74 protein-coding genes and 1 tRNA gene (1 of these 75 only partly in view) are annotated in these 55,809 nt (G+C 37.0%); 20 read left to right on the forward strand and 55 right to left on the reverse strand.

All coding sequences use genetic code 11. From position 1 onward, the window contains the following. The 24 genes from EO125_RS00005 to terL form a co-directional block, all read right to left on the reverse strand. Positions 1-2,811, reverse strand: a 2,811-nt coding sequence (locus EO125_RS00005; protein ID WP_164726392.1) for a hypothetical protein, incomplete at its 3' end; no start/stop codon positions are given. 12 nt (positions 2,812-2,823) lie between these two features. Further along, on the reverse strand, positions 2,824-4,131 hold the full coding sequence (locus EO125_RS00010) for a phage tail tip lysozyme (protein WP_127147069.1): 1,308 nt from the start codon (positions 4,129-4,131) through the stop codon (positions 2,824-2,826). A 2-nt stretch (positions 4,132-4,133) separates the two neighbouring features. After that, positions 4,134-4,568 carry a hypothetical protein gene (locus EO125_RS00015; RefSeq protein WP_127147070.1) on the reverse strand — a complete coding sequence of 145 codons (435 nt, stop codon included), beginning with the start codon at positions 4,566-4,568 and terminating at the stop codon, positions 4,134-4,136. Next, positions 4,549-5,640, reverse strand: a complete 1,092-nt coding sequence (locus tag EO125_RS00020) for a Hint domain-containing protein (protein ID WP_127147071.1) — start codon at positions 5,638-5,640, stop codon at positions 4,549-4,551. The genes EO125_RS00015 and EO125_RS00020 overlap by 20 nt, the downstream gene beginning before the upstream one ends. Beyond that, positions 5,633-5,995 (reverse strand): hypothetical protein, encoded by a 363-nt coding sequence (locus EO125_RS00025; protein ID WP_127147072.1) that lies wholly within the window; start codon positions 5,993-5,995, stop codon positions 5,633-5,635. The genes EO125_RS00020 and EO125_RS00025 overlap by 8 nt, the downstream gene beginning before the upstream one ends. A gap of 41 nt (positions 5,996-6,036) precedes the next feature. Next, positions 6,037-7,542: a hypothetical protein gene (locus tag EO125_RS00030; RefSeq protein WP_127147073.1), complete on the reverse strand. Its 1,506-nt coding sequence runs from the start codon at positions 7,540-7,542 to the stop codon at positions 6,037-6,039. Further along, the gene (locus EO125_RS00035; protein WP_127147074.1) at positions 7,535-9,175 is read right to left on the reverse strand and encodes a collagen-like protein; all 1,641 of its coding nucleotides are present in this window, start codon (positions 9,173-9,175) and stop codon (positions 7,535-7,537) included. Before EO125_RS00035 ends, EO125_RS00030 begins: the two co-directional genes overlap by 8 nt. A gap of 7 nt (positions 9,176-9,182) precedes the next feature. Then, the gene (locus EO125_RS00040; protein WP_164726393.1) at positions 9,183-9,659 is read right to left on the reverse strand and encodes a phage holin family protein; all 477 of its coding nucleotides are present in this window, start codon (positions 9,657-9,659) and stop codon (positions 9,183-9,185) included. 155 nt (positions 9,660-9,814) lie between these two features. Then, the gene (locus tag EO125_RS00045; RefSeq protein WP_127147076.1) at positions 9,815-10,195 is read right to left on the reverse strand and encodes a hypothetical protein; all 381 of its coding nucleotides are present in this window, start codon (positions 10,193-10,195) and stop codon (positions 9,815-9,817) included. Positions 10,196-10,215: 20 nt separating this feature from the next. Next, complete coding sequence (locus tag EO125_RS00050; protein WP_127147077.1) at positions 10,216-10,467, reverse strand: hypothetical protein; 252 nt, start codon at positions 10,465-10,467, stop codon at positions 10,216-10,218. Between the two features lie 70 nt (positions 10,468-10,537). Continuing rightward, positions 10,538-10,714: a CD1375 family protein gene (locus EO125_RS00055; RefSeq protein WP_127147078.1), complete on the reverse strand. Its 177-nt coding sequence runs from the start codon at positions 10,712-10,714 to the stop codon at positions 10,538-10,540. Positions 10,715-10,766: 52 nt separating this feature from the next. Beyond that, positions 10,767-11,084: a hypothetical protein gene (locus EO125_RS00060; protein ID WP_127147079.1), complete on the reverse strand. Its 318-nt coding sequence runs from the start codon at positions 11,082-11,084 to the stop codon at positions 10,767-10,769. A gap of 10 nt (positions 11,085-11,094) precedes the next feature. Next, positions 11,095-14,349: a hypothetical protein gene (locus EO125_RS00065; RefSeq protein ID WP_127147080.1), complete on the reverse strand. Its 3,255-nt coding sequence runs from the start codon at positions 14,347-14,349 to the stop codon at positions 11,095-11,097. A 10-nt stretch (positions 14,350-14,359) separates the two neighbouring features. Continuing rightward, positions 14,360-14,818: a hypothetical protein gene (locus EO125_RS00070; RefSeq protein WP_127147081.1), complete on the reverse strand. Its 459-nt coding sequence runs from the start codon at positions 14,816-14,818 to the stop codon at positions 14,360-14,362. After that, entirely contained in the window at positions 14,781-15,254 is a 474-nt protein-coding gene (locus EO125_RS00075; RefSeq protein ID WP_127147082.1) for a hypothetical protein, read from the reverse strand. The genes EO125_RS00070 and EO125_RS00075 overlap by 38 nt, the downstream gene beginning before the upstream one ends. An 8-nt stretch (positions 15,255-15,262) precedes the next feature. Further along, on the reverse strand, positions 15,263-15,772 hold the full coding sequence (locus EO125_RS00080) for a hypothetical protein (RefSeq protein WP_127147083.1): 510 nt from the start codon (positions 15,770-15,772) through the stop codon (positions 15,263-15,265). Then, a complete protein-coding gene (locus EO125_RS00085; protein ID WP_127147084.1) occupies positions 15,769-16,077 on the reverse strand; it encodes a hypothetical protein in 309 nt (102 codons plus the stop codon). The genes EO125_RS00080 and EO125_RS00085 overlap by 4 nt, the downstream gene beginning before the upstream one ends. Before the next feature lie 53 nt (positions 16,078-16,130). Next, complete coding sequence (locus tag EO125_RS00090; RefSeq protein ID WP_127147085.1) at positions 16,131-17,291, reverse strand: DUF5309 family protein; 1,161 nt, start codon at positions 17,289-17,291, stop codon at positions 16,131-16,133. An 11-nt stretch (positions 17,292-17,302) separates the two neighbouring features. Beyond that, the gene (locus EO125_RS00095; protein WP_127147086.1) at positions 17,303-18,325 is read right to left on the reverse strand and encodes a hypothetical protein; all 1,023 of its coding nucleotides are present in this window, start codon (positions 18,323-18,325) and stop codon (positions 17,303-17,305) included. Between the two features lie 47 nt (positions 18,326-18,372). Next, positions 18,373-19,305 (reverse strand): hypothetical protein, encoded by a 933-nt coding sequence (locus tag EO125_RS00100; protein ID WP_127147087.1) that lies wholly within the window; start codon positions 19,303-19,305, stop codon positions 18,373-18,375. 118 nt (positions 19,306-19,423) lie between these two features. After that, positions 19,424-21,559 (reverse strand): poly(3-hydroxybutyrate) depolymerase, encoded by a 2,136-nt coding sequence (locus tag EO125_RS00105; RefSeq protein ID WP_127147088.1) that lies wholly within the window; start codon positions 21,557-21,559, stop codon positions 19,424-19,426. 10 nt (positions 21,560-21,569) lie between these two features. After that, positions 21,570-21,842, reverse strand: coding sequence for a co-chaperone GroES family protein (locus tag EO125_RS00110; protein ID WP_127147089.1), 273 nt, complete (start codon positions 21,840-21,842; stop codon positions 21,570-21,572). A gap of 215 nt (positions 21,843-22,057) precedes the next feature. Then, positions 22,058-22,765, reverse strand: coding sequence for an IS630 transposase-related protein (locus EO125_RS00115; protein ID WP_127147090.1), 708 nt, complete (start codon positions 22,763-22,765; stop codon positions 22,058-22,060). Positions 22,766-22,892: 127 nt separating this feature from the next. After that, positions 22,893-24,254, reverse strand: a complete 1,362-nt coding sequence (gene terL / locus EO125_RS00120; RefSeq protein ID WP_127147091.1) for a phage terminase large subunit — start codon at positions 24,252-24,254, stop codon at positions 22,893-22,895. Between the two features lie 716 nt (positions 24,255-24,970). Between terL and EO125_RS00125 the strand changes: the two genes are divergently transcribed. The 18 genes from EO125_RS00125 (at position 24,971) to EO125_RS00205 (ending at position 34,759) form a co-directional block, all read left to right on the forward strand. Beyond that, a complete protein-coding gene (locus tag EO125_RS00125; protein ID WP_127147092.1) occupies positions 24,971-25,348 on the forward strand; it encodes a hypothetical protein in 378 nt (125 codons plus the stop codon). A gap of 93 nt (positions 25,349-25,441) precedes the next feature. Next, the gene (locus EO125_RS09770) at positions 25,442-25,603 is read left to right on the forward strand and encodes a hypothetical protein (protein WP_164726395.1); all 162 of its coding nucleotides are present in this window, start codon (positions 25,442-25,444) and stop codon (positions 25,601-25,603) included. A 1,164-nt stretch (positions 25,604-26,767) separates the two neighbouring features. Next, positions 26,768-26,995: a hypothetical protein gene (locus EO125_RS00130; protein ID WP_127147093.1), complete on the forward strand. Its 228-nt coding sequence runs from the start codon at positions 26,768-26,770 to the stop codon at positions 26,993-26,995. A gap of 15 nt (positions 26,996-27,010) precedes the next feature. Beyond that, complete coding sequence (locus EO125_RS00135) at positions 27,011-28,735, forward strand: amidoligase family protein (RefSeq protein WP_127147094.1); 1,725 nt, start codon at positions 27,011-27,013, stop codon at positions 28,733-28,735. Between the two features lie 79 nt (positions 28,736-28,814). After that, the gene (locus EO125_RS00140) at positions 28,815-29,783 is read left to right on the forward strand and encodes a hypothetical protein (protein WP_164726396.1); all 969 of its coding nucleotides are present in this window, start codon (positions 28,815-28,817) and stop codon (positions 29,781-29,783) included. 63 nt (positions 29,784-29,846) lie between these two features. Continuing rightward, positions 29,847-30,293: a hypothetical protein gene (locus EO125_RS00145; RefSeq protein ID WP_127147096.1), complete on the forward strand. Its 447-nt coding sequence runs from the start codon at positions 29,847-29,849 to the stop codon at positions 30,291-30,293. Positions 30,294-30,307: 14 nt separating this feature from the next. After that, on the forward strand, positions 30,308-30,742 hold the full coding sequence (locus tag EO125_RS00150; protein ID WP_127147097.1) for a hypothetical protein: 435 nt from the start codon (positions 30,308-30,310) through the stop codon (positions 30,740-30,742). Position 30,743: 1 nt separating this feature from the next. Then, positions 30,744-30,953, forward strand: a complete 210-nt coding sequence (locus EO125_RS00155) for a hypothetical protein (protein ID WP_127147098.1) — start codon at positions 30,744-30,746, stop codon at positions 30,951-30,953. Next, the gene (locus EO125_RS00160) at positions 30,950-32,125 is read left to right on the forward strand and encodes a DEAD/DEAH box helicase (RefSeq protein WP_127147099.1); all 1,176 of its coding nucleotides are present in this window, start codon (positions 30,950-30,952) and stop codon (positions 32,123-32,125) included. Before EO125_RS00155 ends, EO125_RS00160 begins: the two co-directional genes overlap by 4 nt. A gap of 1 nt (position 32,126) precedes the next feature. Beyond that, positions 32,127-32,363, forward strand: coding sequence for a hypothetical protein (locus tag EO125_RS00165; protein ID WP_127147100.1), 237 nt, complete (start codon positions 32,127-32,129; stop codon positions 32,361-32,363). After that, entirely contained in the window at positions 32,363-32,620 is a 258-nt protein-coding gene (locus tag EO125_RS00170) for a hypothetical protein (RefSeq protein ID WP_127147101.1), read from the forward strand. The genes EO125_RS00165 and EO125_RS00170 overlap by 1 nt, the downstream gene beginning before the upstream one ends. After that, complete coding sequence (locus tag EO125_RS00175) at positions 32,613-32,852, forward strand: hypothetical protein (protein WP_127147102.1); 240 nt, start codon at positions 32,613-32,615, stop codon at positions 32,850-32,852. The genes EO125_RS00170 and EO125_RS00175 overlap by 8 nt, the downstream gene beginning before the upstream one ends. A gap of 1 nt (position 32,853) precedes the next feature. Further along, positions 32,854-33,093 (forward strand): hypothetical protein, encoded by a 240-nt coding sequence (locus EO125_RS00180; RefSeq protein WP_127147103.1) that lies wholly within the window; start codon positions 32,854-32,856, stop codon positions 33,091-33,093. Beyond that, entirely contained in the window at positions 33,093-33,341 is a 249-nt protein-coding gene (locus tag EO125_RS00185; RefSeq protein ID WP_127147104.1) for a hypothetical protein, read from the forward strand. The genes EO125_RS00180 and EO125_RS00185 overlap by 1 nt, the downstream gene beginning before the upstream one ends. Then, positions 33,341-33,592, forward strand: a complete 252-nt coding sequence (locus EO125_RS00190; protein WP_127147105.1) for a hypothetical protein — start codon at positions 33,341-33,343, stop codon at positions 33,590-33,592. Before EO125_RS00185 ends, EO125_RS00190 begins: the two co-directional genes overlap by 1 nt. Beyond that, on the forward strand, positions 33,592-33,825 hold the full coding sequence (locus tag EO125_RS00195; RefSeq protein WP_127147106.1) for a hypothetical protein: 234 nt from the start codon (positions 33,592-33,594) through the stop codon (positions 33,823-33,825). Before EO125_RS00190 ends, EO125_RS00195 begins: the two co-directional genes overlap by 1 nt. A 2-nt stretch (positions 33,826-33,827) precedes the next feature. Further along, the gene (locus EO125_RS00200; RefSeq protein ID WP_127147107.1) at positions 33,828-34,085 is read left to right on the forward strand and encodes a hypothetical protein; all 258 of its coding nucleotides are present in this window, start codon (positions 33,828-33,830) and stop codon (positions 34,083-34,085) included. 278 nt (positions 34,086-34,363) lie between these two features. Next, positions 34,364-34,759, forward strand: coding sequence for a hypothetical protein (locus EO125_RS00205; protein ID WP_127147108.1), 396 nt, complete (start codon positions 34,364-34,366; stop codon positions 34,757-34,759). A 15-nt stretch (positions 34,760-34,774) separates the two neighbouring features. Here EO125_RS00205 and EO125_RS00210 read toward each other — a convergent pair whose 3' ends face one another. The 31 genes from EO125_RS00210 to EO125_RS10140 all read right to left on the reverse strand — a co-directional run bounded on the left by EO125_RS00210 (position 34,775) and on the right by EO125_RS10140 (position 53,130). After that, on the reverse strand, positions 34,775-35,203 hold the full coding sequence (locus EO125_RS00210) for a hypothetical protein (protein WP_127147109.1): 429 nt from the start codon (positions 35,201-35,203) through the stop codon (positions 34,775-34,777). Continuing rightward, positions 35,196-35,495, reverse strand: a complete 300-nt coding sequence (locus tag EO125_RS00215) for a DUF370 domain-containing protein (protein WP_127147110.1) — start codon at positions 35,493-35,495, stop codon at positions 35,196-35,198. The genes EO125_RS00210 and EO125_RS00215 overlap by 8 nt, the downstream gene beginning before the upstream one ends. A gap of 2 nt (positions 35,496-35,497) precedes the next feature. Further along, on the reverse strand, positions 35,498-35,953 hold the full coding sequence (locus EO125_RS00220; protein ID WP_127147111.1) for a hypothetical protein: 456 nt from the start codon (positions 35,951-35,953) through the stop codon (positions 35,498-35,500). Beyond that, entirely contained in the window at positions 35,950-36,201 is a 252-nt protein-coding gene (locus EO125_RS00225) for a hypothetical protein (RefSeq protein WP_127147112.1), read from the reverse strand. The genes EO125_RS00220 and EO125_RS00225 overlap by 4 nt, the downstream gene beginning before the upstream one ends. Positions 36,202-36,209: 8 nt before the next feature. Further along, positions 36,210-36,668 (reverse strand): hypothetical protein, encoded by a 459-nt coding sequence (locus tag EO125_RS00230; RefSeq protein ID WP_127147113.1) that lies wholly within the window; start codon positions 36,666-36,668, stop codon positions 36,210-36,212. Between the two features lie 2 nt (positions 36,669-36,670). After that, positions 36,671-37,114: a dUTP diphosphatase gene (gene dut / locus EO125_RS00235; protein ID WP_127147114.1), complete on the reverse strand. Its 444-nt coding sequence runs from the start codon at positions 37,112-37,114 to the stop codon at positions 36,671-36,673. Between the two features lie 66 nt (positions 37,115-37,180). Continuing rightward, a complete protein-coding gene (gene thyX, locus EO125_RS00240) occupies positions 37,181-37,840 on the reverse strand; it encodes an FAD-dependent thymidylate synthase (RefSeq protein ID WP_127147115.1) in 660 nt (219 codons plus the stop codon). A 46-nt stretch (positions 37,841-37,886) separates the two neighbouring features. Then, positions 37,887-38,231: a hypothetical protein gene (locus EO125_RS00245; RefSeq protein ID WP_127147116.1), complete on the reverse strand. Its 345-nt coding sequence runs from the start codon at positions 38,229-38,231 to the stop codon at positions 37,887-37,889. Between the two features lie 204 nt (positions 38,232-38,435). After that, positions 38,436-38,753 carry a 3D domain-containing protein gene (locus EO125_RS00250; RefSeq protein ID WP_127147117.1) on the reverse strand — a complete coding sequence of 106 codons (318 nt, stop codon included), beginning with the start codon at positions 38,751-38,753 and terminating at the stop codon, positions 38,436-38,438. An 8-nt stretch (positions 38,754-38,761) separates the two neighbouring features. Next, positions 38,762-39,304: a hypothetical protein gene (locus EO125_RS00255; RefSeq protein ID WP_127147118.1), complete on the reverse strand. Its 543-nt coding sequence runs from the start codon at positions 39,302-39,304 to the stop codon at positions 38,762-38,764. 12 nt (positions 39,305-39,316) lie between these two features. Next, entirely contained in the window at positions 39,317-39,736 is a 420-nt protein-coding gene (locus tag EO125_RS00260; protein WP_127147119.1) for a hypothetical protein, read from the reverse strand. Positions 39,737-39,753: 17 nt separating this feature from the next. Then, a tRNA-Arg gene (locus tag EO125_RS00265) sits at positions 39,754-39,829 on the reverse strand. Between the two features lie 408 nt (positions 39,830-40,237). After that, on the reverse strand, positions 40,238-40,906 hold the full coding sequence (locus EO125_RS00270) for a hypothetical protein (protein ID WP_127147120.1): 669 nt from the start codon (positions 40,904-40,906) through the stop codon (positions 40,238-40,240). Positions 40,907-41,046: 140 nt separating this feature from the next. Next, positions 41,047-44,466 carry an LAGLIDADG family homing endonuclease gene (locus EO125_RS00275; RefSeq protein WP_127147121.1) on the reverse strand — a complete coding sequence of 1,140 codons (3,420 nt, stop codon included), beginning with the start codon at positions 44,464-44,466 and terminating at the stop codon, positions 41,047-41,049. A gap of 315 nt (positions 44,467-44,781) precedes the next feature. Then, on the reverse strand, positions 44,782-45,453 hold the full coding sequence (locus EO125_RS00280; protein ID WP_127147122.1) for a hypothetical protein: 672 nt from the start codon (positions 45,451-45,453) through the stop codon (positions 44,782-44,784). After that, complete coding sequence (locus tag EO125_RS00285) at positions 45,450-45,641, reverse strand: hypothetical protein (protein ID WP_127147123.1); 192 nt, start codon at positions 45,639-45,641, stop codon at positions 45,450-45,452. The genes EO125_RS00280 and EO125_RS00285 overlap by 4 nt, the downstream gene beginning before the upstream one ends. Beyond that, positions 45,634-45,885, reverse strand: coding sequence for a hypothetical protein (locus tag EO125_RS00290; protein WP_127147124.1), 252 nt, complete (start codon positions 45,883-45,885; stop codon positions 45,634-45,636). The genes EO125_RS00285 and EO125_RS00290 overlap by 8 nt, the downstream gene beginning before the upstream one ends. A 156-nt stretch (positions 45,886-46,041) precedes the next feature. Then, on the reverse strand, positions 46,042-46,485 hold the full coding sequence (locus tag EO125_RS00295) for a hypothetical protein (RefSeq protein ID WP_127147125.1): 444 nt from the start codon (positions 46,483-46,485) through the stop codon (positions 46,042-46,044). Further along, positions 46,486-46,722: a hypothetical protein gene (locus EO125_RS00300; protein ID WP_127147126.1), complete on the reverse strand. Its 237-nt coding sequence runs from the start codon at positions 46,720-46,722 to the stop codon at positions 46,486-46,488. After that, positions 46,706-47,023, reverse strand: coding sequence for a hypothetical protein (locus tag EO125_RS00305; protein WP_127147127.1), 318 nt, complete (start codon positions 47,021-47,023; stop codon positions 46,706-46,708). The genes EO125_RS00300 and EO125_RS00305 overlap by 17 nt, the downstream gene beginning before the upstream one ends. Further along, entirely contained in the window at positions 47,016-47,261 is a 246-nt protein-coding gene (locus EO125_RS00310) for a hypothetical protein (protein ID WP_127147128.1), read from the reverse strand. Before EO125_RS00310 ends, EO125_RS00305 begins: the two co-directional genes overlap by 8 nt. Beyond that, a complete protein-coding gene (locus tag EO125_RS00315) occupies positions 47,233-47,679 on the reverse strand; it encodes a hypothetical protein (RefSeq protein WP_164726397.1) in 447 nt (148 codons plus the stop codon). Before EO125_RS00315 ends, EO125_RS00310 begins: the two co-directional genes overlap by 29 nt. 205 nt (positions 47,680-47,884) lie before the next feature. Further along, positions 47,885-48,208, reverse strand: a complete 324-nt coding sequence (locus EO125_RS00320; protein ID WP_127147130.1) for a hypothetical protein — start codon at positions 48,206-48,208, stop codon at positions 47,885-47,887. 16 nt (positions 48,209-48,224) lie between these two features. Beyond that, positions 48,225-48,863: a hypothetical protein gene (locus EO125_RS00325; protein ID WP_240630400.1), complete on the reverse strand. Its 639-nt coding sequence runs from the start codon at positions 48,861-48,863 to the stop codon at positions 48,225-48,227. Between the two features lie 373 nt (positions 48,864-49,236). Further along, positions 49,237-51,204 carry a DnaB-like helicase C-terminal domain-containing protein gene (locus tag EO125_RS00330; RefSeq protein ID WP_127147132.1) on the reverse strand — a complete coding sequence of 656 codons (1,968 nt, stop codon included), beginning with the start codon at positions 51,202-51,204 and terminating at the stop codon, positions 49,237-49,239. A gap of 11 nt (positions 51,205-51,215) precedes the next feature. Then, the gene (locus EO125_RS09775; protein WP_164726398.1) at positions 51,216-51,371 is read right to left on the reverse strand and encodes a hypothetical protein; all 156 of its coding nucleotides are present in this window, start codon (positions 51,369-51,371) and stop codon (positions 51,216-51,218) included. Between the two features lie 11 nt (positions 51,372-51,382). After that, positions 51,383-51,706 carry a hypothetical protein gene (locus EO125_RS00335; protein WP_127147133.1) on the reverse strand — a complete coding sequence of 108 codons (324 nt, stop codon included), beginning with the start codon at positions 51,704-51,706 and terminating at the stop codon, positions 51,383-51,385. Continuing rightward, positions 51,707-51,880, reverse strand: a complete 174-nt coding sequence (locus EO125_RS09780; RefSeq protein WP_164726399.1) for a hypothetical protein — start codon at positions 51,878-51,880, stop codon at positions 51,707-51,709. 89 nt (positions 51,881-51,969) lie between these two features. Then, positions 51,970-52,749: a Rad52/Rad22 family DNA repair protein gene (locus EO125_RS00340; protein ID WP_127147134.1), complete on the reverse strand. Its 780-nt coding sequence runs from the start codon at positions 52,747-52,749 to the stop codon at positions 51,970-51,972. A 55-nt stretch (positions 52,750-52,804) separates the two neighbouring features. Next, positions 52,805-52,987, reverse strand: a complete 183-nt coding sequence (locus EO125_RS09785; protein WP_164726400.1) for a hypothetical protein — start codon at positions 52,985-52,987, stop codon at positions 52,805-52,807. After that, positions 52,957-53,130: a helix-turn-helix domain-containing protein gene (locus EO125_RS10140; RefSeq protein ID WP_127147135.1), complete on the reverse strand. Its 174-nt coding sequence runs from the start codon at positions 53,128-53,130 to the stop codon at positions 52,957-52,959. Before EO125_RS10140 ends, EO125_RS09785 begins: the two co-directional genes overlap by 31 nt. A 160-nt stretch (positions 53,131-53,290) precedes the next feature. Here EO125_RS10140 and EO125_RS00350 point away from each other — a divergent pair, with 160 nt between their 5' ends. Then, positions 53,291-54,358 (forward strand): site-specific integrase, encoded by a 1,068-nt coding sequence (locus EO125_RS00350; RefSeq protein WP_127147136.1) that lies wholly within the window; start codon positions 53,291-53,293, stop codon positions 54,356-54,358. Between the two features lie 438 nt (positions 54,359-54,796). Beyond that, positions 54,797-55,809 carry the 5' portion of a sodium/glutamate symporter gene (locus EO125_RS00355; protein ID WP_127147137.1) on the forward strand. Its footprint extends 232 nt past the window's final position, so only the first 1,013 of its 1,245 coding nucleotides appear in the window; its start codon is at positions 54,797-54,799; the stop codon falls past the right edge of the window.

Consider the following 55,809-nt stretch of genomic DNA (forward strand, 5'->3'; position numbering starts at 1 on the left):
AATTTCACCACTTAAATATCTGTCTACAACTGAATGAGAATCTTCTTTACTCCAAGATTTCTTAGTATTTGCTTTTGGCTTTTCTTTTGTTTCTTTATTGTCTGTTTGCTTTTCTGCTTCTGGAGAAATATGTTCTCCATTATTTTCCTTGCCCTCGAATACAGCTCTAGCTTTCTCTTCCTCTTCTTCGTCCTCTTTTGCTTTCCTTACTAATTCGTCATTATCGTCTTCTTTATTATTTTCTTTTTCTTCAAATGCGGCTCTAGTCTCTTCTTCCTCTTTTTCTGCTCTTTCTGCTTGGTCTGCTAATTCACCATTTTCAATTACTGTATCATTAACTTTTTCTTCTGCAAGTTTAGCTTGTGCTTCTTGTAATTTTCTTTCATTTTCTGCTTGTTTTAATTGTTTCTTTTGTTTATTTGTAAGTTTTCCTACATTTTCATTGCCTTTAGTAGGAGCCAATGGCTGTTCTTGTGTTACATTTTTTTGCTTAGCATTCCCTTTTTTAGGAGCCTTTACTTTCGGGAATAAAGCGTCTTGGATATTTTTAAACCCTTGAGCACTTTTTTCTCGAATAGCTTTATATGTTTTGCTTCTTTCAACAGGCAATCCTGTTGTTTTAGCTGTGTTAATTAATTTATTTGCTTCGTCTAGGTAAAAGTTTTCAAACCTTTTATCATTTTTCTCAGCATGAACATCTACCTTATCTTTTGCTCTTCTATTATTAAATGCATTATCTATTTTCCCAAGACTAGCATTTTCAAAGCCTCTTTTTCTTAATTCTTCCTTGGTAGCAGCTGGATTATCTTTTCTTGTTTTTTGTATATCTTCTACATGACCCACAATATTATCAACTTGTTCTCTTGTATACGTATTGCCAGGTTTAATCCCTTTTTCACCCAGTTTCCTTTGTAATCCAACAGGTTTATTCTTTCTTTTTCCATTTTTATGTTCTGCTTGTTCTTTATTGTGTTCAGAGGTCGCTTCTCTAATCGCATACCCTGTATCTCTAATTAATTGGTCTTTATTTGGTCCGTCTGGAACTGCTCTGAACGTTTCTTCTAAAAAGCCTTTGTTTACAGAATCTTTGTAGTGATTATTATATTCTTCTCTCTTTTGGTTTTCCCCTTGTATTTTTCTTTCTTGCTCTTTAGTTTCTGTTACTTCTTTTTCTTTAGCAGCTACATTCTTTTCTATGGAACCCATAATTACTTTAGGCATAGTTCCATTATTAATAGACTCTTTATCGTTATCTGATAAGTTATAGCCAACACTTTCCGCTCTTTCAACTAGGGTAGGTTCATTGCTAGGTTCTTTTGGTTGTTTCTTCTCGTGCATTTCAACTACAGCACGGGAAAGTCTTTTGGCGTCTTTATCCGAATAACCTTGTTGTTTAAAGTCGTCTTTAAACGCATGTGGGTGATATTTAACTTCTGGAGAATGTTCTTCCCACTGTCTATCAATTTCTTCAGCTGTTGCCCTAGCATTATTGTTCATTTCTAGGATTTCATCATCAGATTTTCCTTGTTTTTTGTAGTGGGCGTGATTCAAGCTATCAAATGCATCATCAAGCTCATCCCTAGGTCTTTCAACCATGTGCTCTGGAGTTTCCTCTGACAAATCAAGAGAAACATTTTCTCCATCGGTAGATGGTGCCTCTGGCATTACTGTCGGAGTAGTTTCTCCTAAATCAACATCTCCACCCTCTTTGTTAGGTGTTGTAACAGTATTTTCTCTCAAAGTAGGAGTTGCATTCATTGCTTGTTCTGCTTGTTCTAAAGCTAATTGGTTTTTCTTTTCTCTTTCTTTTTGAGATAAGGTTTTACCAGAGCTGAATGTACCAGAAATTAAACCTAATGGAATAGAACCAATACCCGCATCAAATGCTTGGTCTTTCATATCTTGAGTCCAAGAAGTTGGGTCATAAATATTTACATTTTTATATTCTGGTGTACCAAGTGCTTGCTCTTGAATTTGTTGTTGCCATGCTTCGGTAACAGCCTCACCTACCGCACCAACACCAGCATTAACAGCTGTTGCAACGGCACCTTTAGCTAAAACCTTACCTCCACCAGTAGCAAACGCACTAGTAATGCCAGAACCTAAGCTACCTTGCATGGAAATTTTATCGAAGGCATAGTTAGCCATGGCAGGTGCCCAACCTTCATTGAAACTTGTTTTCATAGCATCGTAGGATTGGCTATGGTCCATACCTCTTTGCAGACCAGTCATATAGGTATCACCAGCATTGGTTGCATTTTCAATAAGACCACCAGCTACTACGCCAGTTGCAAATTTACCAGCTTTAGCACCGTACTGCACTAATTTACTACCTTCGTACAGTCTGTTAGCCCATTTACCTACACCAGCTACTGCACCGAGTGCTGTACCTACAGGACCACCAGCCACACTACCAATAGCAGCTGTAGTCGCAATATCACCAATTAAAGAAGGCACAGACGAACCTAATGCCTGTGCCGATTGATTTAATGCATAGTTTAAGTAGTTGCCTTCTTCCCATTTACCAGTATAGGCGTTAGCTTGTGCTCTATTACCAGCATATTGAGCTTCGTTGCTAGTCCAGTTAGCTAATCCGTCCCAGCCCTGTTCTTTTGCAAGGGCAGATGCACCGCCCAAGAGACCGCCAAGTCCTCCCCAAAGACCAGATTGTAAGCTGTCAAGTAAGCCTTCATTTTCGTTCGGGATATACCCAGATGCTTGTAACTGCTTGGCGTATTCTGCGATATTTTTCTTGGAACTATATAAATAATCATCAAAATTATCGCCAATCCTATCTCTAATTAGAGCCATATATCCTCCCTATTAATCGTATTTTAAATTATGTCCACTTTGTGACTCTGCCATGTGTTTTAATTGTTCTGATTGCCACCTTTTAATATCATTAACTGTTTGAACGGCGTATGGGTCATCCTCTGCTACAGCAAGTTTTTGGAGTGATAACATCGCCTGTTCGTTTAAATTATCGACATCATGTTGAGAGAAGCTACCTAAGTTAGCATTATTCTCCAAAACCTCTCTAAAACCATTTCTAATATCATCTACATATTTTGTATTTTGTGCTGGGCTCATTGTTCGTTTAGCACCACTAGAGCTACGACCACTACCAGAAGAACCACTTCCACCGCCTCCTCCATGAGGGCGAGTAGCCGCAGACAACAACATCATTTCTTTTTGTCTTTGCATTTGTTCTTCTTGTTGTTTTCTTTGTAACTGGACTTGTAGCCCCATTTGTGCTAATTGATTATGACTCATTAATTGTGTTTGCATTGGATTTACATTCATTCCAACCATAGCACCAAGAGATGCATAAGCCTGTCTATTAGAATTGTTTTGACTATTAGCAATCATTTGAGCTAATTTACCAGCACCAGTTAATTGTGCGTTAGCATTTTGCAATTTAGCTTCTTCTTGTGCTTTAGCTACAGCGGCGTTCATCATAGCTTTGTCACTATCTTCATAGAACCTAGATGCAAATACTCCTCTTGCTCTATGATGAGCTTGTCGAACCAATTGCTCTCGAAGAGCTTCTTCTCCAGCAGCTGCTACATTACGCTTAGGCTGTTGGATAATAGACATAACACCTTCCATATCCAATTTTTCATTAGGATTTTCAGTAACCATATTGGTTTTAATCCCGTCAATATTATCAACAATGGTTTTACCACCATCTTGTCCAATGGTATTGGAAATGGTAGTTGCCATATTCTTCCTTGCCAGCCTATTTTCTGGATTATAAGCTGGTCTTTCATAATAGTCGTTAAAGTATAAGGCTGCATCTTCTGGTGTCATGGCATTAATTTTATTGAACCCTTCTTGTCCTAATTCTTTTTTCATGTAAGAAAGTTGTGTCAACAAGTCAGAAGACGATGTCCCTGCTTGCTTTGCGTAGTCAGCTAAGCCCTGTTGTCTATCTGATGAAGTCCATTGAAATAATCCGTATCCAGTTTCTCCGTCTACGTTCACCTCTCCTGCCTCTCCACCACCTTGCAACCGTGTTGGAGAATAATCTGCTCCCGATTCGTGATACGCATTAGCCATAATGCCAGAGGTAGCACCTGGGGAAAACCCCAGGTTTAAAAGCCCCTGTTGTACAAGTGCTCTATTATCCATTACTACCTCCCTAAATTTAAGAACCCATTAATATCTGGCATCCCAGCTACTGCTTGATTGTAGTTCTGGTAATCTCCACCATGTAGATATTTGCCTTTATTACGTTCCTCAAAACCTCTCATATAATTGGATTGTTCTAGAAATCCTTTGCTTAAATCTGATGCATTCTTTTCTGTGACCATGGGACCTTGATAGCCATTAGCATATAATTGAGAAACTCCATTTCGGAAGTCTTCTCCTGTAAGCTGGGATAGTCCTCCTAATTTATTACTAAACCCACTTAACTGATTGGCTTTATCTGTAGCCATTTCGTTATCTAAGTTTTTTGCTTCACCTCTACCAACATAGTTTTGGTAAAGTAATCCCCCGACATTAGCCAACGCTCTACCAGCAATATAGCCTAAATCAGCTTCTGGGTTATAGGGAATATAGTTCATTTAGTTCCTCCTCGCTAAAACCTTCTACACAAACACCATTCGCATAGAACATACCAGAACCAGATACAACAAGTTCGTACACAGGTATATCTGATTCTTTAAACTCTATATTGACAAGTTTCTCAAATCCATTATCAGTTAGAATCTCATCTTTATCTTCTAAGTCTTTAACTTCCACTGAACCACGTCTCGTCCAGACTGTTTGCGTAGATGTGCAATCTACTTCGTGCGTTTCTGTGGTAACTGTATGAATGTCTTTTTCCCCACATTCGATAACATCTAATACAATCTCAATACCATCTTTAGATACCAAGACATCATTTTTTTCTACTTCTGTAATAGGAATGTAGCCATAATCAGTTTCCACTGTTACATATTCTGGGAAGCACATAATTGCAGCACTAGCAATATTGCTAACACCACTCATTAATCCTCCAAGGAAACCAGGTCCTTTTTGAGTTACGGTAGTTCTTCCGTTATTTAAAGACCCTTGCGTTTGGAGAGCATCATTTGTTGATTTACTTTGTCCTTGTGCTAACGCTAGATGTTGTTCTGGATTAGCAAAAGAATATTGATTTGCCTTGTGAGCTACTTCCAATGGACTTAATGCAAATTTGTATTTTTGGTCTAGCAAGTCTTTAGCCATACCAAGGTCTTGTGTATAGTCTTTTGACATTTGTGCCATCATATTGCTCTGCATATCATTTACTGTTGAGTTGTATCTAGAACTGTCTACTACGCCATTACGAGCCATCTTAGCTAGCCCTTGTCCCATAGTATTCTCATAAATACGATTGAAGTAGTTCATCTTAGCATCGCTGTATACTTTTGGTAATTGTCCCGTAGCTAATAAAGACTGTTCTTTGCGGAGTCCGTCAATATCGTGAACCGTTTGTCCATATATTCCTTTCCAGTCTGGATTTACCACATCATCTAACATTGCTGTTCCCCTATTCACCAGTTTGTCAATACTAGGTTGAATAGAAGACAAATATCTTTGTTGTTGAGCTATTAACGCCCTTTCTTCTGGGGTTAGTTGTCGTTCGTGATAACTTGCTCCACCTTTACCCATTATCTATCTCCTTTATAAAATAATAATATGTTGTACCATCAATACATTTAAAATCTATGCACGTGGATTTTGTAAGTCTTTCATATGCCCTAGGGTTAAAAGGACTTATTGTAGAAATTAAAGAAACCCCCGCTTGTCTTGCTAGGTGCTCTATAATTGGATATAGTACCTGTAAAGACCCACTAAAAACACCAATTTCCAGCCTATCTGCTAATAAAGTATATGCAAATAAAGAACCATCGTCATGTACGTATAAAAGCGGATAAAAGTCTCTTTCCCAATCTTCAAAAAAGTCTTTCCCTACTTTCTTTTTATATTTGTCTATCCATTTTATAATGTCCTCTGTGTTAGGCATATGTCCTCCTACAAGAAAAAGGCACTCCGAAGAGTGCCCTATTATCCGTATGGGTTCTTTCCTCCCCCATGTAAATTCTTTAAGAAATCATCATGTTTTGCAGATTTCTTTTTAGCTCCGAAACCAGAGCCACGTTTTCCTCCTGCTTTAGCAGAACTTTCGTTTACGAATGCTTCTTTTTCCATTACTATGTCAAAGGAAACAAATTTAAAAATAATAGGACTTGTAGTATCAAACATAAACTGTAAGATAGGAGCCCTAATCTGACTTTTAAATTCTTTTTGTTGTTCTTTACTTATCCAACTATGGTTTATCACTTCTTTGTTGATATGGATTCGACCAGAGCCAGGCACCTTTGCCTCTATGTCAATGTATGTTCTATACACGTTCATTTCATGAGTATCTCTAAGTTGTCCTGTAATAATTTCTTGGTAGATTGGTTCTCCATTGTCTGTAGTGTTTTTCCACTTTAGTTCGTAGATGCCACCAGATTCTGTTCCTGTATTCATAGCCACCAATACATGGTATCTATTTTCACATACAGAAGTGACGTCACCAGGGAATGTCCACATGGAAAACGCCTTTAAGCCATAGTGATATACGAATAAAGTATTTCCACTATTTCCGCTGACTATAAGCTGTTTTGTTCTCCGTAGGTCGGATACAAAAGGATTATCAACTTGTTTTTTTAGTAGTGGATTGCATTTATCCCCGATGTCTTTTGGTTCAAAGTTCGCATACGACATAGATGTTGAATAAGATTTTAACCCAGTGGTCGACATAAAAACAACATCCTTACTTAGATTCGTAAGTGCATGTCTTGAAATAAAGTCACTCTTTTCGCCTAATGGAGTGATATTCCAATCACTTGGTTCGTTTTGAACGTTATAAATAACGCCATTTGACTTAAACACCAGTAAGTCTGTAGCAAGTCTAGCTACTCCTAATATGTCTCCGCCGTCTTTATACCCAACGTTTACATCTTTTCTCGCAGAGTCATCATTAGAGTTTTCATGCCAGTCTTCTTCGTTCCCGATAGCAGAATAGATTAACAAGTCCTGACCTGTTTTAGTAACCACTACTCGACCAAATCGCTCGAATACTATGTCGGCATTAGGTGAAGTAGAAATTTCTGTCAGTTCTTGGTAGTTATATTTTTGGAGCTTGCTCCCGCTTGCGATAAGTAGATTTCCACCAAACTTACAGCAAGTAGGTCTTTCAGAATCTCCATTAAGAGTTCCAATTAGCTGTGGTGTTTTGCCAAATTCATAACGATATACTTTTCTGTTCTTTAGAAATATAAAGAAATCATTCATTTCGTAATCGTTATATACGTGAGTAACTTGTGAGTCAAACAAGTGGAGGGGGGCACCTAGCCCCCTTCTTGTCCGTAGTTTATCCCCTTCAATGTCAAACTCGAAATTTTCTAATTTAACACATTCGTTTTCTGGAAGAAATTCTGGAGAGCGTGCCACGTTCATTCCACCTGTTAAGTCTACTAAAGTTACCGTTTTAATTCGTTGGGATTTTCCTACTTTTTTAGCCAACTTCTTCTATTTTTTCTAAAATTGTTTCTAATGGTTTTATATAATTCTCGATAATAAGAAGGAAGGATTCTCTAGTCCTAGCGTCCGAAGAGTATAATAAACTTGAGTTATTAATCATATCAAACCAGTTTGCATTTGAAAGAAGGTTGAAGAAGTCTTTATCACTATCTGTTCCTTCTTTACACTCTTTGGTAAAGACATACTCACCAATAAACCAAATCGCTTCATCAATGCTTTTTATTAATTCTATTCTCCCAAATATTCCCATGGTTCTGGAAACAGTCAAAAATGATAGTCGGATTTTTTGTAGCATCTTCATCCATTCTACAAGCAAATCGAAATCCACTCCATTCCGCAGTCCGTGCATAACAATTTTATGAAGGCAATTAACAACTTTTCTTGTATTACCTGTAATGCCATTAGCCCCTGGAAGATTGTCTATATCTGGAAAATGAACTCTAAATATTGAGTCATTATCTTGATTTTCGTCTAGGTCTATCCCTATGGCTCTAATATAATTTTGAAGAAAACGAAAGCCTTTTAAGGCTTCCCCCTCTGGTCCTTTCGGTCCAGCAGGACCTACGTCACCTTGCTCTCCTTTGGGTCCTTTTAAAGAGAGGAAGAAATCTTCTATAGAGCCTTCGTGACCCTCTTGTTTCCAAAGTTCGTAAGCACTGAGACCATTATTTCCTGCTTCTCCAGTCGGACCAGCTACACCTTGAATACCTTGTTCTCCTTGAACGCCTTGGATGCCTTGCGGACCCCTTTCTCCAGTCTCCCCCTTAGGACCTCTTGGTCCTTCTGGTCCTTGGATACCAGGAACACCCTGTGGTCCAACCTCTCCTTTGTCACCTTTAGGACCTGTTTCTCCACGCTCTCCTGTCTCTCCTTTTTGTCCTTTTAAGGAATTTAGGAAGTCATCCATTGAACCTGTGTTACCCCATTTTCGCCAAAGTTCGTAAGCACTAAATCCAGGATTCCCATCACGACCTTTTTCCCCTCTTATTTCTCTCAAAAATTCTTCGACAGGGTAATTGTCTGGATATTTATATGTCTTTTTCCACAATTCAAAAGCACTTAGTCCTTGTTCTCCTTTTGGACCTTGAGGACCTATAGGTCCAATTTCTCCAGTGTCACCTTTTTCTCCTTTTGGACCTTTAAGGCTTTCAACTTGTTCGCTTGTCAAGGATTCAAAGGTTACAACTCCATCGGCTCCTTTAGGACCTACTGGACCTTGTATACCTTGTTCCCCACGTGGTCCCTGTGGTCCCACTTCTCCACGAATACCTTGTGGACCTTGCTCTCCTGTTAAGCCTCTTTCTCCTTGAGGACCAGTCAATCCACGCTCCCCAGTATCGCCCTTAGGTCCTTTTAACCCTTCTAGCTGGCTTTCTGTAAAATCTGCATAAGTAAATGGGTCACCTTTAGGTCCTTGGGGCCCGACTGGTCCTGTTAAACCTTGTTCTCCTTTAGGACCTCGAAGAGATTCTAGTTGTTCTGTAGTGAAGTCTTCATATCGGAATGGGTCTCCCTTTTCTCCTACTTCACCTTGCATCCCCTTATCTCCTTTGAGCCCAAATTTAACTTCAATCTTGATTGGGTCTGGGAGTTTTACTTCTAACTTATTGTCCATATGCCTCCTACTTTCGTAACCGTCCAAGTACGTTAGTACTCATTAAATCCATTAATTTATCCATATGAGGAACACCGCTATCTCTCATGTTCTCAATAATAGAAAGTGATTCACTATAGCACACATAGCCTATAGTAAATGTAATAGCCCTAATACCTAGTTCAATATGGCTGTTAGCCAAAGCAGAATCTATCATATCGCCAGCTACTAATAACAGTGCAATTTGAACCACCTTGCTAACAAAGCCAAACCCTAGGTGAGTGCTATTAATCTTTCCAGCTTTAAACGCTGGAATCCACCCAAAGAAAGTACTTACCACGGTAATTCTTTCTTTTGGAATCCCCTCTTCTTGAAGATATTCATAGCTAATAGCAAACCATTTTGTAATAATGTCTAATACTATAAGCCAGAAAATAGCTTGTGCAATATAGGCTACATCCGAATTATGTATAGTCATAATCAGAGATAGAAAACTACCAGCCATTACCTTTATCTCCCAATAGTCTAATAATTTTGACAAATGCATAACGAATCTTTCGTAAACGTCTAGTACGTCTGCCAAAACTATAAAACCTAAAACAGATAAAAATCTATATGGAGGGGGAAAATGTTCTTTTAGCCATTTAACCATAAAACCTCTTAGTGATAAGAAATACCAGGACTTACAATGAATCTACCTTGTAAAATCCTGGTCTTTTTACCTTCTTTATTTGTTTGTAAAATATCATACCAATATTCACTAACTTCTTCGTAATTGAGACCTTCTGTATCAATCTGAGAGGTTAGTTCGCTAGAGAAATAAAATTCTACCAAGCCATCGGAGGCATCTACAACAGTAGATACCGCCTCAATTAATACTTGGTCATTTTCTGCATCTTCTCTAACTTTTAATGTAAATTGGTAATCCGTAATATCTACTGGGGTATCGTGACTATCTTTAATCCATAATTGGAAAGAGAAGTCATCCCCTTGATTCACCACTAACTCTTGCGTTGGTGGCATTAGTTTTCGTTTAGCCAATTTACCTCCTTGTTAGCTACTCACATTTTGTACCTTTCTCGGTACTTTTTGATGAAACTTTTTCTATTTCTGTTTGGTAGACTTCGGAGAATAAACTCTTCTTCTGCTCCCCAAGAACCAAGACCATTTTTTCTTAACTCTGACGTTGTGATAAAAATGTCTTGATGACTATTTCTTTGTAGGTAATCAGAAGCAATCTTTGAATCTCCTAATGTTACCCCTAAATGGTCTTGCTCTAATATTTCTTCTAGCGTCTTTTTAGATTGAAACATTGTTATTCACCTATACAGAAAAAGTATTGAAATATAGTTTTAGTATATCTAAAGTTTCACAAAATATCAATTACTCAGTAGCTTCGGAACGTTTAGACTCTTGTTCAGCAAGCCATTCAGATACCAATTCTACATAACGTTTCGGAATAGCCTTTTTACCTTCTACAGCTTCCTCTTTTGTTAATACCCAGCTACCGTTAAGAATCAAGTAACCGTAAATTGGAACCATTGTTTTGAAAACGTACATATTGCATTTCTCCTTTACATAACATAAAACGGCATACACATCCGTAAAAAAACTAATCATCTTTATCTCCTATTAATTGTGCCATTGTTTCGCTTAATTCAGAAAGAGCCGACATAATTTGGTCATTAGAAACCGCTGGAGCAACTTCCTCTACTACTCCACTACCAACTAAGTTTTCAGTTGAATAACTTTCTACTGGAATACTGAGAGCAGTTTGCTCTAACAATTTAGGTCTCCCGTCACTTCCCTTGACGTATTTCCCAGAATTATACAGTTCAAATTCTTCTGGTGTAACAGAATATTGTGTTTCTTCTTCTGACGTAAACAGCCTATATGGCTTTTCAAAGAAAAACTCTACATTATAATACATATTTCTCTCCTTATGACCTTTGTACAGTAGGCTCTTCTTCTACAATAAACACGCCACCTTCAAATATTTTTGTATCCACCACCTCAATAGAAGTTCTCCCGCCAAGTGTTCCTGTTAATGGGATTTTTTGTCCGACCTGTACATCTGGACATTCCCCAATAGTAATTGTAAACTCTGGAATCTCTTGGTCTTCTGGGATTTCAATTTCATATGTTTCTGGCATAGACATCCCCATTTTAAAATAGGTGTTTCCATGCATTTCTCTATGATAACCGCCTCGTGCTCCGTGATGAGAATCACTATGAATCTTGTATGGGACAGGAGCCCCAACAATTTCAACCGCAGGACCGAAGTATCCATCGTTCCACTTGTTCATTCGTGTTCCTTGAGACCACAACATCCTAAATGTAGGAGATAGGTTGCTTTTAGCTAAGGTCTCTTTATCTGTGGAGTGTGGTTCAGCAAAAAAAGCATTAGGGGTACTTGTTAAATAACCTGGTACCTTAAATGGAGTTGAGGTTACCCCCCACCCCCAAGGAAGACCTAATCCAAAATCAGCAGCAAAAAATGTTTCTTCTGGTTGTTCGTTTCCCTTCCATGAGCCATGGTAGTCGTCAAATTTATACTTATATTCTTCTTGGTTATTTATCCCGTTTACAAAAATAGAAGACTTTGATGTACTGTAGGAAATATCCCCTCCAACAATTTTTGTTTCCGATGTCTCTGGTCTTGGTTTGCCTATGGCAGAACTTGCTCCAATTAAAGTAACTTTAAACCTTCTTCCTTTTGGTTTATATGTATGAGTTCCTTTCCCCGAAAAATGAAGTGTATTAAATCCATTTCTTGTAATGGAATAATAGTTTTCAATTGGAAAGTCCATTGCTAGAAACTGCACACTCTCATCAAAAGGACGATAGAATTTTAAAATTTCTGGAGGAGAAACCAATTTAGCAATTACATTATTCCAGTTAGTCCCATATACAGCCCCACTGTAATATATTGCTTGAATTTTATTCATTCCTTTCTTCAAATCTAAGGATGCTTCTCTAAATTCAACCTCCTCCATATTAAAGAAAAAATCATATATATTCGTTGGGGTGTAATAAGTATAGCTGCCACTGCGTTCACTATACCCATCCTCCTTCATTTCACCTCTTACTTCGCTTTTTATTCTGTACTGAGCTAGATATTCCTCTAACGGATTTGTTCTTTTTATAGGTTCTGCTAATTTGTATTTTTTTGTGACTTTACTGTTTCTGGATAAAATAAAATTTGTTCTTGCATCGTCTCTGCTTCCTCCAAATGTGTGCCTCCTAGGCGGTACTAGATTCCAAACTCCATCAGGGAAATACTCTTTATACGTATCTACCGCTAGGACATCTCCTACATATATATCTATGCCTGGCTTAAACTCGCATTTTACCTTTATGTCATATGGAGACCATACCCACATTACAGTAGTTTGTCCTATACCATTAAGAGACTTCGAGTTAGGAGTTAGCCTCAAGGCATTTGGAACTGTCAGCTCTGTGAATGCTTCTATTTCAAATCCGTTTGGAGATACATTTACAGCTCTACAGACCACATTTTGGTTTTGTGGATTAGGGGAGTTATCCCCTAATATAGGTATAACTGGAGGAACCACCATAACATAAGGGGTTGTATCCCAAGAAAGATTTATTTTATCGCCATTTTTTGCATAGCCTTTAACCATCCTTCTAACCGACCCAAATGGAGTTCCCTTTGAGTCGTACCAAACTAATCCTGTTGAATCAAATTTAGTATAAGACCCATTTCGTTGTCCAACTGACATTCCAGTTCCATCAATCCGAACTGAACCACCTTGAATAGCGGACCCTAACTCTTTAAGGTCGATAACTCCTGCTCCTAATTTGTCAACAGTAACGCTACCAGCTTTAATCTTATCACCTGTAATAGAATCAACTACTAGCTTATCGCCCGTAATAGAATTGGCTTTTAGTTTATCAGCGTCAATAGAACTAGCTTTAATTCTATTCCCCTCAATGCTATTAATTTCCATGTGTTCTGAGACAATAGCCTTAGATGCAATCTTATCAGTAGTAATTGCGTTAGTTGCTATCTTTCCAGCCGTAATGGCATTAGCAGAAATCTTATCTGTAGTAATTGCTCCTTCAGCAATTTTTGTTCCTACAATAGCATTATTACCAATATGTTTGGCAACAATCACTCCGTCATCAAATACCGTCTTATTAGTAATATGGACAGCCTCTGGAGGGATTTCTTCATTAGTTCCTTTTTCGATAGGAGTAGAACTTTCCCCTTCCCCGAATACATCGAGATATGCTACACGGATAGTGTATTTCCCCATAGCACATACAAAGTTATATGTATTGTCTTCTACATAAAACTTTTCTTCATTTATGTACACGTTAGCTCCATAGCAATCTTCTGGAATTTTATCAAAATGGATTCTCATCCCTTCTAATGTTGGGGTAACTGTAACATTTTCTGGAGCATGAGGAACTGCTTTAGCATAAGGTAACTTTAAAGGAGAGGAATAGCTATTTCCCACCCCCTTGTTATATAAGTATGCCGTACCAGACCTTGCATAGGGTTTTTCTGTGGACATTAAATCGGTTGTAACTTCTAATCTGTTATGCAGTTCACCTGGGTGTTCATCTAGCCTTAGCTCTGTCCACATATATTCGTTTTGGTCATACTGTTTCCAAGACCAGTAGACTCCTTTTTTGTTGAAAACTACCGTTGCCTCATAAGGTGGTCTAGGAACATGCTTGTTGGGCTCTACATAATAAGTAATCGCTGGAGCTTTAGCCTCTATAGACTTAGCATTATAAACGTCTTTTCCTCGAACTCTAATTAAATAGTTCTGACCAGGTTCGATATTGTCAATCAAATACTGGTTAGTCTTGGTTGTTTCATAGTGCTTAACCCATTGTTGGTCGGAAAACCCAGCTAAAGTAGTGTGAAAGTCACCAATTTTAATATCAATTACCGCACCAGCATACTTCTTAATATTGTCAGAGTTCCATTTAACTAACAAAGAAATATTACCATTTACAGCTTTTTCCTCTACGGTAATCGAATGAACTTGCTCATCAATAGTCTCTGGAGTATCTGCTACCGTATTATAAATCTTAGTAACTTCTCCTAGTTTTTCAGCAATATCATCTTGCAAACCTTTAAGGTAGTTTTTAAGTAAGGAGACAAACTTTCGTCCATCTCCTAGTATAGAAGAAGGCAAATTATTAGCACCGTTATCCATAACACATCTCCTATAATAAACCTACGATAGCTTCTACCATGTCTTGTTCTACATCCATGTTAAAGCCGTGGTTAGACATTGCTAAAACTACAACTAATTGTGCAACGATATTGCCAAAGGCTTCGTTATCGAACGGAACTTGGTCTGTAACCTCAGTTACAAATTTAGGTCTTTTGTAATACCGAATCTTCATTGGTAATTTCCCATATACTGTCGCTGTTCTCTCTCTAACTATAACGGGAGCTTGGTTAGTTACCTTATACCAATCTTCTGGAACCTGCTCCGTTTCTTGTGTAAATGTATGGTCGCCCACAACTTCATAGTAGCCATGGTCAATTAATACATGCCAAATAAAGTTAATGGCATCATTAATATAGGCAATCAGCTCTTTGTCTTCGTATCCACTTTGCAAACTATCGCTCAGTCTATCTCTAAGTGCCGCTTTGTCCATTAGCTCTCGAACCGTCATCAGCTTTCACCTCTCCTGTTAAAGATTTCACATCATATACTGTATATGTAACTAATTGTCTTTGCTGTAGTACTTTGTCAAACGGAATTGTATCTGACAAAGAGGTAACATGTGGTCGATTAGCGAAATATCTAACCTCTAATACCCCTTCATAATTGGGGTTCATATGTGATACCTTAATTCCGTCTGGGTCTTGATGAAATACAACAGGAAACTGTCCACAAAGACCAATAAAATCTTGCGGTCTTTCCACTTTGTTTGTATTTTCAATTGTAAAAGATTTTGTGAGCTCTGGATTTGCAGCTTCAGAAAGTTCTTGACTCAATCTATCAATAGCTACATTTAAACTCATTAATAATTCTTCGTCGGACAAGGATAATTTTTGCATATCTCCTAGTCTTTGACGAACAAGGATAAGTAAATCGTTCGCAGTCATTGTCCCTCCTAAACAAAAAATTGTACTGGTCTATCTATAGGTCCATCAGATTCAGCTTCTACTAGTTTCATAACTTCTGACGTGATTAATCCAGCAATCGTATCTGCTCCAAAAGTTCCATTCAATAGTCCAGCTGTATACCTAACAAACATATCGTATAAGAGATATGGTAAATCTATCTCATCTTCAATAGATTCGATAGGGTCAAGCACATACAAGTACAACATATTAACTGGAGAGTCAACTTTCACAGAGCCTCTGATAAATTTATACCCTCCATCATAGTCTTCAAAAGACTTAAAGCCTCCAAAGTCCTCTGGTAGCTTAGCCATTCCCTTTACTGGTACTAACTTTTTCTCTTTTGTAATCCAGTAAGACTTAGCATTGATTAATGACATGTTGACATACCTTAAAACTAAGTTCATGGCATCTATGATTTCTGGGTCACTATGCTTTCTAGTGGCATTCTCCCCCAATACGTAAAGAATTGAGGTAACTACATCACGAACAATAATCATAAGTACACCTTCGTTTTCCCAGTAGTTGTTCTAAATTCGGGGTTTCTCATTAGCCATAACCGAATCCATTTCTCGTATTCTGCTTTATCCTTGCCTTGGCAAGATAATGCCATCTGCAATTCAATATCACTATCAAATCTATGTCTAGGGATACGAGCAATACACTTGGCTTTGCCTCCGTCTATACGACCTTCTTCCCCACTATTTCTATCTTCTCTAGCTTGTTTAAGGATTTCTGTTTCATCATAGGCATGGCTAATCGTCCAGGTATCCTTTTCTACTTCTACTGTTGTACTAATTCTCAAGGTCATACCCCCTTATAATAAAAAAAGGGGGTGGATATACCACCCCCATAGGATTATTTTGTAATGCCGTATAAACGAGCATTTGCAATTGGAGCAGTACACTCTAGTGTAGCTGTACCGGTGATAATGGATTCTTGGTAAGTACCACGTCGTTCCAAGTCCTCTTTATGGAATGGAATTAAGTAGCCAAGTTTCCAGTATTGTAAGTCAAGTAAATCGACTACATCATCAGTATACATACGATGAGCAATCAACTGAACAACGCCGAAATCAGTTTCTAAGACGTCTACTACTTGAGTAAGTTTCTTAGCTTCCATCGCAACGTTACGTTGAGAGTTAGCAGTAAATGTAGATGCTTTACGTTTGTTTTTACCAGACATAACAGCAATATCTACGTCTCCACCACGACCCCATACAGCCTGCATTGCATCATTCAATGCATCCATACTAAATTCGCCAGGGGAATCCAGTTTACCAGCGTCAATGGAGTTGCAATACGTCAATTCCATTTTACCAGCAGTTACATTTGCTGTTGGCTTAATAGGCGTAGAAGTTGCAGAAGTAGTTTCTGTCGCTGTTAAGTGTACATAGAATGTATTGGCATCAATAACTCTAACAAAGTATTGTGTGTTAGGCTTAATATTGGCATCCAATGCATTTGTACCTTTACCACGGAATGTTACTTTGTCACCATTAATAAAACGATGAGTATTTAAAGTAACAATACCAGTAGTTGCCATAGTTACATCTTTGTAGTCGTCTAAGAAATATGGAAGACCGCCAAAACGACCAGCAGTTGCATCGTCAAATGGAACTTTCGTTTTGTTAGTAACGATAGCGTATTCCAAGTCACGAGCAATCTCTTTAGACGCTTTTAACATTTGGTAGCCTTTTTCATCACGTACACCATACTTTTTGATAGCTTGAGTGATGTCGGACACGTTGTAACCGTGTTCAAATTGTTGAGTATAGTTGGATTCACGTCTACGAGGTGTAGCTTGGCGAGTGGAGAAGTCATGAACCTCTAGTGTCGCATTGTCCATCGCAGGTCGTAAAGAATCACATAACCAGTTATGTTCTGTAGAATGTACAGAAAGTTTTCCAAATCGGGAAGTCAATAAAGTTTGGTCTGGGTCGATGTTCGTAATGAAATCATTCATATCCTCGACCTTGCCCACTACTTTATAAGACTTTACAGCAGTTTCTTGTGCCAAAGTTAAATCTCCTATTTTTCAAAATAATTCATCTGGGCTAATAGCTTAGCCTGTTCATCAATATTTAAGTTTCGTAATTTAGAGTAGTCAATCTCTCTTGTAGGGTTACCTGGTTGGGTAGTAGCCGCACCAGCTGGTTCTACATAAGGTGGTTTTGGACCACGTTGTTGAGTGACTATATTTTTTTTAGCGATTGTTGGTACGTTACGAACCCCATAGAACTCGTTTCTCACAGCTGTCATGTATTGGTCTACAACATTTGCATCGTAATTGTCTAATGCCTGTTTAATTTGAATTGCCTGTGCATAAGGGAGTTCATTTAGTTTTTGTAATGCGTACGCATCAATCTCTCGGTAGTTAGGGTCTTGTGTGTACTTGTACATCGTTTTATTGAAGTTGTCTACGACCGATTGTCGTTGAGCCTCTTCTTGTTGTTGTTGCCACACTTGAGCCTTAACTGTTGCAATAGAATCAGCAAAAGCCGCTTGGTGCATGGTGTTATATTCATCGAATTCTTCTCCGAATGTGCTTTCAACTTCTGCTTTAGCGTATTCTGCTAACTTTTCATAGTAAGTTTTTTGTGTGAACTGAGGTTCACTTGGAGCTGGTTCTTGAGGTTGTTGAGGCTGTGCTTGTGGTTGTACTTGAGGTTGCGGAGTATACATTTGCATTTGTCTACGCTCATCAGCAAGCTGTTGCGTTTTGCGTGTATAGTCCTGATTTCTCATGTATCCGTGGAGCAACTCATCTAAACTAACTTCTTGTTCCTCTCCGTTGACTTTTACGACGTATGTCTCAGGTTCTGTTGGAGCTGATTGTACATTAGGAGAGTCGTCACCCTCTGGTGTATTCGGTTCCGCTTGATTCTGGTCATCGTCCATAGAGCCACCATTAAAAAAGACTGGATTCCCATCTTGGTCAATTCCAAAATCGGGAATATCGTCTGGTTGGGAGTCCATAGTAGGTTGCTCCCCTGTATTTACACCTTCGCCATCAGCGAAAAGTTGTAAGTTAATTTTAAATTCTTCTTTCATGTTTCCTCCTTCACTCCCCATGGGGGTTGGTGAAATTATCATTTTTCTTAGTATGGGCTGTATAATTGAGCTTTTCTCATATAATCATCTGAAATTCCCCTAGCCGAAGGAGAATTATTTCCATCCCAATTGTTTTCTGGTTGAGCAGGTGCACTATATCCTCCTCCAGAGTTCAGTTCTTTTAATAAATTAGCCTTAAACTCCTCTGGGTTGTAAAATGAAGGAGTTTCATAGTAACCAGCACCGCCATAACTTGGTTCGTTATAACTGTTCTGAGCAGCTCTAGCAACTGACTCAGCTTCGGCTTGTTTACGCATCTCTTCTTGCTGAGCAAGGTATTCGGCGTAAGGTGCTCTTAAAGCACCAATAGAACGTAAGTGTTCAATCTCTTGTGGGTGGAATTCATGACTTGCTTTAAGGTGATTAATATAATCATCATCCCATCCAAACGATTTTAGTTTTTCGTTATCCGCCCACTCATATCCCATGCCTTGAGCCATAGGGTCTTGCTTAGCCCAATCTGGAGCATCTTTCATACGAGCCTCTCTCATAGCTAACAAGTCTGGACCATGGTCTTTATACCAAGAACCGTCTGCTCTAGCGGCAGATTCGTCTGCCATCCGTTTAGTTTGATTAAGAATATCAGAAATGTTTCTAGCAAAATCTCTGCTTAAACCTGGGTGAGAATCAGCATATGCGTTTCTTTCAGCCTCTTCTGCCTCTACCTTTTTCTTAATTCCGTCAACCAATGCATTAGAACGGTCTGGTACTGGTGCTTGATAACTAGGTCCTTTAGCACCCATCATTTCTGGAGTAATACGCCCTGCATATTCGGAATTTGTACCAGAATTTTGGCTTTGGTAGGATGGATTCTCCATACCATAATTAAACTGATGAGGTTTATTTAAAACCCCATCAGCTCCACCTTCCCACGGCTTGTCATTCGTAGGTCTTTTATATTGTTCAAAATTAACTTGCAATAATTTCTCCTATTCTGGATAGTAACCACGACGTGTTTCGTAAGCTATTTGGTCTTGTAGCTCTTGGAAATCTGCCTTAGCTATATCTCCGTTATTAATCACTTTAGTTAAATAGCCCTCAAAAGCCTCCGATACCAGAAGGAGGTTCCTGTACTGGACCATTTCCTCCACGGGGCACGATTTGAGGCGACTGATTGTCCACTCTTGATACTCCTCCAGCCAGTCCTTGAGAAAGGTTAGTGCCTCCGAAGCCCCCGCCCCCAATTCCATCTGCTGAATTAGCTCCTTGCTGTTGTTGTGTTGGGTCATCTCCCGCTCCTTTAAATAATAACTGTAATTCTGGTGGTAATTGTAATAACACTTCTGGTGGTAAAATACCAAACTGAGCATAATACTGTAACGCTTGAGGAGGTAATTGGGATAAAACTTGTTGTTTTAACTGCATTTCCATCATCATGCGTTGTTGCGTTACCGCTGGGTCTGTAATGTAATCACCATAGTTTTTAAAGCCAATACTTTCAATCCATTTTTTAAATAAATTGTAGATATTTTCTGGTGTAGAAACCATATACCCACCAGCATTAGCTTGCATTAAAGCCGTAAGTAGTGTTTGTGTTGCCATAATCGTAGATTCTTTAGTGGCAATACTAATACCAGCATTAACAACTAAATCAAAATTACCGTTTAAATCTTCTGGATTAATCTTCAAAGACTTATTTGTTAAGCGAATTACTGTATTTTGGTCAATAAATTTTTGGTTTAAAGAAACCATAAAGCGGAATAACTCGTAAATACCAGTCTCTGCAAACATACGAGCAATTAACTCCAATCGTTGGGAGCTCTGCCCTAAAATTGCCGAAATCCCCGTGGCAGTTTTGTTTAAGCTGTTAGCATCTAAGCCTTGATTGTATCGAGTGATACCAGTTCTGTTCTCTTTTTGTCCTTCGATATACTCTAAAAACTGGAATGTTTGAGGGGATAGAGGGTGAACTGGCATTGGCATAGCCACTTCATTAAGGCTATGTCCAGATTTCATGCGAATTACCTTACGACCTTGGATATAATCGTCAATATTGATAGCATCTTCCGCTAATAGCATTTTAGGGTCGTTATTTAGGGCAACATTGTGCATGATTTGACGTGTTAACGCCACTTTTAAGTCTTGTAATTCCCCAATAAGCTCTGCATAAGAGCGTTTCACCCAGATACGATGAGGGTCTTTTGTCGGAGAAATCGTGAAAAATGGGTGTCTACCCATGTAGTTTTGCTCAATACGAATGATGGTATCTCCACAAATGGTGATAATCATATCTTCTAGGATACCATCCCCATTAATGTCCATCTTGGTATAACATTCGTAAATCACAACCTCTAATCTAGCTTTATCTTCTTCATTAAAGGTTAAATCGTTATATTTGTCTCCAATTACCTGTTCAATCGGGCTTTCAATTTTACTTTGTCTAAAGTCTTCTGTCTTAATTTCGTCAATATTTGCATATACACCCTGTGCTTCCCTCTCTCTTAAATAGGACATCGTTACCTTTCTTTTTTGGGCAACGAAGTTAGCCTCTTCGAGGGACTTCGCATCAGAGGAATAAATGAAATCGCTCACTAAAATATTCTCAATTTTAGGAGCGTTTTTCACATAATAAGGGGATTGATAGGTAACAACAAAGTCACCATAAATATCTGGACCCTCAATAGAAACAATAGGCACCCCTGTTTGTTGGAGTGCCTGTAGTGCCTCATTATTTAGAGTAGTTTGTTCAGTAGTATACCCCTCTGTCCTTTCCCAATAACATTTGATGATACCCATGCCTGTAATCAAGGCATCCTTCATCCAGTTATATAAGATAGGAAAGAATTTGTTTTGACGTTGTAACTGATACACCAAAAGTTCTTGCATTGTCTCTGCTTTTGTATCATCTTCTTCTGTTACTCCAGCGATGGTAATAACTTCATCACTACCTGTGAACACCTTCATTAGAGAGGGCAATGCCCACTCAATGGTGTCAGCTACGTCTGTAGAAACTAAGTCGGAAGTTTTAGATAAAATTGGAAAACGATTTCTATAGTAATCTTTGTCAGCGTAATAAATTTCATAACGCTGTTTTACCGTTGGTTCAACAACGGAAGCCTGATAGGCTTCTGCACTAGCAATGTCTGCTTGAATCCGTCTAACTATTGTCTTATCAAAGTCATTCAGAATCGCTTCTTCATCACTTGTACTACCTAACTGTAAAATATCGTCCAATTATACTCTCCTAGAAAATACAAACTACGTTGGTTTGTTTCATTAAATAATATTTAGAGCCATCAATCTTAACCTCTTGGTAATCGTGCCCAAACTGGATTTTGTCATTTTCTTTGACTTCGTTATGGACCCATTTACCATGGTTAAAAGTTCCTTCTCCTGCTTTGTAAACAGTTCCAGTTAATACTGGCTCATTTCGTGTACCAAGGTACAGACCGCTTTCGCTAATCTTTTCTTTTTCTTCGTCTGGAATGACTAGTACGTTATCAAATAATACTTTCATTACATCGCTCCTCCGTATGGTATGTCTTCTGTATGGACGGTATTAAATCCGCCTGCTGGTGGGATAGCAATCTGATTATGATAAGAGAGTGCATCAATTAGGTCCAAATATGTTTACAGGTAGTCGCTACTTACCTGCCTTATGGCTTATGCTTTCACATAAGTTCAGACTATATCTTCGTATTTAATACGGGTGTTGTTTCGAGTCGCTTGACCCTACGCTATAGTAGCTAGTCGTTGAACACCAACTCTTTTGTATAATTCGTCAAGGCAAATTAGACTATTAGACCCTTTCTCTAAGTTTTCTTTTTCTGAGATAATTCTTAGGTTTTCTTTGTGAGAAATAACATCAACAGGAACATTGTTTTTATATCCGTCTTGTAGGGAATATATATGGTCGATATTCATCCCCTTTGGAGTTTTTAATCCACATTCTTTGTACGCTAAATACCTAGCGAACTTAGCATACTCTTTAAAGTTCTTTGGATTGAATGTTCTAATCTTGTTTTGTAAAGATTTTTCTTTAGACTCAACCAATTTTTCAACTAGTTTTTCATCTCTTGAACACCCTTTTGGAACAGGGTTGTTTTCTTTCATAAATTCTGATTGTCTTTCTCTTTGATTTTTGTGGTTTTTAAGATTTAAACCAACTTCCTTTAGTCTTTTGCCTATTGTAGCTCTTGAAACACCAAAGTATTTTGCAACTTCAGTTACGAGCATCTTTTCTACATTTATTAAATAGAGGATGGATTCTATACTTATATCTATTTTTCTTTGTTGGTTTACTTCTTTTTTCGCTCTAATAGGAACTCCATGCTTTTTTAGGTGGTATCTGATAGTATTTCTATCCACCTTAAACATATCTCCTAATTCGCTTAAAGTCTTGCCTTCTCTGTATAATTTTTTAATTTTTTCTATATCCATTTCCTATCCTTTCAGAGTTAATGCTGCTGATTGCCCAATCCAACAAATTTTCAAACCATCAAGTCTATTGTCTCCAATTCCTTTGTGGTTTTGTTGGCTCTAAGGGGTTTCCAGCAATTAAACACCTTTATCCACGACAAATTCTATCGTGCAACCCTCTTGGGAAGCTCCCCAACTCACTCTCTAATTCAGTTAAGAATTTAGCCCCCATAGGGAACCAAATAGTACCAGCCTTGAATCGTGGTTGCAATGTTGCAATCCTAAGTTCTTTACGGCTAGACGCCTCTAAGTCTTTCACTGTAAACCAGATGTTCCGTTTTGGCATTTCTTTTTCCAAGTAATGTTTTACAGAAGCCTGGTAAGCTACTTTCTCTACGCCTACGTAGAGTGGCTTGTACTTCTGATACGCTCGGAAAATAGCATCAATGGTTTGTGATGGGTCATACCTATCATAATCAATATCCAATATAAACCAGTGGTTATCTTTATTGACTGCAATCGTACAGATTACCGTGTAGTCGGCACTCTCTTTTTGTGAGATAGCAAGGTCAACCGTCGTATAAATAGAACACCCCTCCAGCTTCAATTCTGTCGGTGCGTAATACTTATAATATTCTTTCTTGAACATTTGCCGTTCTGGGGAAATAGCAATACACATTTTCTCCCGTTCCCAAATATCCAGTTTACCCAATGCTCTCCAATTCTCTTTCTCTTGGAGAATCTGCTCCGCAGACCACCTTTCTTCCCAATTCGATTTTCCCTCACCATTCATTACTGGTATTCGTAAGGCATCAAAATTAAGAAGGTCTTTGTTTGTGATAACCTGTTCTATCAAACATTTTTCACCAAGGTTATTACCAATCATAAAGATTCGTGTGTTCTTACCTAAGAACAACACGTCCGATAGGAACCAATCATAGTCATTTGTCTGAATAGTATCAGACAAAGAATCAGTTACGTCCTGAGGGTCATCTATGATAACGATAGACGGACGTCTATCATTCCATAACAAACCACGTATAGAAGAACCTTTGCCGTAGGCTTCGATTCTTACGTTTACGTGCCCCCCTCCCCCATCTTTAACGATTACCTCAAAAGCTTTCTCTGACTGTTCCTTCACCTTCACTAAGTTCAGGGTGAACAACTCGTCCGTAACGTACTTCGTTGCGATTTCTTTTAACTGTTTACTAGCCTTCGTCTGGTTAGCCATAACGATTACGATGTAATTGTTCTTCTTATCTGGATAAACCAACCGATACAGTGGAAATGCATTCAATACAAAGGTACTCTTTGCTGACTCTCGGAACCCCTCGATAGCATAGTGTTTCTTTCCGTGTAATAGGATGTCACTCCAGGAATAATGAAACCAAGCATACGGGACTTCTTCGTCCTCTCCCACAGGGAGAAATAGCCTTTTAAATGAAACTAAATTTTCTTTTCCTTTTCTAAAAGCCTCAGCTATCTGTTCTACTTCTACAGAATGATTCATAATTTCACTCCTCTCGAAATTCTACTATTTCAGACAAAATTTCGATTTTGTAGAACTCTTAGGTAGGAATCAACCTACCAAAAGAAGGAAAAATTATTTAATTTCTGTACCCTTTATCTCCTATGTATAGATAACAGTATGTAGAAGCCCCACCCTAGTATGTACCAGTATCTGATTTTATTTTTATTAAAAGATACCTACGTTCGTATTAGTACCCCTTAAAAAGAAAGCCCTACCCTACCTACCAAAAGGTTTTCAAATAAGTTGATTTGCCTACAAAAAATGATTTTAAGTCATCTTATTTGTTTACCAAAAGGGTTTTATGGGACATTATTTGCCTACTAAAAGGGTCTCTATACGGGGCGGGGCGGACCTGGTACCTTGCTTTGCGAAGCCCCACCTAGCCACCTACTATGATAAAAAAGCCACTTTATTCAAATATAAGCCTAAAAGTAATAAAAAGTATACCTTAGATTATCCAAACAGCCTACAAACCGCATAACTAAGCCATTCTTTAGACTTTAAAAAGGTGTGCTATAGTGTAACCATCGAAAGCAACCGAACAACCTACTACGGTAGGCGGTACACTCGATAGTGTTCTTTGATAACTACATATAGAAAAAGGTCGCTTGTTTTATACAAGGGTACTTGAAAGTCATAACAATCTTTTTTGACTAATAAAAAAATCCTACTCACGTAGGTAGAAAAGGTAAATCATGACTATTAAACGTACTACTAATAAAACAACTCGTAAAAACTTGACTTCTAACCAATTCAAATTTGACGAAGAAAAGGGCTTGTTAACATTGGCAATCAAATGCCAATTGTCCGACGACGGTAAAAAGTTAATGTTTTCTGATGTAGCTACTAAAAAAGCCGTATCTACAAAAACGGGGAAAGAATATACTTTGACTGAGTTCGTAGATGATTTAGGGAACACAATTACATTGTACAAAGCTAGTTTAGACTATGCACCAAAGGTAAACAGCGTAAAAGCCAATAACGAAGAACTTATTCAAGAAAATAAGGCTTTAAAAGATAGCCTTGCGACTGTTCTCAATATCTTGAAAGAGAATGGTATCGAATTGAAATAACCTAATTTTTTAAACAAGGCTTTCAAGTACTCTTATATAAAGCAAGTGACCAATACCAAACCGATTCCATATATTAAACGAAAGAGGTAAAACATGGGAAAAACAAAAACAGTAGAATTAATAAAAGTAGAAAAGGAATTTAAACACGTAATGAGTATGTTTGTTAGGTGCAATACAACATACTCGCCTACCGCTGTTGCTATGGTGGTAAACGGCTTATGGTCTGATATTATCGGACCTATCAAAAACAAATAAAAATAAAATGGGGGGCTTTATGCCCTCCTTTTTTTTATATCCATTTATCGAATATATATTCATTATTGATAATCAATGATAACCATATTTATATATAGTTATCGTTATCGTGTACTATTTGATACTTGTCTTTTTCTAACATCCTATATACATCGTTTAAATTTTTACGGCTTTTTATTCTATTTTATAGTACATCTATATCATATTTGCTATATGCCTTTACCTTAGACGGGTAAAGGCTTTTTTTATGCCTATTTTAATCTAATAGGCTGTATCGTGGTACATCTTAATTCTATATATTCAATTTAAGCTACTTTATAGGCTGTATAAGGTGCTTTATATCATTTATAGGTGTAATACCGTTAGGATAATAAATAAGAGGGCTTATAAACGATTTTAAAGCATTTTATAAGATAGTACAAATATTCTTTTATATTCTCTATTACTGATACGGTATAGGCTTTTATATATTGTCTATTGCTCTATATATGTTATTAGTGTATAGGGTAGTAGAATTTTATAGATTCCCCCGTTTTTGCCTTGTGGATATTATTTTATATGCTAGGCTAGTACATTGCTTTATATTCCGTTTTTTATGCTTGTATTAGCTTATATAGGATTGCCTATATATTACCTTGTATTCGTTCTATTCCCTATCTTTATATAAGGCGGTAGGCGTTCGCCTACATGATACATAGTATCATGATTTTTTATATTAGTAATATATAGTATAAAATTTAATATATTAATTCTCATTGATAATCATTTATTTGTTTTGTATATTTTTAATAATGCTATTTATCAATTATTATATATTGACTTATATGTTATTGTTTGTTTTGTTTATTTACTCTGTTCGCAAGCCGAGGATTATCCTACCCCATCACAAACCGCATGGTTGAGCCATTCTCCGAACTCGATGAGGGTTGTGGTAAGCTGTTAGCAGGTCGAACGAACCGACGGTACCACGGTACCACGTCACGACCACGTACCGTTCTCACGGTCACGTACACGTACCCACGTACATGCACCCACATGCATATGGGTACGCAAAAATATATGCTTGACTTACTAGTTAAGTTAGGTGTATTATATGGTTAGCTCGTAATCGGGCTATATTTTTAGGCTTGTTTATTAACTTATGTGTTTAGAAAGGAGTAAGCTATGCGAGGCGAAGTCATCAAAATCCATGGGGTAGACCACGTTATTTTAGAACGTCGTGGCTTATTAAACCCCAAATTTGTGGGACGTTCCACTGTAGACGGGAAAACCCACAACATCAAGTTAACTCGGAAAGGTTTAGTCAACCATTATCTTGAGTTAGCATTTCAAGGCACTTTATTCGTGTGCTATTTCGCCCTATTTCTTATTATCTTGGCTATGTTTAGCTAGAGAGGAGTTTTTAAAATGGAAAAACAGTTTTTTAAAATCAATGGTGCTTTATACACAAAAAAATACTTAGCAGAGAATTTTAAAGGGGAACAAATTTTGGTGTTGGAAAACACGGAAAATGAACGCTTAATCCACATTCCAGTGGAAGAGCTACCATCTCCGTATGTTCCTAACTACATTGACCTTGTAAAAGGTCAATATTACAAGGAAAACGGTGCGTTTAAATGTGCAACACAACCTTGCACAATGGACATCGCTCCAGAAGATATTTTACTAGATGGTAGCGGAAATCCTATTGTGGCAGGAAATCGCTATTCCTATAACGGTGCTGTCGTAACCATAGGAAGTGACGGAGAAATTTACACTCCAAAAGGTAGAGCTTGTCATATCTATGTTTGTCGGCTACAAAACTTGGCTCCAGTAGCAAATCTATCGGCTCTAACTCAAGAACCACTAACAGAACCAGTGGAATTAGTCACTTATTCAGCGACATTTGCTGTAAATAAATTTGACAAAGAAATTGTCCAATCGACTGCAAGTGGTCGTTGGTTCTTAAAAAATCAAGTAACTTATTTTAATGAGTTTGATGAGGAGATAATTCATCCTATGGATGTCAGAGAGGGTTTAGCAGAAGATTATTTTATTTGCGATTGCTGTAATGAAATTTGTCACGTAGATAGTGCTAGAGACGCCTATAACGACGAAGTTATTTGTGAAGATTGCTCTGACGACCAATACGTTTGGTCCGAGGCAATGAACACCTACATCTACTCCGACGATGCCTTCTATTACGAGGACGACAAAGAGCACTATGATAGTCCTGTCCACTGTGAGTGCAAAAGCCAATATGGTTGGCAATCCGAAGTGAGTGGCAACTGGTGGTCTGATAATGAGGAGCGTTATGAAACTGAGGACGGCTACTACTACGCCGAAGGAGAGCAAGACGACCTCTATTGGTGCGGTATTGAAGAGGGTTGGTATCGTTACGAAAGTAACATGCCTGAAGGATTAATTCGGGGCTACCACAAACGCCCTACTCTTAAATTCTTCGGAGAGGGTCCTAAATATTTCGGTCTTGAATTGGAGTGTGACGGCTCCGATGCAGAGGGCTCCGAAGATGATGTCCTTGCTATCTTTGATGGTCATATGAACAAATTCTACTTCAATTCCGATGGCTCCTTATCTAACGGGTTCGAGGCTATCACTCACCCAATGTCTCCTGCCGAAATGCTAAAAATTGATTGGGAGCAAATCACGGACGAAATGCTCGAACGGGCTTATGACAACGACCGTGATACCGCTGGTATCCATATTCATATCAGCCGTGCATTTTTCAACAGTGAAAAAAATATCGGTCGATTAGTTCGCATGTTCTCCGAGAATTACAGCGAAATGGTCAAATTTGCACAACGACCAGAATACAGGGCAGAACACTGGGCGAACCGTGTAAACGGAACAGCTCGTCAATATGCTGTCGATTGGTATAACAACGCTCGTCGAGCTGGTCGTTACACAGCCGTGAATTTACAAAATGATAACACGGTTGAGATTCGTCTCTTCCATTCTTTGGCAAGCCGCCAACATATAATGGCTTGCATTCAACTAACTGACGTGTTAACAGATATGGCAAACCTTGACCGTTATACATTCGGTTGGGACATCGTGAATCGTAAAGCTGCTGAAAAAGGTTATGAGGAATTGAAAGAACAGCTACTGAACGTAGGTTTAGTACACGCTTAATAATTATGCCCCTCCATTGAGAGGGGCTTTACCAAAACAAACATTTTTAATTAATTATTTTATAAAAAAGGAGAACAATATGTGTGTAATTAGTGTTTATAAAAAAGGTTTCCAGTTGGATAAAGAAGAATTGATGAACTGTTTCGCAGGCAACCCAGATGGAGCAGGCTTAATGTACTACGATGAAAAGAAAGGAATGACTCACGTCAAAAAAGGCTTCTTCACGTTTGAAGATTTTTGGGCAGAGGCAAGTAAATTGCCAGACTCTATTGATAGGGTCTTCCACTTCCGCATCGCAACAAGTGGAGCTATTTCCCCAGAGACGTGTCATCCATTTGCGGTGTGCAACAACTACAAAGAAATGGGCTTGCCTAATAACTGGACTAAGGTTGGAATGGTTCATAACGGTATTATGCATGACTACACACCTAAAGGCGGGATGAAAGCAAAACATTCCGATACAATGCAATTCATCAAAGAGGTAGTCAACCCTCTAGGTGATGCCGTATGGAACACCGCAGTTCAAGAGTTATGGAACACAGCAATGGGTTCCAATAAATATGTATTGGTCGGCGATGGTCAGTTGGCAGTAATTGGGGACTTTGTCCAATCGGAAGTATCAGGGGCGTTATATTCAAACACTAGCTACATCGGCTATCGTTACAAAACAGCAATGATTAAACCGTGGTATGACGATAGCTATTACTGGGGCACAACTAGTTCTTATGGTTGCTCTACTACTAAAAAAGAAGTGAAGAAAGAGTTTCCCGTTAACTTCGGGAAAAATAACACAACCATGTCTACCGACGAACACGGCGTGGATTACTTGCCTATTGAGGTGTGGACTGGAAAAATGGATGACGAAAAGTTAGAGGAGTTCATTGATGAGGCTGAATATGAACTGTATTCGTACGACGTTTCTATCCTTGACATGCAAATAAAAGAATATTCTATCGTGTTATACGTGAACGCCATTCCAGACGACTTGCCATCAACAATCGTCAATAAAAAATGGTTGCACGGCAACTATGAATACACTGTTAAGTAATAAAAAACAAAGGTAACGAGAGAGGGGGATATACCCCCTCCATTTTAAAAAGGAGATATAAAAATGAGTTTATTAACCGATGCTTATGATTTAGGCTTATTAGATACTGGAGATTTATCCGATATGATTTTGTATGAAATTAGTTCTCAAGTCAATGTGTTTTGTGAAGACCTACGGAAAAGCCGTTTGGCAGTAGATTTGCTGAATCAAGCTATTTTAGATTGTGACGACCCACAAATCTCACGTGCATTCGACTTAACTAGTATGAGTGGTTCGAGAGAGTTCTTTTTATATTTGAGTGAAGAGCAAGTTTCACTAGACGAATTTTTAAAACACGTGCCACATGAAGAATCCCCTTTCACCCATGTTTGTATGGTGAATAAAAATAAATTTGTCTTTTTCACGTTAAAAAATATTAAGCCGTTTTTCGATGTCGCAAGAGATTACTTAGTATCTGGTATAACAGAACAGTTTTTAGACCAAGCCCTTGACGGTATTGGTAGAGGATAAAAGGAGATTTGATTATGAATATTAGTGAATTAATAAATAAAGACGATGTGAAACATGTTATTAAGCAAACTTTAGATTATCAAATCTTTGCTTTAATAGAGAGCTTTGACTTTTTATTGGATGCAGTGAGATTCGTAAATGAGGGTCTTGTGGAATACGGCTTGACATACGAAACTTTAGACTTCTCCAAAGCATTTTATTTAAAAAGCACAAGAGATAAGGAATTGTTGGTAGGCTACCTTGAAGGTCACGGTATCAGTTTATTAGAATTTGCCAAAGCATATGCAGAACACTGCGACGAACAAGATTTTGTCGTGGTGTTCCCTGAAAGTGGGGAATTTAGATTTTTTGACCAGCACGAGATAGACTGCTTTTTAAAAGAGTCTATTCCCTATTTAGTTGATGTAGCCTACAACGATTTGTTTGGTAATATTTTAGAGGAGGTTTAATATGAGTGTACAAAGTAAAATTTCCGAAATTATTGATGACGCTTTAGTTGTGATAAACAACCAATCCTCTACTTATGAGGATTTACGTTATTTTGAAGGTTTATTGAGTGGTTTAATACTAACCACAAGAAATAAACAAGTGCTAAAGAACTTAAAAGAAGTTTTACATTTAATTGATATTGAATTGGGTCAAGGGGGAATTTTTGAATGAGTTTACCACTACTTCCCCATCAAATTGAGGGTGTTAAGTACATCCTAAATAACTCCTCTGCCTATGTTTGTGATGACATGGGCATGGGAAAAACCAGAACAGTAATTGAGGCTATGTTTAAAAGAGGGGCTTTCCCAATTCTAGTGGTTTGCCCCGCTAGCTTAAAAATAAACTGGAAAAATGAAATAAAACGTTGGATTGGCATTGATGTAAACATCGACGACCTACACTCCCCTATCATTATTACTAACTACGAAAGAATGAAAAAATATAAATTTCAAATTCCTAAGCTAGGTATTAAGCAAATTGTGCTTGATGAATGTCATTGCTTTAAAAATCCGAAAGCACAACGAACCAAGATAGCTTTACAATGGAGTAAGCGTATTCCCTATAAAATTTTAATAACAGGAACGCCAATGCTTAATCGTCCTGTAGAGTTACTAACTCAAATGCAGATTTTAAATAACTTGCATTTGTTAGGTGGGGAAAAAGAATTTTTAAAACGATATTGCTCCCCTAGAAATAGCCAATACGGTATTGATTACAGCGGTTTTAGCAACCTGACTTCTCTACACAAAAAAATGAAAAAAATATGGTTACGGAGAACAAAAAAAGATTTAAAAAACGGATTGCCAGAAAAACGAATTATCCCTATCCCTATTATGGAATTGGAGCAACCGTCTCCAAAAACATTTCATGATATTGAAAGGTTTGACAAAGCCGTTACGCAGAGAAAACTCACGATGTCGATTGATTTTATACAAAACCTACTAGACAAAGGAGAAAAGGTAGTCGTGTTTGTCCACCACAAAGAAGTCGGAAAGCAAATTAATCTAGCCTTCCCCGACAGTTCTGTTATTGTAGGTGGTCAATTACCTAGTGTTCGACAACGCAACATAGATAATTTTCAATTAGGAGATACACCATTGATTATCTGTAGTTTGCAAGCTAGTGCAGTAGGCTTAACACTTACGGCTAGTCGATGTGCAGTGTTTATAGAGTATCCTTGGTCCCCTACCCTACTACGTCAAGCACAAGATAGGGTACACCGCCTAGGGCAAGATAGAGATGTGTTTATCTACTATTTGTATGCGACCAAAAGCATTGACGAGTACAGAATGAACACGTCTAATTTTAAAGAAGTAATTATTAATAAGATTATAGGAGACTAAAATGGAAACAGATTTTTTCAATAAATTAAAAATAGATGCTCTACTGGTAATTGCTAAACCAGACCAGCTGCATGTAATGAAATTGTTGGAAGATTACAACAAAAACACTCCCACCACACACGTATTTTTAAGAGGTAGGTATTCGGAACCATGTGCCAACAAAGGTGAGTTACTTAATTCCTCATTAAAATATGAAACAACCAATGGAAATGCGTATGTTGTTACGGAGGAATTTTAATGGATAAATTAAGCTTTTTTAAAGAAAACTTCAAAAAAGGAAGTTTGGTAGTTTGTATTGGTGATGACGGGATACTCTGGGGAATTTACGAACTTTTAGAAACTTATGAAGAAAGCTATAGGTGGATAGAAGTTCAAAGATATTATAGAAACGGAGTCTTCGCCCCTCTTACAGTTGGCTTTAATATAGATGGTAGACTTCTAGGAGAAACGGGTACTGATGAATATGTTGTAATAGAGGAGTTTTACTATGATTAACACAAACTATAGACAAGGAACATTTAAAAAGTGGGATGATATAGTTGTCATTGACCCTCTCTTCCCAAATAATTGGAAGGTAATCTCTATCCTCGATAACTATGGAACACACAGAGACATCAATTCTATAATTCTTTATAAATCTGGTGAAGAGTATGCAAAAACAATAAAAATGGACACGCAATATGTAGATATGTTTTTTGATGTTTATAAAATCGTAAAGGAGTACTAATATGACTAGTGAACAATATTTATCACAATTTTTAAAAAAAGATAGTTTATTTATAGTTACAAGAATGAACGGGAGTCTTGTAGTTAGAAGAGTTCTACGAGACTATATTCCTGGTGAAGAATATATTTATATTGAAGTTACTGAACCAGGTTCTAAACCCTACAATTCTCGTGTAGGCTATACAGCTTTAGCTAATAATTACAAAGAACCTATTATTTTTATAGTAAAAGAGGAATACTAATGACAAAGTTAGAATTTGCACTGGAAAACTTTGAAGCAGGAACTAAACTTATTGTAATAGAAGAAAAAATTTCCACCTTCGGTGTAGCAAGGATATTAACAGACTTTACAGAAGAATGTTCTGATATAGCTACTCTCGTTGGTTGGAACAAATCCCCCAAAGAAAAAAGTGTTGTTTTTTATGACAGAGGATATATTGAACAAGAACATGGTGGCTTTGATTTTTATTTAGTTAAGGAGATATATTAATGACAAAAAGCGAATTTATAAATGAAATTGTAAAGAATGGAAATATAATTGTTGCACTTGGAGGACGTGGTTCTTACCTTTATGTGTATAAACTAATGGAGCCATATAGTCCAAACGGGGAGCAAATAAAAGCTGATGTACTGTATAATTATGGGAATCCTTCTAATTATAAGATAGCTTTTAGTATGTCTTGTTTAATAAACGAAAGTACTAACTATTGTAACTATTATATTGTTGTGGAGGAATACTAATGAGATATATACAAGGAGATTTTAAAAAAGGAGATATATTAATTTCAATTGACCCAGCAATGGATAATGATTGGGATATTGTAGTTTTGGAAGAAGACTACGAAAGACATAAGGATGTTGAAACTACTTTAATTTGCGAAGATGGAGAACAATGCAATGTAGAAAACTACTTATTCAACACGATATTCTCAGACACTTTTTGTGATATTTATTTAATAAAAGAGGTGTTTTAGTAATGGACGAAATAAATAAGTTTGCGTTTATGTGTGAAATCGTAAAAACAGGAAATACGATTATTGAAATCGACAAATTCAACAGCTTGTATGTATATAAATTAGGAGAGGCATATGAAAGATACGGAGAGAAAATAAAAGCTAACGTGTTATACAATGTAGGGAACCGTTCTAATTTTTTTATAGGTTTATCTGTGGAAGAGTTGATAAGAACTTCCTCCAGTCTTTGTGAATACTATATTGTTAGAAAGGAATATTAAAATGAACGAAGAATTTTATAGACGAGAGGAAAAAGCAACAGAGTTTTATAGTCGACTAAAAAAAGGAATGCTATTATTTGTTGTTAAGAATGAACCTAGTAGAAAGTTTGTTATTGAATTATTAGAGGATATAGGGAACCCTAGACTTTACCATTCTTTGAGGTACTTATACAGAAATGAGACTCATGTATCCTTGGAAGGAGCTATGAAAGGATTATGTTTTTTTCCTTTTCTTAACGACGTATACGAAACATATATTATTACGGAGGAATATTAAAATGAATAAAGAATTTACAAACGAAGAATTAATTGAGATTATCGTAAAATTTAAAGAGGCTATTCTATATATTAGAAATAATAAAAATATTTGGTATGGCGAGGTTGGTCGACTAGATAAAGCATTATCTGACATTCGTCATTGTGCAGAGTTTAATTACCCAAATACACCAGAGGATAGAGACTATCTTCTAAAATTATTGAATACCGTATCCACTTCACGACGTGTATTCCGTGACAAACAAGATTTGTTCGTAAACGTACACAATGCTATCGAGGATACTAGACCGCTATTTGAGGCTATTGATAGTATGGTTTACAAGAAAAACCTTATGGATAAAGGTAGGGTTTATAACCCTAGAGAGTTAACCTCTCTATTTAAAAAGAATCACAAATAAAAAAAGTGGCGGAGTTTATTCTCCGCCTTTTTTATTATCTAATTTGTTTAATCTATGGATTAGGTCAATCGCTACTTGTGAACCTGTTCCTATTTCTCTTGTAGTTGTCTCTGTTTTACTTACTGGTGCTAGACCCGCCCTGTCTAACCAATCCTTGATTGCCCCTAACTTAGCAGTCTCTGATTTTGCATTCATAACAAGCTCCAATAGTTCGTTAGCAACCATATCTGCCTGTTCAATGAACTTCCTGTCCATAAACCGCTTATAGTCTTTCATAGACTCTTTCACAGCAGGGTTATTCTTTTCTGGGTCTACCTTTAAGCTAATATTAGCTATCTTTTTAGCTTCCCTTTCACTTCCCGTGAGTGCTTTAGCTTGCATATATATCAAATCCTTTTCTGTAATAGGCTTGTTTTTCTTCCGCCCAGGTTTTCTCTTAGGCATCAGTACCTACCTCCATTAAACTTTCTTTCGCTTTACGAATACGTCTCATTTCCCAAATACGTTCATTTAGTTCGTCTGTTGATAAAGCCGATACAAACGTCCAGCCGTTCTGTAACAAAAGGAAACTCTTTGCTTTTCGACCCTTTGTCGCTCTGTACACCTTCCCTTGTCTCCAGTACTCTCTATACATTTCCTTTACTGGAGCTAAATTCATAGGGAACATAGCATATACTTCACGCAAAGCTACTTTGTAGCCGTATCCTAAATCTAAAAACATATCATCTATAAGCATGTTTACATCTCCAAATAATCTTTCAAACTACCATATTCTTCATCGTATAATTTCATGACGGAATTAACTTCTGTTATTACTCTTTTAGTTGTCTTGTACATCACCGATTTACTTTTATTATATTTTTTCGCCATTTTTTCTATACTGATACCTAGGATAAATCTATCCCTAAATAGCTCCCAATAATGAGGATTTTGTGTTTTAAGGTAATCCATTACCCAACATGCAAAGTGAAAAATACGTTCTTTTTCTTCTTTGTCTATTAGTATATCCTCTGGAGATTTTCCGTTTATATTTTCTCCATACTTGAGGGTCTTAAATATCTTTTCTGCTATTCTTAACTCTTCTACTTTCAATGAATATTCGTATATAGCCGTCGTACGATTAATTTCTTCAATCGCATCTGGTCCTTTATCCTCGTACATTGAAATTGCTTCTAATAAGATTGACTCTTTCACAATACTCTCTCCCTTGTATCTGGAGATAGCCCTTTAGGGCAAGAACTACAGTGTTTACAGTACACTATCTTTCCTACCCCAATGTCCTTACCTTTTTTATACTTAATGCGTTCTGCTTGTTTTAAGTATCTTACATTTCTTGATTGCCCTTGCAAATACAACTCTATGTCATTTCTATTTTGTCCTTCTACTGCTACCGTATAAAATTCGCCTGTATTGCCGTAGTCAATTACAAAGTAATGAACCACGTTACCTCCTATGCTAATTCATATAATTCTTTAAATATTTCTGGGTCGCATGGATATTTTTCTCCATTAACACCAGTAATAATCCAGTCACCTGGGTTTGTTCTTACTACCCCGTTAAGAGTTAGTAAATATCTAGTATCATCACAAATACGACCAACTAACTTGTTAGGCTTGTGAACAATTTCTACATTTTCTAAACTGTCTTCTAATTCTTGTGCCATATACATTCCTAAATACAATGCATAATCAGAACGCAAGATGTCTAGGATTGGTCTTACTTCGCATAAATGACGAGACAACTCCTTGCTAATATCTTTTGGTAAGTTTAATTCCAAAGTATTGTTCTTAGGTCGGTAGCAATATGCTACGATTTGTCCTTTATCGTTTACGTCAATGTCCTCGTAATTGTGAAATAATAATTCCGCTAAGATACTAGCTACTGCAAATTTTGTTTCTTCTTGTTTCATTTCTATTCTCCCGTGCTTCCTATGCCACCTGTGCGAACATTATCACTAATTTTGTCATTTTCTACCGTTAAGTATTTTTGAAAAATTCCCTGTGCAATACGTTCGCCTTTTTTAATCATCACTTTTCCATGTGTTGTATTTCTTAACGCAATCATGATATGACCCTCATTATCTAAGTTATTATAGTAATCTGAGTCAATAATTCCAGTTCCATTTGCCAATACCAACCCACGTTTAATTCCAACACTAGACCGAACATGAATTGCTAAAAACTCATCATCATGCATATAAGCCTTTAATCCTGTTGGTATAAGTTCTGTACACCCTGGGCTGATGATAACGTCACTAGCTGACTCTATATCATAACCTGCTGAGGTTTTAGTTTTTCTTGTTGGTAATTTAATATCCTCAACGATATAGTCTGATACTATTTCAAAACATCTCATCTTTCACCTCTAATAGATAAATACACAAGTACGCCTATCAATACCGACATACAAAATATATATGCACTATACACTAGTTCCATTGTTTAGCTCCTTTATAATTGGATTTTTAGCTGTCGCTTTATGTACGGAAAAATCGCAACTAACTTCCTTGCAACCAACACAAATACCTAAAGCATCTTGGTTGAACAATGTAGGGTATTGTGCATTCAACTGGTTGTAGATTTCAATAGCTAATTTACGATGTTCGTCACTTGCTCTGTTGCAAACTCTTTTCTTTAGGTATTCAAACCAACAGCGAAGATTTCCAGTAACAGTTAACTTTACGTTTGTTCCTAATGGTAATAGATACGATGCAATCTCTACTGGTACACCACTAGCAAGCAAGTTTTCAAACTGCATAGCAATAGCACCATAAGCCATTTTCATTTTTGTTTTATCTACTCCACTTAATTTATCAAAGCCGTTGTAGAATCCGTTTCCCGTGATATTCATTCCTCTTGTAGATTGGACTGTAAAAGAAAAATGTCTATGCCTTGTAATTTGTGCCAAGCACTTTTGGCTACAGATAATATCAAATGTCACATCTGCATGCTCTAATAAAGATAAATGCCCTGCCCTTACAGCCTTAATAAGAGCTGGCTCCTTACACTTCATTCCATAGCAATTACCCATAGCGTAATAGCATTTTCTTAGGGTCTCTGCCCATTTTAAAGTTGCTTTCATTTATATGCCCTCCCCGTCTTTTTTATTTCTTTTTTTAAATTATCCATTAGATTGAAATATGGATTTTACTTTTTTGTTCCCATTCCATTTTTTTCTTTATATGCTCTTGCATTCCTTCCTTGAACGATTTGAGAATATTTTCAATTTTATTAACAGAATATTCTAATACTCCCCCATCTTGCTCTATCTTACAAAAATATTCATATCCATAGCCAAATCCTCTATCCTCACTAACATTAACTGAATTTTTATGAACGTCAATCATGTATCTAACACCATTGACTTCCTTGCTTTTACTAAACCCAAAGAGATATTTGTTAATTTTAAGATTATCGACAATATAACGCTCTTCAATCGTTGGTATTAAAGAAAAGCTAACTAATTCATCCATCTATTTCACTCCTTATATGCTCTTCATTCATTACTAATAGGTAATTTCATTTGTACACCTTTCCTGTCTTTTTATTTCTTTTCCCGATTTTCCTAATCCTAGAATTATTAATTCTATTATTACAGATATTCATCCAATAATACTCTCCGTATTGGAGGATGAACTCTCTTCTAGGCGTGATTTTTGCAATATCTTCTATATGTCTCATTGTCCTAGTACTTCTACCATTAACCATTGTCGACCAAATTCAATAGCTTCATCATAGCTATCTACAAAAATGTCTAATCTATCTGTATAACCACCACCAAATCTATCCTTGACCACGTACTCCTGTCCGTTAACAAGTACTTTTGTGCCTATCGGTAGGTCATCACTAGCAACCGCACCCACATAAGGATACTCTCCATTTGCCATAACATTGCCCGTATGTGTATAGGCACTTACATTCATCAGTCTTTCTGCTTGTACCTCTGTCCCCATAAGGGACAGGGCTAAAGCCAATACTGCTAAAAATATTCTCATATAACCTCCTATTGTTTTTGTTGTAACCTAATATATTCTTTCATTTGATTTTTCTTTTTTCTGATGACATTAACTAGAACTATTCCGAATAATTCGGGGATATTATCTCCTTCTACTACTCCACAGCCACTTAGGGTTCTATTTCCTCTGTTACGATTAAGCACATAGACCCAATCTGGATGAAATAATAAGAATTGGTTATCTATCATCTTGTTTCCAGATTTGAACTTAGCAAGTAGCGGGTCATAGCTTAATTCCTCAACTATGTAGCCATCTAACTCTCCTGTTTCTTCATAATCTGGAACGAGTGTGACCTTTATAAAGTCTTCTTCTATCCTAATTGGTCCATCTATTCTCTTAATCCAGTAGAACCACTTATGACTTCCGTAATCTATTTTTGTTTCTTCTTTTTTATGGATAACTCTAATGTACGGATATTCATAACCAACCTTTTCAAAATAGTCGAGAATATTCTCAATTGCTTCTTTCTCTGATGAAAAGTATCCTATGAACTCTTCTGATTCACTGTTCCCGTATATTAACTCGTACATAATTCCTTCTTTCTACACCACTGTGTGTTCTACTCCTCTTTGTTCCCATTTTTCTTTATCTTGCTCTTCTTTTTGTCTTTGTTTTTCTTTGTTTTCTGCATACGCTCGAATAGATTGACTGTATCTTGTAAGAAGTCTTATTAACATATCATGTTCACTTAACGATAGAATCTCGTCTTCAAAATAGTTAATATCACTTTCGCTAGCTCTCCAGAAGATTTTATCTTCGTCTTTTTCTACATCTATATACGTAACTGTTACAATGTCTTCATCAATAGATAGCTTTGGATACTCATCTGGGAACTCAACATCAGAAGAATATTCCCATACGTCTTTGTGAGTTTTCATCATCTCTACTTTAAAATATGTTTTTTCTTCTTGATTTTTTTCTAACCAGAATGGATTTAGTTTGAATTCGATTAACTTATTCATAATTCCTCCTTTATTAATGGTGCCCCAGGCAGGACTCGAACCTGCACATGATAGCTTAGAAGGCTATTGCCATATCCTTTAGGCGACTGGGGCATGGTAGGCTAGTGTATCAGCCTAGTACAAAACCTTAAACCCAACCTGTGAGTAAAAACTTACCCTAGGGTTTTATAACAATTACGGATTAGACCTTAATTGCTTAATGTAAATGATTAATCGAGTCTTAATGATTAGTAGCTTAATCTGAATGATTAGAGATTAAGGATTACCAGTAAGCCGTTTCTCTATTTACACATTTGGCATGATGCTTTTATCAGAAGGGTACGTCTATGATGTTGTACCCCTCTATAAAAGCGACTTTATTTTTCCAATTTTGCTCGCATTAATTTGACGGGACGACAATCTTGGGAACAGCAACCGCCCAGGTTTCTTTAAAAGTTTTTCGATACACTAGCATTTATGTGGATTTGTTGCAAAAGTTATTTAGTGTATATGAGTGTGATTTTAGTATTCCACAGTGATTTCAGTTACCTCTGTAGCATGTCCTAGAATCGAATCAATCTCTGCCAAATACCAAGACACATACTCTTTAAAGTATCGTAGGTTTTTAGCAAGGTTGTTCGGGTCTAAATACAAGACTTCGTTAGCAACTCGGATTTCTTCTTCACGTTCTTTAATTTGCTTAGGAGATACTTGAGTAGCTCCCCCAAACTCATTATTAATTCGTGTAACTACAGTTTGCTCTAACTCTTTTTCTTTAGCTTTTTGGTTTTTTGTTGCACATTTTACCTGTTGCATTAGGCTAACAATCAAGGTATCCTGTAAAAAAGCCAAGTAGTTTTTTCGAGCAATAGCAGAAGCAAAAGGAAGTTCTTCTGTTTCTTTTTTGCTATGTTCTTTGATTCCGTTAAACTTAGGTAACGTAACCGTATGCATGGCATTAGCTTTGATGATTGCTTTAGCAATCGCCTCGCGGCGACGTAATTTATCATTTAAAGAGTGGAAAACTTTTTTAGCTTCCTCTTCCCAGTCTGATACAATCATTCCATTTAACACCTTTGTTTGTTTTGAGATAACTTCTACAAAACTCTCACTGGACATTTCAGCAATTTGTTTGTCCAGTAATTTTTTTTGAGTGAGTGCGGCTCTCACTGTCATTGTTTCTTTTGTCATAATTTCCTCCTAATGATTAATCTTAATATACTTTTATTGACTTATAAGTTAAGTAAAAGTGGAATAAAAAGGTAGGTTCAACCTACAATGTTATTATAGCACTTTTACATTAGCTTGTCAACACTTATAAGTAAAGTTTTTTAGCGAATTGGGCAGACTCCGTTTTCACAACCTTCTTTATCGTCAAGAATTTCATATTCCTTACCCATATTTCTAGTGGTAATTTCCATGTTATTCAAGATTTCTGGGTCAAATTGTCTAGTCTTTTTCACTAAATCGTCATATACTTCTTTGGTGCATTCTTCATACGGCATAAGCGGATAATACGTTGAATTACTTTCCAAAAAAGTAACTCCCAATACATCATTCCAGTTGGTATGTACAAAGTCAACAACCTCCTCCCACTCGTTTGGTTTTACACTAATAGTATTTGATGCGTTGTGTTCCGTGTAATTTTTTTGGAACATTAAATATGTTTTTAATTGTTCTACTGCCGATACATCGTTTTTAGTTTTACGAGCCTCTGTCTTACATGGGAAATCAATTACCAACGTAGTTGCATTATCCATTGTTTGCCCTACTTCTGGATGTATTTGCCACCCTAGTTCTAAGGCTGTTTTAGCTAGTGGGTCACTAGCGTTTACACGAATACGTCGAATAAAGTATGGGCTATGTTGGTAATGTACACCAGGGCTCACTCCTCCAGCAATCAAGCTAAGCGTATTATGAGACAACAAACCACCTTGATAATAGCAGTGAATATTTTCTACCTCTATATCGTATGTGGGGACGCTCCCTTCGTCTTCTATTTTCACAATAGTATACGGGTCTTTTGTCTTAACAATCCCCTTTTCCACAAAACCTTTTAATTTTGCTTTGACAGAGTTTTGATTTACGTAATCAGTTGCTTCCTCCGAAGAAAAAGCTCTTGATAAGTGTAATTTCCACATTGGAGTTTTAGAGAAGCTATTTTCTCTCGATGTATTGCAAGATACTCCAAAGGAAATCCCTACTGCCTCGGCAACCTGTTGCATATGTCTTACAAAAGTTTCTTTTGAAGAATCAATGCAAAACGATTTATTACTGAAACAGCCATCGTTATCTGCGTATCCAATAATAAAAGACAAAATACACTTCCAAGAAGACCGTCTAATTACTTCTGGAATATACATTTCTCCTTCGTCATCGTATTTACGGATTCCATTACTGTCTAACCATTGTCTAACAGCTACCCGTCTAAAGTCTTGAACGAAAGAATCTCTATCGGTTAATTTTATAATGTGGGTATCAATGCCAAATTGTTCTTTCCAGATTCTTTGAACTTTGTCATGAACCTCTTTGTATTGGCAATGGAATTTGATTCTATGATTACTAGTAAAACTACCATTAGCAAAGTATGCTCCGATTAGCCAAGCTAAATCTTCGTTCATCTCTGTAGGGTATTTTTCTAGTCTTGCATCAGACCTATAGATTGTATAGTCAATCTCTTTTAACTTTTGATTCTCCTCTGTTTTATACGTACCAATGTTATGGTCAATAACCATACCTTCTTTTAGGTTTGAACCATTTACCCATTCTCCATTTACAGACATTGGATGTTCGTCAGTAATTCGTAAAATACGCCCATTTTTTAATGTAATTCTTTTTACATTTTTAAGGTCGTTTTTGTAGATTTTACTTACTGTATTTCCAGCTACAGAATATGGTTCTTTAATTTCATGAAACCCAGATTTCGTGTTTTCATCTGTAATGCCTTCATAAATTTCATCTAAGAATAAGACCCCATCGTCAAGTGTCCTCATCATATCTGATGTCGTACATCCTTCGGGCTTGACGCTCGTAACTAGCTTGGATTTAGGTGTTCCTAACTCTTCTGCGTATTCGTCAGCGTAGAATCTAGTCCACTTTTTCATCTCTTCTAAGAAAAGCTCTTCATTGAACCCCTCTGGTAACATCCCAATAAGGTCTTGATACCCCGTAATTGAACAACCTAATAAACGGTCTCTATGGTGAATCTCATTCCAACCTGGTAGCTCTAAATCAACGCACGTCATTCTATACCCTGCACGAGCAGATAAACGCATTGCTTTCTTTAGACCAGTCCAATCTACTGCGGCTTGCCCTTTGTATTTTCCTCTAACCACAAACTGGGTCAAATTAATTGTTGTCAGATTACATACTGCATTAGCAGGCAATAAGATTTCTCCACACTGGGCTGTCATAACTCCATTGAAGATGCCAGTATGATTCTTTGGCTCTGTAAAACAGTACACCGTAGGTTCATTGTCTCTACGAACTATTCCAGTTACGTAAACGAATCTTGATGCCTCTCTATTTGGATTTGGATTTAGGTTTAATCTATAGGTTTTTAATCCTAGTTCCATTAATTCTCTTACGTTCCAAGCAGAAATTGTTAATCTATAACATTTATTGCAGAAATAGATTTTGCTTTCTCCTGTCCCGTTGTTAGCAGGCAATGCTCTTTCTCCCTCTTCTTTCATTTCTGAAATACAGGAATTAACTCCCATGGTAGACAACATCTTAAAAAGGTCTTTCAAGAAATTTTTATCTACAGAAGAAATTGCTACGCTACCATCTTTAGAGTTTATGCATCCATCACTATCGAGCAATCCAGCCAAATAATCAAGTCTATTTTGAATAGAATCTTGTGCTGTAGGTACTCTATGTTTTGGGAATGTAGTTGGAATATAAACAGTATCTCTTTCCTCTCCATCTAATACTCGACAACCCTTACTTGCAAAAACTTGCTTTAAAGCTCTCTTTTTCCCGTATAACCAAATCAAAGGTTTGGATACGACACCATCTCCAGCGTAAAACCCAGCTACGTAAGGGTCTACGGATGAAAAATCAGAGAACAAAGAGTTTCCTCTAAATAGGGATGTTAAAACTGGTAATGTCCACTTTTCAAGTTTATCTCCAATTGACAACTCTGTAGCCATAACTCGCTCCCCACCAACTAAAACGAATTTATGGTAGTCTGTGCATTTTAATGATGTTCCATTAGAGAATTTAACCTCCAGAATTGGTTGGTTATATCCAGTTACTCTAGGTCGAACTTGACTCCATTCGTATCCATTCCAAACAGTTACGTCGGTATCAACAACATCCTTAATTTGAACGTATCCATATTCGCCTGTGAGGATTTCTGTATCTCCTGTTGTGCATGGATTTGTTCCAGCATAATCTCCTCTACGTCTTTTAGATTCTGCTACATTGACGAAGCCAGGTTCTCCAGTAGCTCTAATGGAATCAAAGATTTTTTGTAAGTATTCTTTTGTAGGTGTTTCTTCAATGTATAATGAGTTATTACTCATAAAGCGATGGTACTTCTCTGGGGTTAGATTGCTTTTTGCCTCTGTACATTCTGTATCTTTTGGGTCAATTAAAGCAATTTCCGCCGTTCTTCTCACTCCACCAACAACAACATTTTGTCCAATTAAATTACAAATATCCAAACAATGAATAGGTCTAAGTTTACCACCTACTGGTTTAGAACTATATTCACCTTCGGTGATAACTTTGTGAATTTTATTAAACATGTCTTCGATAGATTCACTACCGCTGGCTGTCCTTTATACCCTCGGTTTCCCGATATTTTAAAAGGGGAGTAGACTATATCTTCACCCACGTTTGTGGGGCTATGCACTTCGCAGTTGGGAATTTCACCCAACCGCTACTCCTAAACAGGATAGTCGTTACACCTTACCTACTACCTATAAACAATAATAGGTCTTGGCACGGTATTACCATATCATAAAGACTTAGGTTTCCACCGTTAGCACCTTTCGGCACACCCTGCATGTACAGGTTCACATAGTTTATTTTGATGCTATTACTAGCAAAAGGGGGCTAATTTAACCTCCGAAAGTCATTAATGGAGTTCCTTTGGGACGAATCTTTGTAAAGTCGATAACTAACTTTGTTTGTGTTTTCTTAGGATTAGTCATAAAGCGTAAGTAAGTAGCTAATGCTTCTTTCCAACCTTCTTTACTATCTCCTACGATAATATAAGCATGGTCTTTACTCGCTTCGATATACTCTGTATCGGGGTCTCCCCAAGGCATTCCTTTATGCTTGGTAGTGGTTAATTCTACATTCTGTCTGAATGTAGGTAGTTTCGCTACATCACTAGGCAAGATTCTAAATCCTACTCCAGTACCAACCATAAGAAGATAAAACAATTCATCAAACGAAACTAAGTTATCAATTACCACAAAGGAGCAGTTAAATCCAGCCAATGGAACTTTTTTAGATGCTTCTGAGCCACCAATCCATAAGCTACGACCACTAATAAACTGTTTTAGATTATACATGTTGTCGAATAATTCTTCTGCTTCTTCCTTAGACGTAGTTGCTAAAGAAGTATTATATTCAACTGCACGAGCACATGTTTCTTTCCATGTCTCTCTGCGGTTCTCTTCTGCTAGCCATCGTGAATACGTTCTGTAGTACACAAACTTAGATAACTCTGTCATATGGTCTGGGAAATCTTTATATTTCCCTAGAAATTCCTTGCCTAATTTCACTTCTTCTTTCCTCCAACTTCACGCTTTCTTACTAATTTTACATCATCTTCTGACCAGTACTTCCCTTTGGGACCTAATACAGAGTATGAATGTTTCTTTGTTTTTGGGTTGTACATAATAGATTGCACTTCAATTTCTCCTTTAGGAGTCATAATAATATCATGCAAATCAATTATCTCTTTACTCATTTGGTTCTCCCTTTAATCTTTTGTATAAAGATGTACTATAGGAACCGATGTGTTTTAAGTGGTCAGGAAGCCAAGCTCCCCATAAAGATACCATTGCAAATGTCAATACCATATCAATATTAGACATAAACTGTCTTCCTTCTAATAGAAATACTACAGGTACCCCAATAATAACAAAAATGGTCAACAAAAGCATGAAGACATCTCTGGTAGTTGATAACAACCCTATAAAGAATTCTTTCATAGTTCCTCCTAATCCAATACTTGTTTTGTATATATTATGTTCCCTTGCTCATCTGCTATGATATACGCCATATATCGTTCTGATACAAATATATACGTATAACCAAATACAGGATAAAGTTTTTTTTGGATTTCCATTGCCTCGAACTCAAGGTCATTAATAGTTACCGACAAGTTTCTCTCCTCCTACTGGTCCTCTCATAGCCCTGCAAGCATTTTCATACACTAGTTTAGAATCGTAATAAATACGAGCCAAGTGCCTTGCCTTGGCATCTATATTTTTTTGATGATGAATAAAATACGATACTTTCTTCCAACCCTCAATTACCTCTGGGTTACAAGACGCTTTTCTTTCTCCATCATTCACCTTTGTAGATGATTCTAAACTGATACGAGATTGAGTAGCCTTTGCCGTGATTTCACATTCGGAAATAGTTTTGCCTATTTCAGCAGAGACTGACTCAAAACTCGCCTGTAGGGAAGATGCCTCTTTCATCAATCCAAAGGCATCACCTACTGCACTGTCATCAAGTTCGTTATACCATTCGACTAATTCTTGATATAGCTCAAATAGCTCATACAAACTGTCTTCAGACCACATTTATTTTTCCTCTTTTGCTCGCTTGTTTGCATTCAAATCTAAAGCAATTTCATTTAGTAGTTGAATCGCTTTTTGTTCTTCATCAAACTTTTTAATTACAATCTCTTTTCCTGTAGGTAGACATCCTCGTAGGTCGTAGCAAAAGATTTTATTTCGGTCTGCTTTGTCTGGGCGTTCTTTCACAAAGATGGATACACAATCCACCAATTTTCTACTATCATCAGTTAAGATAAGCATTTGTTTCTCCTTTGTCTAATAATTCATACTTAAAGTTTTTGATTCTGTATATAACTTCATTTAGGAATGTTGTTGCATCTGTAAGGTTTCCTATCCCAGCATCTAAACAGATTTGTACTGCTGTCAATGGGTCTCCAACGACATCTTGTACGCAAACCATATCTGCGAATGGGTCTCCACTTCGGGATAGGGGGCAAAGAATATCTTCCTCAAAACCTTCTTGTTCTGCATCCTCTTCATAACTTACGAATGGTTTCCCGTTTGGTTCAGCGGGGAATACCAAAACTCTTTCTTTATTCATTACTTACACCTTCTACAGACTCCTCAACAAACTTATCAAATACGGAGCTAAACATATGTAAGAATAAAGGTGCGTTCTTTTCGTCTGCTCCCTTCAATACATTAACCACAAGGGCACTTAAAATAGTCATCAATTCTACTGGTGAAACCTTAGATATTTGAATATCTATGCTTGCTTGTATAGCTTCGTCTTTAAGTTCGTACATCCCATTAATCTTTAATCCTGTGAATTCTTTCATATACTTTCTCCTTTATAAAGAACAATCTGTGACAATATGGTCGTGAAATTACAACAATATCGCTATCATCTTGCTCAAAATAATCATGAATTTTTTTGAAACCTTTATCTTCTATTACCTCGGAGATTGGTAGGTCTACACCATTTACTGTAGCCATGAATAGGTCCTCTCTCATAAGGTATGCCAATGTATTTATGCGTATAACCCCTTTTTCAGCCTTCTTGTACCAGCTATCAGAGTTTACATTCCTTTTTGATTCTACGGTGTAGGTTTCACCATTAATAGTTAGTTTTATGTCTCCTCTCATTTTTTCAACCATCTCATCATTAGCTAATGCTTTGATGATGTTAGCTGATTTTAAAGCTCCAGACATAGGAACTAGGTTGGCTTCTAGTCCATGCTTTTCTAACCACTTCACAAGTTCTCGCTCTGCCACTCGACCATTTCTTCGATTACTCTTTCCTCTCTTGGATGCAGAGGACTGTTTCTTTACCTTTTTTTGTAAGGCTTTTTCTATTCTATTTTCTTCCTGTCTAGGAGAAAGAATCGAGTAATCTTTTGGTTGGTATAAGCCATAGTCATCACAACACCAACATTGGTCTTTCATGGTCTTGCAGTTTTTTCTAACCTTGCAATTCAGAGTCTTCATTACTTAAAATTGCCAATCCTAATAAACAATATACAATTACGTCACGTAATCGTTCTTTTGCATCTGGTAACACTGTCCCATGTTGTAGTAAGGCTAAGTCATGTTTATCTTTGAACTGCATGCACGCTTTAAACGCTCCCGCTTTTGTAAGCTCTCCATTCTGTCTCTTTGCACTTTCCTTGAATGCCTTTAATACATCTTCTTTAGAAGCATATTGTTCGTTCTTCATTAGAAACAACTGGTCAACTTTCACTAATTCATCTACCATAATATGGCTAAAGTTTTTTCTATTAAGCATTATTCCTCCAAATAAATTACGATTTGTTCTCTTTCGCCTTGCGACCAACATCGCAAAATTCTGCTACGGAACAATATCTCTCACATTTTAGTCCACCCCATGTTTCACTGTGTCTACACGGTGGTGGTAAAGTATTTGTTTCTAAAGCCTTGATTAAGTCATTGGCTTTTTTCTTCATATACCGCTCAATCCAAATATCACTAATCTTATTAATCGGGACCAGATACCCAGGTTGTGTAATCCCTCTGCTATTTGCAATAAACGTATTCCCATCACGAACAATAATTTCACAAACCAATTTATTTACTGGCTTATTTAATTCTTTTTCTATTTTCATTCGGTAATCGTTTAATTGAATAGCTAGGTCTAATCGACTATGAACTCCAGGTCTAAACTCTTTTCTGAATTTAGGTTGTCCTTTTTTTGCTCCAGTCTTATACACTTCTCCTGTAGGAACCTTGACCTCATGCAAACCAAGAACTTTTGCAACCTTGAAACTCCCATACAATTTATAATCGTAGAGCGTCCCTCCGTCTTCTGTGGAGTAGTAATCAAACGCACCTGTAGATACCCCATCATCTATTCTGATTTCTGCTAGGTCATCTCCAGTAACAAACTGCTCTAGGTAATCATGAGAGCGTGTCCCGTTAATCATAAACAGAGATTCTCTAGGATTTATAGAGTAGTTGTTTGTTATTTCTAGGTATACTTCCCTTGTTCCTTTTAACAATTGGGTAGTAGAGGGTTTCCCTGTCCACTCTCTTTGTAGCGAAATACTTTGAAGAGTCGGTTTACTTAAACACCTTCCACAAGGTGCGTAGCTAGTCCCTGCCAGCCTACATGTATCTAAACATTCCTTAATTCCAACCTTTATCCCATCTGGACAAAGAAATTTATCGTATGGCATTTCTTCTTTCCTTTCTACTCTTTTATTATCTTATAAGTTAAGTTATTAAATAAAAAAAATAACATCTACTTACGTTACTTACATTATACTCCTTATAACTTAACTTGTCAACACTTATTTGTTAAATTTCTTCTAACCTTGATGTCTCTGAATTGTACTTCAATTCCATTCTACTTGGTCCGTACATGCCATCCCTAGCTTTTTCTACTTTCAGCCTTGTGATATTTTGTAATTTTTGTTGTTTTTCTAGGGATAAACCAGGTTCTTTCTCTGGTCTCCATAGCATAACAATTACGTCACCAGATGCCTCTATGTCACCTGTCATACGGAGCATATCCATAGTAGGTTCATTATAGGTACCAGCACTTCGGTTTAACTGGCTCAACATAAACAGTATAATATTATACTTCTTTGCTAAGCCTTTCATCTTTAGTGCCTCTCCACTAGCACCTTCGTAGGTATTAGCTCCCTTTAGGTATGTAAAGTAATCTACTACAACCAAATCTACAGGACCACCTAGTAGGTTCTTTTGGTTTAGAGATGCGATTCGACGTTCTATATCATCCATAGATAAATTATTATCATCGTAGATGATTAGCCTATCTTTTAATTTTTCTACTACTTGCTGTATTCGCTCATCGCCTTGTAGAATTAATTCTCTAACATCTCTCATGTTTATTTTCAAAATCATGGCAATCATTCTTTCCATGACCTTACCTTTTTGCATTTCGAGGGAGAAGAATACGCAACGCATTTTGTTAGCGATTACCTGTCTAAGGATATATTCTATCGCCCAACCTGTTTTGCCCGCAGATGAATAAGCACCGAGGATAAATACTTGCCCTTTAGATAAGCCACCAATACAGTCATCTAATCTTTGGAAATGAGTTTTATACTCTCCCCTTTGATAGATTTGTCTTAGGTCATTAATTGACTCTTCAACACCAGCCGCATTTTTGATTAATGTTTCTACATCGTCTTGAACTGAATCAAAGTATGCCCTTAACTCTGTATAGTCTCTTCCCCATCTTTCCGCTAATTGCTTTATCAAGTCTGACTTTAAAATAGGGTTAGCTATAGATTTCAAGAACTGGTATGCAGAATCATACTCTTCTTCTTTGGCTTTACAGGTGTCTAATAAATTCATTAATGCAAATCTATCTATGTGGATTTTAGGTAGTGTTTCTACGTTGATACCTGCCATTAGGGCATCATTTAGGTCTTTACATCCTTCTGGTAATTGTAATACCTTAACTACTGCCTTCGGCAAAACTTCTTTGAAGTAATCTCTTACACGAGGAACTCTTTTTAAACCTTCTGCATCATTATCTGGGCAATAGATAATTGTCGGCATCTGGCGGATAGACATGGGTAAACTTCTTAATTGGTCTCTGTGAACTTCATTCCCACAATACGCAACAGTGGCTAATCCCATTTGGTGCCCGCTCATTGCATCCATGTACCCTTCTACCATGTATAGTTCACCTGTATGCTTAACAAGTCTTCTTGCTCTACCAATGTTAAATAGCAAAGCAGATTTATCATACAGAACATTATTGATAGAATTTAGGTATTTGGGTTTTCTATCAAACTGTCTTTTTGCTATCGCAACAACTTGCAGTTGAGAGTTATGAATAGGGATAATTAGGTTTCCACCCTCTTCCCCTAAGCCAAATTCTTGTATAGTTTCATCTGTAAACCCACGCCTGCGAAGATAATCAGATACCTTACTAACGTTTTTTTGACAAGCAACTACTTTTTTAGTGAAATCTTCTTCTACTTTCATTGACTTCATAAAGGTTTCATCTGTTTGTATGTCTATGTTATATTCTCTTGCTAATTGTTTTACAGCTTCATTAAAAGGAACATCTTCATAATCCATTACAAAACTGATGACATCCCCACTAGATTCACACGCAAAGCAATGGTATGAATTGGTGTGAGGATATACAACAAGAGGAGTGCCCTCCTCACTTTTGTGAATTGGGCACCGACCTTCAAACAGATTCCCCTTGGGTTTCAACTCAGTGTATCTACCGATATATTCTACGATGTCAACTTTTTGATTAATGAGTTTCCCAATTTTCATATCTGCTCTCCTTACTTGTTAAGTAGTTCTCTAATTTCATCTACGTAGTCACCAATGATTTCAACAAACACCTTTTGTTCATTCGGTGTAGTTTTTCTCATTAACCCTGCAATAGTTTCAATTTCTCGGAATCTACGGATTACTTCTTTTCTATATTCTTTTTTCATAATAGTGCCTCCTACAAACTCATTAAAGAATCAAATGAATACGAGTCAGCTTTGTCATGTATCTTTGATAACCCCTCCTTTGTTTCTTTCCATCTCATTTCGGTTTGGTATGCCTTTGCCTTATCTGAAAAGGTATAGACATTCATAAACTCAAATTCGTCTTGAGACATCAAGTAATCGTAGGATATATTGATGAAGTCTGGGTCTTGCTTTAGCAGGTAACTACGAAGCAACCAATATTCTTTTGTAGGTTTCCCATGGACAAAAGCAGTTTGCTTTGAAACCTTTTTTAAGTACATCGTTACTACTTTTTGTAATTTACCAGCTTGTGTCATTTACTTCACCTTTACCCCATATAATACAGGTCTCTTAGTAATACTAGGACCTTTGACAATCATTCCATTAGCTAGCATGGTTTTAATTACTTTTTTTATTGTGAACATGGATAAGTTTGGCAATCTTGCCTTTATCTTCCTGAGCTCAACATGGGAGAATTTTTTATCTCCCACAACGAACCCTTCTTCTGTCACAATGTCCCTAATACAAGAGAATACAACCACTTCATTAGGGCTATATTCCTGTAATAACTTATCGTCTATTACCAAGGTACTGCATCCATTGCTGGAGATGCTGATGGATTAGAAGCTAACCATGCAATAGCTTGCTCTCTTACAGCCTCTTTTTGGATGTTTTTAGACATCCATTCAATGTAATCTCTTGGTACTTCAGAGAATGTTTTACCTTTGTGTTTTCCAAAACCAATTACTGGTTCGTGATGGTCTGTATTTTCTTGCCAGTCATTAGGCATTTGAGGCTCCTCTTGAGGAGATTTAACCTCTTGTGTATGAGGAGTTTCCTCTTCCTCTTCGTATTTGAATCCTTCTGGTAGTGCCCAGTCTGGTAAACGAGGAGTTTTAAAGTTACCGTAAGCATCAATGCTAACCCATGTAGCTTCTAAGTTGTATAGGTAACGACCAATTCCAAGTTGAGCGGCGGCACGTTTCATTGCCCCAGATGCTCCACCTTTAATAGCCTCAAAGTCTGTACATGGAGCTACATCTTCTCTGATTGTATATTTCTCTTTGCCTTCTTCATCTAGGAATTTAATTAGCAAAGTGCAAGAGAAACCTTTTAGGTCAATTGTATTCCCCATTTTATCTGTCTTTGCAGCTATTCCCATGTCAATTGGTTTAAAGTGAACTTCCCAGTTACCTGGTCCAACAGCCTCGTCTAAACGATTCATAACTCCACGAGCAGTTGTATAGGCTAAAATACTTGCTTTTGTCTTATCTTTTGATTTCTTTCCAATACGCCATTCAATATCTGATGGATGTAATGGTTTTTTTAAAATTTCAAAAACTTCTGCTTCACTTCTCATTTTTATGCTCCTTTATTTACTTGTAAGTGTATGTTTTATGGAAAGAAAAAGCTGTTTACACAGCTGATTCACCATATTTAAAAACTCTTTCGCCAACCTTATAAATCTCACAGCTTCTACATAGTTTCATACTAATAGAACTTTGAACAATATTTTTTGCTTCTTCTAGGGATTCAACCATTTCATCATGGTGATTCTCCATTCTGACTAGATACAACTCCTTGTTTTCTTTACCCATTGTAATACTTCTTCCTCCTTGAACCTTAATACTCTTGGACTAAGTTGATAACAGGGTAAACCATGTCTGTGTACTAATCTTCTTACTTGCTCGTCTGATACGACTAATAATCTGGCAACTTCTTTCGTTGTAATCAGCTCCATGTTTCCTCCCTTCGCAAGTATTGTAACACATCTACACTAATAAGTCAACACCTGTTTTTTTAACTTTTTTCTTTATTATACTCGAACATTTCTTCGCAGTCAAGAACATTTGTTTTTATCCTTTATTCGTATTATAATGTAGTAAAGGAGGAATTGTAGTATGACAAAAAGAAGAGGAAATCAAGAAGGAACATTTTACCAAAGAGCTAATGGAACATGGTGCGGACAAATAATGATAAATAATATACGCTACACCGTGTATGCTAAAGGCATCCAAGAATGTAGGAGAAAACTGAGAGATAAAATACAAGAAGAGAAAACTACGAACACATCAGATGAGTTATACTATCCTTATGCCATTAGAACTATTGAAAAAGAAGTTAACCAAAAAGAAATTAAAAGAACAACATCTGTAACAAAAAGGTGTGCAATAGATAAATTTAATAGTGCTATTGGAGATATAAAAATAGGAGATATAAAAATAGGAGATATAACAGCGGACCATGTTAATAAATTTGTAGGGTCTCTTCTTAGTAGCAACGTTACACCAGGAACTATTAATACAATGGTTGGGTACGTTCTTTCTATTATCAATACCTCTGTAGTAGACGGTTTAAGAGATAAAGGAATTCCATCTAACTTAATAAATAAGCCACCAAAAGAAAGCAAAAAAAGGAAGCTCCCAACTGTAGAAGAGATTAAATCTATAATTATGGAAATAAAGGAAAACTATATTAGAGTATTTCTTTATATACTTCTGTACTCTGGGCTAAGAGGAGGTGAAGCTATTGCATTGAAGTGGTCTGATATAGATTTAGATAAGAATAAAATATATATCAATAGAGGCTATGCATCCATAGGAAAAGAAGTAATAATCTCTTCTCCTAAATCAAACCGTATTGGAGAGTACGCTCAATTCTCTGACGTTTTAAAAAACATCTTGCTCGACTATAAAAAAGAACGAAATGAAGAGAATTTATTTAACCTTCACAAGGCATTAGAAGTGCAAAGAATGCGACAATGCTTTTCTAGGCACTTAAAAAGACATGGCTTCTCTGGTGGTTTGCATGTATTGAGACATTTACATGCTAGTATACTAATAAACAATCATATAGATATAAAAACAATTCAGTCTCAATTAAGACATGCAGATATAAGTACTACGAACAAATACTTACACTCTCTTCAAGAGGACGTAAGAGAAGATATAAAAAAACTTAATTTTTAGTTGCAGTACATTTGCAGTAAGTATATTAATAAATCCTTTTATATTGGTGTTTATCAGATATTTTCACTATAGTACCATAGTTCTCCAAATTAATCAGTTTCTTTTCATAAATTTATCCTATTTTTATTGATGTGAAAGTTTTATATGTATACTATTTTTGCATAAATTAAATGATTATAACTCATTACTTTGTATGTGCTGTATACATCATACATTTCAATGCACATCCTTTCACATGTTTATACACCTAGATTCTATAGAATAATAACTGTAATTGTTTACAATTTTCATAAAGTATATGCGTTATGCAATCTATGAAAAGAACGCATTCTAAGCAGTATAGTGCAAAAAATCACTGTGACGAAATCCCCTATTTCATGCTATGATAGGGATATAAGTTTTATCTAATTTGCTTCTTATTCCAAAGGGGGTTCTACTATGAAAGGTCTTATTGACTTAAGTCTAGTCAACGGAATCTGGACACTGAAACTGTCTATGATTCAAACGGTAGCATTAGCTATTGTTACATTATATTTAGGTGAATTTATCAAAAAACATTCTTCGTTTTTACAACGCGTGAGCATGCCTGCTCCAGCTGTAGGTGGTTTACCATTTGCATTCTTATGTGCATTCTTGTCCTACTATAAAATAGTAAACATTACCTTCGATGGCGCCTTGCAATCATTCTTAATGCTCGCATTCTTTACGACCATCGGTCTTATGGCAAGTCTCAACGTCCTCAAAAAAGGTGGGGTTGGCATCATTTTCTTTTGGATTGTTTGTACAGTCTGGATTGTCTTCCAAAATGGTGCTGGTATCATGATTGCCAAAGCTATGGGTATTGAACCAATCTTCGGTATCATGGCTGGTTCCGTATCCATGATGGGTGGTCTAGGTACTGCTGGTGCATTCGGCCCTCATTTTGAACAGTTAACAGGTATCCCTGGTGTAGCTTCTGCTGCTATCGCAGCTGCTACTTTCGGTATGGTAGCTGGTACCTTGCTAGGTGCTCCTGTAGGGGAACGTATCATTAAAATGCACAACGTGCCTACGCCTGTTGATCATCCTGAGTTATTACATGCAGACGGCATTGACATTGATGAATCCGACTCTGAAAGTAAATTATTTGACTTACATTCCTTAATGCATGTCATCGCTTTTGTTGGTATTTCCTTAGGTCTTGGTACATTGGTAAGTGCTCTATTATCTTCCGTATTTGGTCCATTACCTGCGTATATTGGTGCTATGATTGTAGGAGCTTGTATTCGTAACTACGCCGACTTCACTGGTCACATTACTATCAACAGCGCTGCCCTTGATGCGGTGTCTAATGTATCCTTAAGCATCTTCGTAACGATGGCTATTAATAGCTTAAAATTGGCACAATTAGTTGATTTAGCATTGCCATTATTAGCAATCTTAGCAGCACAAATGGTATTAATCTCCATCTT

Source organism: Veillonella sp. VA139, assembly GCF_003992005.1.
In the GTDB taxonomy this organism is placed as follows: domain Bacteria; phylum Bacillota; class Negativicutes; order Veillonellales; family Veillonellaceae; genus F0422.

Excerpts from the sequence above, each read along its gene's own strand:
- EO125_RS00115 (WP_127147090.1), bottom strand. The coding sequence starts at position 22,765 with ATGGATATAGAAAAAATTAAAAAATTATACAGAGAAGGCAAGACTTTA.
- EO125_RS00070 (WP_127147081.1), bottom strand. The coding sequence starts at position 14,818 with ATGACGGTTCGAGAGCTAATGGACAAAGCGGCACTTAGAGATAGACTG.
- EO125_RS00245 (WP_127147116.1), bottom strand. The coding sequence starts at position 38,231 with ATGGATGAATTAGTTAGCTTTTCTTTAATACCAACGATTGAAGAGCGT.
- EO125_RS10140 (WP_127147135.1), bottom strand. The coding sequence starts at position 53,130 with ATGGAGCTGATTACAACGAAAGAAGTTGCCAGATTATTAGTCGTATCA.
- EO125_RS00125 (WP_127147092.1), top strand. The coding sequence starts at position 24,971 with ATGACTATTAAACGTACTACTAATAAAACAACTCGTAAAAACTTGACT.
- EO125_RS00165 (WP_127147100.1), top strand. The coding sequence starts at position 32,127 with ATGGAAACAGATTTTTTCAATAAATTAAAAATAGATGCTCTACTGGTA.
- EO125_RS00020 (WP_127147071.1), bottom strand. The coding sequence starts at position 5,640 with ATGGGTAAAGGTGGAGCAAGTTATCACGAACGACAACTAACCCCAGAA.
- EO125_RS00160 (WP_127147099.1), top strand. The coding sequence starts at position 30,950 with ATGAGTTTACCACTACTTCCCCATCAAATTGAGGGTGTTAAGTACATC.
- EO125_RS00205 (WP_127147108.1), top strand. The coding sequence starts at position 34,364 with ATGAATAAAGAATTTACAAACGAAGAATTAATTGAGATTATCGTAAAA.
- EO125_RS00055 (WP_127147078.1), bottom strand. The coding sequence starts at position 10,714 with ATGTACGTTTTCAAAACAATGGTTCCAATTTACGGTTACTTGATTCTT.
- EO125_RS00210 (WP_127147109.1), bottom strand. The coding sequence starts at position 35,203 with ATGCCTAAGAGAAAACCTGGGCGGAAGAAAAACAAGCCTATTACAGAA.
- EO125_RS09775 (WP_164726398.1), bottom strand. The coding sequence starts at position 51,371 with ATGAAAAAAGAATATAGAAAAGAAGTAATCCGTAGATTCCGAGAAATT.
- EO125_RS00275 (WP_127147121.1), bottom strand. The coding sequence starts at position 44,466 with ATGTTTAATAAAATTCACAAAGTTATCACCGAAGGTGAATATAGTTCT.
- EO125_RS00185 (WP_127147104.1), top strand. The coding sequence starts at position 33,093 with ATGACAAAGTTAGAATTTGCACTGGAAAACTTTGAAGCAGGAACTAAA.
- EO125_RS00350 (WP_127147136.1), top strand. The coding sequence starts at position 53,291 with ATGACAAAAAGAAGAGGAAATCAAGAAGGAACATTTTACCAAAGAGCT.
- EO125_RS00035 (WP_127147074.1), bottom strand. The coding sequence starts at position 9,175 with ATGGACAATAAGTTAGAAGTAAAACTCCCAGACCCAATCAAGATTGAA.
- EO125_RS00075 (WP_127147082.1), bottom strand. The coding sequence starts at position 15,254 with ATGACTGCGAACGATTTACTTATCCTTGTTCGTCAAAGACTAGGAGAT.
- EO125_RS00095 (WP_127147086.1), bottom strand. The coding sequence starts at position 18,325 with ATGAAAGAAGAATTTAAAATTAACTTACAACTTTTCGCTGATGGCGAA.
- EO125_RS00010 (WP_127147069.1), bottom strand. The coding sequence starts at position 4,131 with ATGGATAATAGAGCACTTGTACAACAGGGGCTTTTAAACCTGGGGTTT.
- EO125_RS00195 (WP_127147106.1), top strand. The coding sequence starts at position 33,592 with ATGAGATATATACAAGGAGATTTTAAAAAAGGAGATATATTAATTTCA.
- EO125_RS00305 (WP_127147127.1), bottom strand. The coding sequence starts at position 47,023 with ATGAATAAAGAAAGAGTTTTGGTATTCCCCGCTGAACCAAACGGGAAA.
- EO125_RS00340 (WP_127147134.1), bottom strand. The coding sequence starts at position 52,749 with ATGAGAAGTGAAGCAGAAGTTTTTGAAATTTTAAAAAAACCATTACAT.
- dut (WP_127147114.1), bottom strand. The coding sequence starts at position 37,114 with ATGAGATGTTTTGAAATAGTATCAGACTATATCGTTGAGGATATTAAA.
- EO125_RS00145 (WP_127147096.1), top strand. The coding sequence starts at position 29,847 with ATGAGTTTATTAACCGATGCTTATGATTTAGGCTTATTAGATACTGGA.
- EO125_RS00110 (WP_127147089.1), bottom strand. The coding sequence starts at position 21,842 with ATGAAAGTATTATTTGATAACGTACTAGTCATTCCAGACGAAGAAAAA.
- EO125_RS00180 (WP_127147103.1), top strand. The coding sequence starts at position 32,854 with ATGACTAGTGAACAATATTTATCACAATTTTTAAAAAAAGATAGTTTA.
- EO125_RS00135 (WP_127147094.1), top strand. The coding sequence starts at position 27,011 with ATGGAAAAACAGTTTTTTAAAATCAATGGTGCTTTATACACAAAAAAA.
- EO125_RS09770 (WP_164726395.1), top strand. The coding sequence starts at position 25,442 with ATGGGAAAAACAAAAACAGTAGAATTAATAAAAGTAGAAAAGGAATTT.
- EO125_RS00060 (WP_127147079.1), bottom strand. The coding sequence starts at position 11,084 with ATGTATTATAATGTAGAGTTTTTCTTTGAAAAGCCATATAGGCTGTTT.
- EO125_RS00255 (WP_127147118.1), bottom strand. The coding sequence starts at position 39,304 with ATGTACGAGTTAATATACGGGAACAGTGAATCAGAAGAGTTCATAGGA.
- EO125_RS00130 (WP_127147093.1), top strand. The coding sequence starts at position 26,768 with ATGCGAGGCGAAGTCATCAAAATCCATGGGGTAGACCACGTTATTTTA.
- EO125_RS00175 (WP_127147102.1), top strand. The coding sequence starts at position 32,613 with ATGATTAACACAAACTATAGACAAGGAACATTTAAAAAGTGGGATGAT.
- EO125_RS00200 (WP_127147107.1), top strand. The coding sequence starts at position 33,828 with ATGGACGAAATAAATAAGTTTGCGTTTATGTGTGAAATCGTAAAAACA.
- EO125_RS00080 (WP_127147083.1), bottom strand. The coding sequence starts at position 15,772 with ATGATTATTGTTCGTGATGTAGTTACCTCAATTCTTTACGTATTGGGG.
- EO125_RS00230 (WP_127147113.1), bottom strand. The coding sequence starts at position 36,668 with ATGAAACAAGAAGAAACAAAATTTGCAGTAGCTAGTATCTTAGCGGAA.
- EO125_RS00310 (WP_127147128.1), bottom strand. The coding sequence starts at position 47,261 with ATGAAAGAATTCACAGGATTAAAGATTAATGGGATGTACGAACTTAAA.
- EO125_RS00335 (WP_127147133.1), bottom strand. The coding sequence starts at position 51,706 with ATGACACAAGCTGGTAAATTACAAAAAGTAGTAACGATGTACTTAAAA.
- EO125_RS00015 (WP_127147070.1), bottom strand. The coding sequence starts at position 4,568 with ATGAACTATATTCCCTATAACCCAGAAGCTGATTTAGGCTATATTGCT.
- EO125_RS00155 (WP_127147098.1), top strand. The coding sequence starts at position 30,744 with ATGAGTGTACAAAGTAAAATTTCCGAAATTATTGATGACGCTTTAGTT.
- EO125_RS00295 (WP_127147125.1), bottom strand. The coding sequence starts at position 46,485 with ATGTGGTCTGAAGACAGTTTGTATGAGCTATTTGAGCTATATCAAGAA.
- EO125_RS09785 (WP_164726400.1), bottom strand. The coding sequence starts at position 52,987 with ATGGGTAAAGAAAACAAGGAGTTGTATCTAGTCAGAATGGAGAATCAC.
- EO125_RS00140 (WP_164726396.1), top strand. The coding sequence starts at position 28,815 with ATGTGTGTAATTAGTGTTTATAAAAAAGGTTTCCAGTTGGATAAAGAA.
- thyX (WP_127147115.1), bottom strand. The coding sequence starts at position 37,840 with ATGAAAGCAACTTTAAAATGGGCAGAGACCCTAAGAAAATGCTATTAC.
- EO125_RS00250 (WP_127147117.1), bottom strand. The coding sequence starts at position 38,753 with ATGAGAATATTTTTAGCAGTATTGGCTTTAGCCCTGTCCCTTATGGGG.
- EO125_RS00040 (WP_164726393.1), bottom strand. The coding sequence starts at position 9,659 with ATGGCTGGTAGTTTTCTATCTCTGATTATGACTATACATAATTCGGAT.
- EO125_RS00150 (WP_127147097.1), top strand. The coding sequence starts at position 30,308 with ATGAATATTAGTGAATTAATAAATAAAGACGATGTGAAACATGTTATT.
- EO125_RS00320 (WP_127147130.1), bottom strand. The coding sequence starts at position 48,208 with ATGCTTAATAGAAAAAACTTTAGCCATATTATGGTAGATGAATTAGTG.
- EO125_RS00050 (WP_127147077.1), bottom strand. The coding sequence starts at position 10,467 with ATGTTTCAATCTAAAAAGACGCTAGAAGAAATATTAGAGCAAGACCAT.
- EO125_RS00270 (WP_127147120.1), bottom strand. The coding sequence starts at position 40,906 with ATGACAAAAGAAACAATGACAGTGAGAGCCGCACTCACTCAAAAAAAA.
- EO125_RS00260 (WP_127147119.1), bottom strand. The coding sequence starts at position 39,736 with ATGAATAAGTTAATCGAATTCAAACTAAATCCATTCTGGTTAGAAAAA.
- EO125_RS00170 (WP_127147101.1), top strand. The coding sequence starts at position 32,363 with ATGGATAAATTAAGCTTTTTTAAAGAAAACTTCAAAAAAGGAAGTTTG.
- EO125_RS00025 (WP_127147072.1), bottom strand. The coding sequence starts at position 5,995 with ATGCCTAACACAGAGGACATTATAAAATGGATAGACAAATATAAAAAG.
- EO125_RS00325 (WP_240630400.1), bottom strand. The coding sequence starts at position 48,863 with ATGATTAACGGGACACGCTCTCATGATTACCTAGAGCAGTTTGTTACT.
- EO125_RS00290 (WP_127147124.1), bottom strand. The coding sequence starts at position 45,885 with ATGAAAGAATTCTTTATAGGGTTGTTATCAACTACCAGAGATGTCTTC.
- EO125_RS00190 (WP_127147105.1), top strand. The coding sequence starts at position 33,341 with ATGACAAAAAGCGAATTTATAAATGAAATTGTAAAGAATGGAAATATA.
- EO125_RS00330 (WP_127147132.1), bottom strand. The coding sequence starts at position 51,204 with ATGAAAATTGGGAAACTCATTAATCAAAAAGTTGACATCGTAGAATAT.
- EO125_RS00285 (WP_127147123.1), bottom strand. The coding sequence starts at position 45,641 with ATGAGTAAAGAGATAATTGATTTGCATGATATTATTATGACTCCTAAA.
- terL (WP_127147091.1), bottom strand. The coding sequence starts at position 24,254 with ATGAATCATTCTGTAGAAGTAGAACAGATAGCTGAGGCTTTTAGAAAA.
- EO125_RS00215 (WP_127147110.1), bottom strand. The coding sequence starts at position 35,495 with ATGCTTATAGATGATATGTTTTTAGATTTAGGATACGGCTACAAAGTA.
- EO125_RS00300 (WP_127147126.1), bottom strand. The coding sequence starts at position 46,722 with ATGCTTATCTTAACTGATGATAGTAGAAAATTGGTGGATTGTGTATCC.
- EO125_RS00065 (WP_127147080.1), bottom strand. The coding sequence starts at position 14,349 with ATGGATAACGGTGCTAATAATTTGCCTTCTTCTATACTAGGAGATGGA.